We start from the raw sequence: 56,360 nt of genomic DNA, 5'->3' as shown, positions 1-56,360 counted from the left end.
CCGATTCGTGTGCCGGCCCTGTCGGAACGGCGCGAGGATATCGCCGAACTGGTCGAGTATTTTGTGGAGACCATCAGCGCGTCGCAGGGCCTGCCGCGTCGCATCGTGGGCGACGATGCGGTGGCGGTGCTGCAGGTTCATCCTTGGCCGGGCAATATCCGTCAACTGCGCAACAATATCGAGCGGCTGCTGATCCTGGCGACGGGCGATCCCAACGAGCCGATCACTGCCGACATGCTGCCGCAGGAGGTGGCGACCTCGAACAGTAGCGCTTCGACGATGGGCGCTGAACGCACCATCGCCCTGCCGCTGCGCGAGGCGCGTGAAGTGTTCGAGCGGGACTATCTGGCCGCCCAGATCATGCGGTTCGGCGGCAATATCTCGCGGACCGCCGCCTTCATCGGCATGGAGCGATCGGCCCTGCACCGTAAGCTGAAGTCGCTGGGCGTGTCGCCCGCCCGCGGCGGTGAAGAGGAAGAGCCGGCCTGATGTCTCGCGTCGCCTACGTCAACGGAACCTACAGCCCGCATGGCGAGGCCGTGGTCCATATTGAGGATCGGGGCTTTCAGTTCGCCGACGGGGTCTATGAAGTCTGGTCCGTGTTCGACGGTCGGCTGGCGGACTTCGACGGCCATATGACCCGTCTGCATCGCAGCCTGAACGAACTGCGCATCGATATTCCCATGTCTGTGGCGTCTCTGACGCGGGTGCTGCGCGAGACCGTCCGCCGCAATCGGGTGAAGAACGGCATTGTCTATCTGCAGGTCACGCGCGGCACGGCGCGCCGCGATCACCCGTTTCCCACACCCGGCACGCCGCCCAGCGTCATCGTCACCGCCAAGTCGATTTCACCCGCGCGCGGAGACGCACAGGCGCAGAAAGGCGTCGCCGTCCTAACCCAGCCCGACATCCGTTGGGGGCGATGCGACATCAAAACTGTCGGGCTGTTGCCGAACATTATGGCCAAACAGGCGGCCCGCGAGGCCGGGGCCTACGAGGCCTGGTTCGTGGACGACATGGGCCTTGTCACCGAGGGCTCGTCGACCAATGCCTGGATCGTCGATGAGCACGGCAAGCTGCGGACCCGCGACACCCAGGCCAATATCCTGAAGGGCTGCACCCGCACCACCCTGATGGAGTTGATCAAGGAACATGGGGTCGAACTGGACGAGCGTCCGTTCAGCGTCGAAGAGGCCAAGCGGGCGCGTGAAGCCTTTTTCACCGCCGCCGGCGCCTTCGTTACGCCGGCGATCTCTATTGACGGAACCAGGATCGGCGACGGCAAACCGGGGCCGATTACGCTGAAGCTGCGTGCGCTCTATCTTGATCAAGCGCGTCGAGACGCTGTCTGAGGGATGACCATGCTCAAGACCTTGTTCGGTCGGAGCGCCGCTGACGTCGCTCCGCGTGATACTGATGCCGATTGGGAAGAGATCGCTCGCACAAATCCCTATTACGGCGTCCTGACGGACCCGCGCTTCAAGTCAGACAATCTGAATGATGAGGTTCTGGCTGACTTCTTCCGGAGCGGCGTGCAGGGGATCGAGCACGAGGTCAGATGGTTGAGGGGGCGGTATCCCGACTTTGCGCCAAAATCCGCGCTTGATTTCGGCTGTGGCGTCGGCCGGCTGACACGCGCCTTGGCCTCGGTGACGGGCGACGTGTTTGGCGTCGATATCTCGGAGTCTATGCTGGTAGAGGCGCGTCACAATGTGCCTGCGGGCGCGACGTTCGGGCGAGAGTTGCCTGATCGCGCTTTTGACTGGATTGTTTCGCTGATCGTCTTTCAGCATATACCCCCTGAGCGCGGCTACCCTTTGCTGAAGGCCCTGATGGCGCGATTGGCGCCCGGCGGCTTCGTCACCCTTCAGTTCGCTCTATATCGAGACCCGCGACACGCCTCCGTTCCAGGCGGGCGCATCGTCTTGGGCGAGAACTTTACCACGGTCTCCAATGTCAAAGCTCTGCGCAAACTGGCCAAGGGCGAGATGGTCATGTTCGATTATGATCTGACCGTGATCTCTGCGATCTTGTTCGATGCAGGGGTCGCCGACGTCGAACTGTCCCATACGGACCACGGGGGGTTCCACGGCGCCTGTATTCGCGGTCGGCGCACGGCTTGACGCATCTTGAAGACCGACAGCACAGCGACGAACTAGAAAAAGCGGTCATCGACCGTTGCGGGTGTGGTTAGGCGGCGTCTAAGGTCGCTCTCGGTCGATATCTGCCCCGACGCCGCTCCCACGGCGACGAACAACCAAGAACAGGAAAAACCTGCCATGTCGCAAGACAAACGTCAGAACCTTCAGGACACCTTCCTCAATTCGGTCCGCAAGACCAAGACGCCGCTGACCATCTTCCTGGTCAACGGGGTCAAGCTGCAGGGAATCGTGACCTGGTTCGACAACTTCTGTGTGCTGCTGCGCCGCGATGGCCAGTCCCAGCTGGTGTACAAGCACGCCATCTCCACCATCATGCCGTCCGCGCCCGTGCAGCTGTACGAGCCCGACGCCGAAGAAGACTGATTGACCCAAAAACTGATCGACCACGCCGTCCCTCTGATCCGGGCGGTCGTCATCCATCCCGACCGACGCTCCGACAGCCCTCGGCTGGCCAGTGAGCGCCTTGAGGAAGCCGTGGGCCTTGCCCGCGCGCTGGACCTTGACGTGCGCGCCGAAGAGATCGTGCGACTGCGTGGGACCACGCCTGCCACCCTGTTCGGAAGCGGCAAGGTCGAGGAACTGGCCGCCCTGGTCCGCGCGGCCGACGCGGAGGCGGTCATCATTGATGACGCCCTGACCCCGGTGCAGCAACGCAATCTGGAGAAGGCATGGGAGGTGAAGGTCATCGACCGCACCGGCCTGATCCTGGAAATCTTCGGACGCCGCGCGCGCACCAAGGAAGGCCGGCTGCAGGTTGAGCTGGCGCGGCTGGACTATGAGCGGTCGCGCCTGGTGCGGACCTGGACCCACCTTGAGCGTCAGCGGGGCGGCACCGGCTCGACCGGCGGTCCCGGCGAAACCCAGATCGAGCTGGACCGGCGCCTGATCGCCGACCGGATCGTGCGGCTGAAGGCCGAGTTGGAAGAGGTGCGCCGCACGCGCGGGCTGCACCGCAAGCAGCGCCAGAAGGTCCCGTTCCCGACCATCGCCCTGGTCGGCTACACCAACGCCGGCAAGTCGACGCTGTTCAACCGGCTGACGGGATCCGAGGTCTTCGCCAAGGACCTGTTGTTCGCCACTCTGGACACGACCCAGCGGACCATCCGCCTGCCGCAAGGCCGGCCGGCAATCGTGGCGGACACCGTCGGCTTCATCTCCGACCTGCCGCACGAACTGGTCGAAAGCTTCCGCGCCACCTTGGAAGAGGTGGGCGAAGCCGATCTGATCCTGCACGTCCGCGACATCGCCTCGGCCGACAGCGACGCCCAGGCGAAGGATGTTGAAGCTGTGCTGAAACAGATCGAGACGCCCGAAGGCAAGACGCGTCGCGTGCTCGAGGTCTGGAACAAGATCGACCTGCTGGACGACGAGGCGCGCGAGGCCGTGCTGGGCCAGGCCCAACGGCTGGCCCAGCACGGCGAGGCGGTCGCGGTCTCCGCCTGGACGGGCGAGGGGATCGAGCCGCTGCGTCAAACCATCGCCGGCCTGATCGACGACGATCCGGAGACGCATCTGCAACTAAAGCCCGAGCAGGGCGAGGCCTTGGCCTGGCTTTATGAGCACGGGCGGGTGACGTCGCGGGACACCGACGCGGAAGGCCGCACCCACGTCACAGTGAGGCTTCATCCTGCGGCATTGGGACGATTCGAGCGTCTCTATCCTGACCTGGCCGACTGACCCATGCATTTGATCGAGACCGTGCTGCTGCTGCTTCTGGCCGTCGTGGTGTCGGGATCGGTCGCAAGGATCACGCGGATCGCCTTGCCACTGGTGCAGATCGGCCTGGGAGCCGCCATCGTGCTGGCGACGGGTACGACGGTGGATCTGGAGCCGGATATCTTCTTCCTGCTGTTCCTGCCGCCCCTGCTGTTTCTGGACGGCTGGCGGATCCCCAAGGAGGCCCTGTTCCGCGACCGGGCGGTGATCCTGGAACTGGCCCTGGGGCTGGTGCTGTTCACCGTCGTCGGTCTGGGCTTCCTGATCTGGTGGATGATCCCCGAGATGCCCTTGCCGGTGGCTTTCGCCCTGGCCGCCATCCTGTCGCCGACTGATCCCATCGCGGTCAAGGCCATCGCCGCGCGCGCGCCGATCCCGAAGCGGCTGATGCACATTCTCGAAGGCGAATCGCTGCTGAACGACGCCACCGGCCTGACCTGCATGCGGATCGCGGTGGCGGCGGCGACCACGGGCGCCTTCTCGGTCAGCGGCGCCTTGGTAACTTTCGCCTGGCTGGCGCTGGTCGGCGTGGCGGTCGGGGTTCTGGTGACCATGGCCATCAGTTCCGCCAAGGCCTTCGTCAGTCGCCGCTGGGGCGAAGACGTCGGGGCGCAGATCCTGATCAGCCTGCTGATCCCGTTCGCGGCCTATCTGGTCGCCGAAGAACTGCACGCTTCAGGCATTCTGGCGGCGGTCGCGGCGGGCGTGACCATGAGCTTCACCGAACGGGGCGGAGGAATCGGCGGTCAGTCCTTGGCCATGACCCGCATCCGACGCGGCGTGGTGTGGGACACGGTTCAGTTCGTCGCCAACGGCATCATCTTCGTCATCCTGGGCGAACAGATGCCGTCGATTATGGCGCGGGCGGCGGAGGTGGTGCGGGGGACCAGTCGGCCGGAAGTCTGGTGGCTGGCCGTCTATGTCTTCGCCATCGTCGCCGCCCTGGCCGCACTGCGGTTCGTGTGGGTTTGGACCTCGCTGAAATTGACCCTGTTCCGGCGCCGCCATCGCGGGCCTCCGGCCAAGGTGGGGCTGAGACTGACGATGGTGATGTCGCTGGCCGGCGTGCGAGGCGCCATCACTTTGGCGGGTATTCTGACCCTGCCGTTCGTTCTGGCGGACGGATCGCCGATGCCGTCGCGCAACCTGGCGATCTTCCTGGCGGCGGGGGTGATCATCGTCTCGCTGTTGGTCGCCACCTTCGCTTTGCCGCGTCTGATGAAGGGCGTCGAATTGCCGCCGGAACCGTCGCAGGAGCGCGAGGCGGATCGCGGGCGTGTCGCCGCCGCGTCAGCCGCTCTGCGCGCCGTCGAGGACGTGTCCCACGCCATGGCCGAAGGCAAGACCAACCCGGACCTCTATTCCGACATCGCCAGCCGGATAATGGAGGTCTATCGCCGACGCATCGAGACCCACACCCGCACGGACGAGGACGACGCCTTCCTGGCGCGCAAGATCGACGATGTGGAGCGTCGGCTGTGGCTGGCGGGCCTGGCCGCGGAAAGGGATGAACTGACGCGGATGGCGCGGTCGCGTCAGCTGGACGAGGTGACCGCGCGGCGGATGATCCGCGAGGTCGATCTGCAGGAGTTGCGCTACCTCTGAGGCTTCGGCGACGGCGCCCCAGGCCTGGGTTTTAGTGCAGCTTCAGACGGCCGGAGACGCGGCGATGAAGCAGGCGGGACAGGGCCAGCAGGGCCGTGCGGCGGACGCCCAGAATGGCCCGGTGGTGGTCGAGGTGCAGGGCCATATAGGCCCATTTGGCGATCAGGCCTTCGATCAGGAAGTTCGGACCGCCGAGGTTTCCCATTAAGGAGCCGACGCCGCGATCACCGCCCAGCGACACCAGCGAGCCCTTGTCCCGATAGACGTACGGGCCGGGATCGCGCGACGGGTCGGACAGGGCCTTGGACAGATAGGCGGCTTGCTGGGCTGCGGCCTGGGCGCGTGCGGGGACAGGGCGGCCATCGGGCCCCGGCGCCTCGGCGCAGTCGCCCATGGCGTAGACGCCCGGCGCAGAGGCGCGCAGATGGTCGTCCACGACGAACTGGTTGATGCGGCCGGTGGTCAGGCCCAGGTCGCGGTTCGTGTCGGCCGCCTTGACCCCAGCGGCCCAGACGATCAGGTCGGCCGGTACCGGGCCCCTGGAGGTCTCCAGCCGGTCGGCGTGGACCGCGTCGACCTTGGCGTCGGTCAGCAAGCGCACGCCCTTGGCTTCCAAGGCATGAGCCGCCTTGGTCGAAACGGTTTCAGGAAGGCCGCCCAGGATGCGCGGCGCCGCCTCGACGATGGTGATGTTGAGATCGAATTTCTGGTCCGGGGCCAGACCGGCCGACAGCTCGTCGTGACCCTCGATCAGCTCGGTGGACAGCTCGACTCCGGTCGCGCCCGCGCCGACGATGGCGATGTTCAGCGTTCGCTCGTCGGAATAGGCGGAGGCGAGAAAGGCGGCGGTCAGCCGCTTGTTGAAGGCTTCGGCGTCGGCGACGTCCTCCAGCAGATGCGCGTGTTCGGCCGCGCCGGGCGTGTTGAACAGGTTCGATCCGCTGCCGATCGCCAGCACCAGGGTGTTGAACGACAGGGTGCGGGGCTTGACCAAGACGGCGCCGTCCTGGTCCCGGATTTCACCCAGGGTCAGGGTTTTGCTGGTCGGGTCGAGCCCCGTCAGGTCGCCCAAGGCGAAGCTGAAATGGTTGCGGCGCGCCAAGACCGGATAGGACAGGCCTTCCTGATGGCTGTCCAGCGACCCGGCCGCGACCTCATGCAGGCTGGGCTTCCAAAGATGGAAGATGGAGCGGTCGATCAGCAGGACGCGCCGGCGGCCCTCGGGCGGTCCGAACTTCCGGCCTAGGCGCGCCGCGAGCTCCAGCCCGCCTGCGCCGCCACCGATGATGACGATGTCGTGGACCCGTCCGGGGGCTGCGGTTGCAAGGCGAGGTGTTGGTTGCGTCATGGTGCTGAAGCGGCAGTTGAGGGGCTGGGTTCCCCAGCGTCGGCATGACGCAGGTTAGCGGATGTAGCGCCGGTTGACGAAAAACCTAGCCTGTTTTAGCCATTTCGATGCGGCGATACGGGCCCCTCTGGCGATCCAACTGATCGCGATGTCGAGCGCCGATGTGACAGGATGGGGTTTGATATGGAATTTCTGCTGGCAGAATGGCTGGGGAAGCCTGCCTGGATGTGGCTGGGCTTCATGGGGGTCGTGGCGGCTCTTCTGGCGCTGGACCTGGGCGTGCTGCACCGAAAGGATCACGAGATTGGCGTGCGCGAAAGCCTGGCCCTGTCGGCCATGTATATCGCGATCGGCATCGGTTTCGGCGGCTTCGTCTGGTGGGAGCTGGGTCAGCAGAAGGCGCTGGAGTATGTGACCGGCTTCGCCATCGAGAAGAGTTTGGCGATGGACAATGTCTTTGTCATCGCCATGATTTTCGGAGCGTTTTCGATCCCGCGCCTCTATCAGCATCGGGTGCTGTTCTGGGGCATTCTGGGGGTTATCGTACTACGGGCGATCATGATCGCGGCGGGGGCGGCCTTGGTCAGCCGCTACGAGTGGGTGCTTTATGTCTTCGCCGCCTTCCTCATCTTCACCGGTGTGAAGATGTTTACGGCGCGGCACGAGAGCGAGCAGGACATCGCCGACAACCGGATTCTGGCCTGGCTGCGTCGGCATCTACCGGTGACCGAGAGACTGCACGGCCACGCCTTTTTCGTGCGCCAACCCAACGCGGCAGGGCGGATCTCACTTCACGCCACGCCATTGTTCCTGGCGCTGGTGATGATCGAGTTCGCCGATCTGGTGTTCGCCGTGGACTCGGTGCCGGCCATCTTCGCCATCACGACCGACCCGTACATCGTCTACACGTCTAATATCTTCGCCATTCTGGGCCTGAGGGCGCTGTATTTCGCCCTGGCGGCGGTCATCCACCGCTTCGCCTATCTGAAACAGGCCCTCGCCGTCTTGTTGATCTTCATCGGCGGCAAGGTGATCGTCGCGCCCCTGATGGGCCTGGAAAAGGTTCCGCCGGCGATGTCCCTGGGCGTAACGGCCGTGATCCTGGCCGCCGGGGTGGCCTATTCGCTATGGCGGACACGGACAGACGCACCGTCCGCCTCGTAAGGATGAGGCCGGCCTGAGGTTCAGGCCGGCTTTTCTTCCAGACGCTTGTCCAGATAGGCCCCGACACGGCGTTCGACGGCGCTCATATGGTCCTGCCAGAAGTGGCTCGCGCCCTCTTCCAGTTCGTAGTCGATGATGATGCCCTTCTGGGTGCGCAGCTTGTTGACCACGCGCTCGACCTCGACCGGCGGCACGATGGTGTCGGCCGTGCCGTGCAGGAACAGGCCGGACGCCGGGCAGGGGGCCAGGAAGCTGAAGTCGTACATGTTCGACGGCGGCGAGACCGAGATGAACCCGTCCGTCTCCGGGCGTCTCATCAGGAGTTGCATGCCGATATAGGCCCCGAACTGATAGCCGCCGACCCAGGTCTGGCTGGCGCCGGGGTTGTTCGACTGAAGCCAGTCGAGGGCGGTGGCGGCGTCGGCCAGTTCGCCGATGCCGGAATCGAACTCGCCCTGCGACTTGCCGACGCCGCGCGAATTATAGCGCAGGGTGGCGAAGCCCCGCTGCTGGAACAGCTGGTGCAGGGTGACTGCGACCGGGTTGTTCATGTGACCGCCCGCCTTGGGATGCGGGTGCAGAATCAACGCGATCGGAGCGTTCGGGCGCTTGCCCGGGGAATAGCGGCCTTCGATGCGACCGGAGGCGCCGGGCAGGATGACTTCAGGCATAGGGGCTCTGGAATCCGTTCAACTGTCATTTCGCGTGTGCGTAATACTTGACCGCTGAGGTGGGACTTTCTAAGTCCCTCCGCAAGCGAGGCGCCTTTGCGAAGGCGCGGGTTCTAGCACAAGAGCCCCGGAAAGCGCGCAATTTTTGAAGGTGCGATATGCGTCTGTCGACCAAGGGACGATACGCCGTAATGGCGATGGCCGATCTGGCGAAGAACGGACGCGGCGAGAGCGGCGAAATCCGGGCGGTTTCGCTGGCCGAGATCGCTGCGCGCCAGGAAATTTCGCTGAGCTATCTGGAGCAGTTGTTCGCCCGGCTGCGCAAGAGCGGCCTGGTCAAGAGCGTGCGCGGACCCGGCGGCGGTTATCGTCTGGCCAAGGGGGCGCAGGAGACGGTGGTGGCCGAAATCGTGCTTGCGGTGGACGAACCGATCCGGGCGACGCGCTGCGTGGCCCACGGATCGCCCAAGGGCTGTATGCTGGCCGGCGAGCGTTGCATCACCCATGAACTCTGGGAAGACCTAGGCGACGAGATCCATCGCTATCTGGCCGGGGTGTCCCTGGAGGACGTGGTGATGAACCGCACGGGTCAGCGTCGCCGCAACGTCGAACCGCCGCAGGCTGTGGGGGTGGCGGCATGACCAGCGTCTATCTGGACTACAACGCCTCGGGCCTGGTGCGGCCGGAAGTGTTGGAGATCATGGCCAAGGCCCTAGCTGATAACGGCAATCCGTCCGCGGTCCATGCGGCCGGGCGGCGGGCGCGGGCGCGGGTCGAGACGGCGAGGGCTCAGGTCGGTGAACTGGTCGGGGCCGATCCGACGGCCGTGGTGTTCAACAGCGGCGGGACCGAGGCGAATGCTCAGGGTATCGCGAGCGCCCTGGCCGCCGGATGCGAGCGGCTGATTGTTTCGGCGACCGAACATCCGTGCGTGGCCGAGGCCGCGGCGAATGCGGGCGCGCCCGTCGAGGTGCTGCCGGTGGATGCGAACGGCGTCGTCGATCTGGACTGGTTGTCGCAGGCGTTGGCGCGTCCCGGCCGGGCTGTGGTCGCCGTCCATCATGCGAACAACGAGAGCGGCGTGATCCAGCCCGTGGTCGAGGCCGCCGCACTGGTGTGCGCGGCCGGGGGCTGGCTGCATGTCGACGCCATCCAGTCGGCGGGCAAGATCCCGGTCGATATGCGGGTTCTGGATGCGGACAGCCTGACCCTGTCGGCGCACAAGCTGGGCGGACCGCAGGGCGTCGGGGCCTTGATCCTCAAGGAAGGCGTGTCGGGTGTTCGCATCCTGCACGGGGCGGGGCAGGAGCGGGGCCTGCGCGCCGGGACCGAGAATGTTCCGGGCATCGCCGGGTTCGGCGTGGCCGCCGACAGCGCCGCGCGTGACCTGGAGACGATGGCCTCGCATGTCGGGTGGCGCGACGCCGCCGAGGCGCGGGTCAGGGCCGCCGGGGCGACCGTGATCGGCGGTGATGTGGCGCGCCTGCCCAATACCCTGTTCATGGCGGTGGAGGGCTGGGACAGTCCTCAACAACTTATCATTCTTGATATGGCCGGGGTCATGGTGTCGGCGGGCTCGGCCTGTTCGTCGGGCAAGGTCAAGCCGTCCAAGACCATCAGCGCCATGGGATTGAACGCTCTGGCCACCGGGGGCGTGCGCGTTTCCGGTGGCTGGGGCACGACAGAGAGCGACTGGATGTGGTTCGCCGACGCCTGGATCGCCGCCTACGACAAGCACAAGACACGCGCCGCAGAGCGCGTGAGAGAGGTCGCCTGATGGCCGCCGTCAAGGAAACCATCGACGCCGTCGCCGCGCTGGAGAAATACGCGCACGGCTTTACGTCGGATATCGAGCAGGAGTTCGCCCCGCGCGGCCTGAACGCCGACATCGTGCGCTTCATCTCCGAGAAGAAGGGCGAGCCGGAATGGATGCTGGAATGGCGCTTGGCCGCCTATGAGCGCTGGCTGGCGATGGAGGAGCCGACCTGGGCGGCGGTGAAGTATGAGCCGGTCGATTATCAGGACCTGTTCTATTATGCGGCGCCCAAGCAGAAGGAGGGGCCCAAGTCTCTAGACGAGGTCGATCCCGAGATTCTGGAAATCTACAAGAAGCTGGGCATCCCGCTGAAGGAGCAGGAGGTGCTGGCGGGGGTGCAGGGCGCGCCGCGCGTGGCCGTGGACGCCGTGTTCGACAGCGTCTCGGTGGTGACCACCTTCAAGGAGGAACTAGCCAAGGTCGGCGTGATCTTCATGCCGATTTCCGAGGCCTTGCGCGAATATCCTGAGTTGGTGCGGCAGTATCTGGGGTCGGTGGTGCCGGTCTCGGACAACTATTTTGCGGCCCTGAACAGCGCGGTCTTTTCGGACGGGTCGTTCGTCTACATCCCGCCGGGCGTGCGCTGCCCGATGGAGCTGTCGACCTATTTCCGTATCAATGCGTCACAGACGGGCCAGTTCGAGCGGACCCTGATCATCGCCGACAAGGGCAGCTACGTCTCGTACCTTGAGGGCTGCACCGCGCCAATGCGCGACGAGAACCAGCTGCATGCGGCCGTGGTCGAGATCGTGGCCCTGGACGACGCTGAGGTGAAATATTCGACGGTCCAGAACTGGTACCCCGGCGACGCCGAGGGCAAGGGCGGCATCTACAACTTCGTCACCAAGCGTGCGGATTGCCGGGGGGATCGATCCAAGGTGTCGTGGACCCAGGTCGAGACCGGTTCGGCCGTCACCTGGAAATACCCATCCTGTGTCCTGAAGGGCGAAGAGAGCTCGGGCGAGTTCTATTCCATCGCCATCACCAACGGACATCAGCAGGCCGACACCGGCACGAAGATGATCCACCTGGGCAAGAACACCAAGTCGCGGATCATCGCCAAGGCCGTGTCGGCCGGCAAGTCGGACTCCACCTATCGCGGCCTGGTCTCGGTGCATCCGAAGGCGACGGGGGTGCGCAACTTCACCCAGTGCGACAGTTTGCTGATCGGCAAGGAGTGCGGCTCGCACACCATCCCCTATATCGAGGCCCGCAACGGCTCGGCCCAGCTGGAGCATGAGGCGACGACGACGCGGTTGTCGGACGATCAGCTGTTCTATGCGCAGCAGCGCGGGTTATCTCAGGAAGAGGCCGTGGCGCTGCTGGTCAATGGCTTCGTGCGCGACGTGATGCAGAAGCTGCCGATGGAGTTCGCCGTTGAGGCGCAGAAACTGGTGGCGATCTCGCTTGAGGGGAGCGTGGGGTGAGCGCCGAAATCCCAATCTCTTTTCAGGTCCGACATCCAACATTCAACGCCGACGATCTGGCTGATCGGTTGTCGCTGCCGGCTCAGATTCGTCAGACTGTTGGCCAGAAGCGATCAACTCCGACGGGGCGGGAGCTTTCTGGAGAATACGTGGAAAGTTTCTGCTCGTTCCGTTTGCCCACCAAATCAGAGCAGGCGGAGCTCGAACTGAGCCAATTCATTACCGACAAGCTAAGCGATAAAGCGGATGAACTGCGGATGATCGCCGACTCCGGCGGCACGGCTGAATTCTACATCACCTTCGCGAGGGACGGGGCGTTTCAGACGCTTTCGCCCGCGCTAATTCAACAACTCGCAGCCTTGCGCGTCGGCTTTGCGCTTGATTGGTACTGACTATGCTCTCAATCTCCAACCTCCACGTCTCCGTCGGTGAAAAACCGATCCTCAAGGGACTGACGCTCGACGTTCCCGCCGGCGAGGTGCACGCCATCATGGGGCCGAACGGGGCCGGGAAGTCGACGCTGGGTTACGCCCTGTCGGGACGGCCGGGCTATGAGGCGACTGAGGGCGCGGTCGAATGGGCGGGCGAGGACCTGCTGGCGCTGGACCCGGCCGAACGGGCGGCCAAGGGCGTCTTCCTGTCCTTCCAGTATCCGATCGAGATCCCTGGCGTGCCAGCCCTGACCTTCGTGCGGACGGCGCTGAACGCCCAGAAGCGCGCGCGGGGCGAGGAGGAGGTGGCGGCGCCCGCCTTCCTGAAACTGGTCCGCGAGGCGTCCAAGGCGTTGAAGATGGACTTCGACATGCTGAAGCGGCCGCTGAACGTCGGCTTCTCCGGCGGCGAGAAGAAGCGGATGGAGATCCTGCAGATGGCCCTGCTGGAGCCGTCGCTGCTGATCCTGGACGAGACCGATTCCGGCCTGGACATCGACGCCCTGCGTATCGTGTCGGAGGGCGTGAACGCCCTGCGTCGCCCGGACCGCGCCATGCTGGTCATCACCCACTATCAGCGCCTGCTCGACTATATCAAACCGGACCGGGTCCATGTGCTGGCCGGGGGCCGGATCGTGGCCTCGGGCGGGCCGGAGCTGGCGCTGGAACTGGAGGCGGAAGGGTACGACAAGTATCTGCCGCAGGCCGCATGAGCGCAGCCTTCAACATAGACCTGACCGACGCCGACAGCTTTCCATCGCGTCGGAATGAGGCGTGGAAATACAGCGACCTGAAGCGCTGGCTTCGCGAGGCGCCGACGCCGTCGCCGACGGCGGCGGTGGGCGCGCCGGGTCCCTTCTATGACCTGGGTGGCGAGGCCATCGTCTTTGCCAACGGGCGCGCCGTGGGTGTGACCGACTTCATCGCCTCGGGCGAGCAGACGTTGCGGCTGCGCTATATCTCCGACGCCGTCGGGACCGGCCATACGGCTAGGGCACGGGTCGCCGTGCGGGCGGGAGCCAAGCTGCTGTTGCTCGAGACGCACGAGGGTGCGGGCTCGGCCTATGTCGCCCACAATACGCTGGAGCTGGACGTCGCGGCCGGGGCCGAGGTGACGCGCGTCGTCCTGGTCGAGGAGCCGGAGGACGCGATTTCCGTGTCCGAGGCCCATGTGAAGGTCGAGGCCGGTGGCGTCTATCGTCAGACTATCATCGCCACCGGCGCCAGGCTGCAGCGGGTCGAGACGCGGATCACCCACTATGCGCAGGGCGCGCAGGTCCAGGCGGACGGTCTGTATCTGCTGAATGGATCGCGCCACACCGACCTGACCAGCGTGGTGCGCCACATGGAGCATGACGGCACGACCAGCCAACTGATCAAGGGCGTGGCCCGCGACACCGCGCGCGGCGTATTCCAGGGCAAGATCGTGGTCGAGCGCGGGGCCGACGGCACCGACGCCCGGATGGGCCACCATGCTCTGATCGCATCGGAACGGGCCGAGATCGACGCCAAGCCGGAACTGATCATCTATGCCGACGACGTGCAGTGCGCGCACGGCAATACGGTGGGGACGCTGGACGAGAGCGCCCTATTCTATATGGAGCAGCGCGGCATTCCGGCCGAGGAAGCCCGCGCCCTGTTGACCCAGGCCTTCCTGATCGAGGTCATCGACCGGATCGAACATGAAGGCGCGAGAGAGGTGGCGCGGGAATGGCTGACGGCTCGGTTGTGAACCTTTTCGATCCCTATGCCGTCCGGGCGCAGTTCCCGATCCTGTCGCGGCAGGTGAACGGCAAGCCGCTGGTCTATCTGGACAATGCGGCCTCGGCTCAGAAGCCGCGCGCGGTGATCGACGCCCTGGTCGCGACGATGGAGGGCGGCTACGCCAACGTCCACCGCGGCCTGCATACTCTGTCGAACGAGGCGACCGAGGCGTTCGAGAAGGCGCGGGAGATCGTCGCCCGCTTCGTGAACGCCGAAAGCCCCGAACAGGTGGTGTGGACCAAGGGCGGCACCGAGGCGATCAACCTGGTGGCCAACGGGCTGGGGCTGTCCATTCAGCCGGGCGACGAGATCCTCGTCTCGGAGATGGAGCACCATTCCAACATCGTGCCCTGGCATCTGCTGAGGGAACGGCGCGGGGCGGTGCTCAAATGGATTCCGGTGCTGGACGACGGCTCGCTGGATATGGCCGCCTATGCCGAGCTGCTGGGGCCCAAGACGCGGATGGTCGCGGTCACCCATATGTCGAACGTGCTGGGCACCATCAATCCGGTCGTCGAGATCACGCGACTGGCGCATGCGGCCGGCGCCCAGGTGCTGATCGACGGGTGCCAGGGCGCGGTCCATGCGACGCCGGACGTGCAGGCCATCGGTTGCGACTTCTATGTCCTGACCGGCCACAAGCTGTTCGCCCCGACCGGCATCGGCGCCCTGTACGGCAAGGCCGAGGCGCTGAACGCTCTGCCGCCGTATCAGGGCGGGGGCGAGATGATCGAGACGGTCGAACAGGACCGCGTGACCTATGCCAAACCGCCGCACCGGTTCGAGGCGGGGACGCCGCCGATCCTGGAGGCCATCGGCCTAGGCGTGGCGCTGGAATGGCTGGCGCAATACGACCGCGCGGCGGTTCAGGCGCATGAGCATGCCCTTTACCAGCACGCCGTTGATCGACTTCAGGGTCAGAACTGGCTGCGGATCCTGGGGCAGGCGGAAGGGAAGGGCGCGATCCTGACCTTTGCCGTCGAGGGCGCCCATGCCCATGACGTGGCCCAGATCATGGATCGTTACGGCGTGGCCGTGCGGGCCGGACTGCACTGCGCCGAGCCGTTGTCGAAAAGAATGGGGGTGACGTCGAGCACCCGCGCCTCCTTCGCCCTATATAACACCGTGGAGGATGCCGACGCCTTCGTGGACGCGCTGATTAAGGCGCGGAACTTCTTCGTGTAAGCTGATGACAGACGACACCATTCAAGACAGCGACGCCTTCAAGGACGCCTGGGACGAACCCCAGAAGAGCGCCCTGTCGCAGGTTGAGCTGGACACGCTGACCGAACAACTGATCGAGGCGCTGAAGTCGGTCTATGATCCGGAAATCCCGGTCGATATCTATGAGTTGGGCCTGATCTACCGGGTCGATGTTTCCGACGACCGCGACGTGGTGGTGGACATGACCCTCACGGCCCCAGGTTGCCCTGTCGCCGGCGAGATGCCGGGCTGGGTCGAGACGGCAGTCGAGAAGGTCGAGGGGGTGCGCAGCGCCAAGGCCAATCTGGTGTTCGATCCGCCGTGGGATTCCTCCAAGATGAGCGACGAAGCCAAGCTCGCGCTCAACATGTTCTGACGCGGATAATCCAATGACCGAACTCCAGGCCACATCCCGTCCCCGCCGTCCGCGTCCCAAGGCCGTGACCTTGACGCACGCCGCCGCCGAACGCGTGCGCGAGATCCTGGACAATGCCGAGAACGACCACATCGGTCTGAGGATCGGTGTGAAGAACGGCGGCTGTGCGGGGCAGGAATACACCTTCGCCTATGCCGACGCGATCGGTCCGCTGGACGAGGTGGTCGAGGACAAGGGCGTCACCATCCTGATCGAGCCCAAGGCCGTGCTGTTCCTGATCGGCACCGAAATCGACTACGAGACGACCCGGTTGGCGTCCAAGTTCGTGTTCAAGAATCCGAACCAGACCGACGCCTGCGGCTGTGGCGAGAGCGTCACCATCGTGCCGGCGGCCGCTAGCTGAGATGGCGTACGACGCCGATTTCGGCGAATGGGTTCGCGAGCATTTCGCGGGCCTGGGTCGGTTGGAGATCAAGCGGATGTTCGGCGGAGCCGGAGTCTACGCCTCCGGCGTGATGTTCGCCCTGCTGGATGACGGGGTGGTTTGGCTGAAGGGCGACGAGGCTCTGGGCGAGGCCTTCGTCGCGGCCGGCTGCCGACAGTTCACCTATCCGACCAAGGACGGGCGGACGATGTCCATGGGATACTGGACCCTGCCGGAGACGGCGTTGGACGACCCCGAGGAGGCGGTCGCCTGGGCGCGGCGGTCGCTGGAGGTGGCGGTGCGAAAGGCGTCGGGGAAGAAGCCGAAGAAGGCTATTTAGGCGCATCCACCAGAACGGCCGGCGTGATCGGCTGTCCGGTCGCCTCGGCGATCAGCTCGGCCGTGCGCGTCTCGATCACGGCTTCGAGACGCGCGAGGAATTCGTCCTTGGGCAGGCCCACGGGGATGGGCTCCAGGAACTCCAGCGTCGCGGTGCCCGGATGTTTCTCGTACTTCTCCTCGGGCCAGAACAGGCCGAGGTTGGTGGCCAGGGGCACCACCGGCATGTCGAAGTCGCGGTACATGTGCCAGACGCCGGAGCGATAGCGGTATTTCTGGCCGACCGCGGCCAGATGGCCTTCGGGATAGATCAGGATCTTGCGGTTTTCGGCCTTGGCTTCGGCGGCGCGGGTAGCCAGGGCCTGGCGGGCTTCGTGGCCCCCGCAGCTGTTTACGACGATGGCGCCCAGCTTTTTCAACACGCCGCCCAGCAGCGGAAACTTCTCCAGGTGGTCGCCGGTGACGAAGGCCAGGTCGTCGAACTGATCGTAGGTGGCGAAGCCGTCGCCCCAGCTCTGATGTTTCGAGGCGATGATGAAGGCGCCGTCGGGCAGACGTTCCTTGCCGCGCACCTCCAGCCGGATGCCGGCGAAGACCGCCATGGCCTGAACCATGCGTCGGACATAGGCGCGGATGATCCGGCTGGTCGGGCCGCGACCCGGCGCAAGGGCGGCGAAGGCTGCGGTCAGGCCGTAGCCGATCGACAGGATCCAGTAGGCGATATTGAAGGCGAAACTGCGCATGGCCCGACTATGGCAGAAAGCTTGACCTTGTCAGGTGTTTAGGCGGCGGTCTCGAGCGCAATAGCGCTGGTGACGCGATTGCGGCCGGCATGCTTGGACGCATAGAGAGCCGCGTCGGCGCGTTCCAGCAGGCTGGAGGCGGCCTCGCCGGACATATGCTCAGCGAAGCCGGCGGACAGGGTCACGGCGCCGAGGTCGTCGTTGGTTGAGCGGCGACGCAGCGATCGCGAAGAGACCTCTTCGAGAATGGTTTCCAGCGCCATGGTGACGGCGCCCGCGCTCTCGCCGGGGAAGATGATCGCAAATTCTTCGCCACCGAAACGGGCGACGAACCGATTGCCGCTGCAGACGCGCGACAGGATGGTGGAGACATAGCGCAGCACCTGGTCGCCGGTCTGGTGTCCCCAGGTGTCGTTGAAACGTTTGAAGTGGTCGATGTCGAGGATGGCCAGGGTCAGGGGGGCGTGGTCGTCGCCGGCGCAGACCCGTTCCAGCCGTTCGTCGAAGGCCTTGCGGTTGGCCAGGTTGGTCAGGGCGTCCGTCATGGCGTCACGGCGGACCTGCTCCAGGTGTTCGCGCAGCCGGGCGACCTCCTTATTGGAGCTCTCCAGACGTTTCTCGAGAATGGCGGTTTCGCGCCGGACGCGTTTCGTGGCGATGGTCAGACCGCCGACCAGGGTCTTCAGAGGCGCGCCGTCTTCGGCCGCCTCCATGGTCTGGGACGCCGCCACCAGGGTTTCGCCGTAGTCGGCCTGGGTCTTGTGGGCCTTGGCGATGGCGCCGGCCACATTGGCCAGTTCACGGTCCAGCACGGCGCCGGCGTCGCGGATGTCTTCCGACAGGCGGCTGCGCGGCAGGAACTCCGCCGCCAGAAGTTCGGCAGTCTCGTCGTTGATGACGATCTTTTCGGAAAGAAGGCGCTTGATCTCGCGGCCCAGGGGGGCCTCAGGATCGCCCATATAGTGGAGCCAGAGCTCGAAATTCAGAGGCGTCGGCCAGACCCCGACCTTCTCCATGTCGGAGATGACGTCCCGCGCAAGAGAATAGGCTTCCGGTCCCCGAACCGCCATTTCGATCTGCGCCGTCATTCATCTCTCCCAAAGCTCCGTTCTGGAGCTCGGGAAAGAGAGTACAAGCCTATCCGTAATAGCGAGTAAACGCGCCTGGGCTTAGGCGCGGATGACGACCGGGCGGCGCAGGAAGGCCGGGATGTCGTCGCCGAAGCCCTTGACGCCCGAGCGTTCACGCTCTTCCGGACGACGTTCGCCACGACGGTCCGACTGACGCAGATGCGGCTCGCGGTCCGTGCGGGCGGCGGCGCGGGCCTCTTCGATCGGAGCGGGGACGGCCTCGATCTTCGCCTCGATCTTCGGTTCCTGCCGCGTCTCTGAACGGGCCTCGGACTTGGCTCGGCTGCGGCCGCGACCAGCGGGCTTGTCGATGGCGGGGGCGATCTCGGTTTCGATCACGCTTTCGGCGGAGGCCTCGGGCTTTGCCTTGCGGCGGCTGCGTGATCGTGTCGTCGCCTCGACGGCGTCCGTTTCGGCCATATCGACAGCCCGTGCGGCGGTGGGGGCGGCCGCATGGGTTTGGGTCGGCTCGGCGGCGCGTGAACGGCCGCGACCGCCCGAGCGCGACTCGCTCGAACGGGGCGAGCGCTTGTCGTCACGTCCGCCGTCCTTGATCGCGTCGAAGTCGATGTCGAGAACCAGCTCCTGCGGGTCCATCTTGATCAGCTTCAGCACCTTATCCAGCGACTTGTCGTCGGCCGGGGTGACGATCATGAAGGCCTGGCCCAGCTTTCCCGCGCGACCGGTGCGGCCGATGCGGTGGACGTAGTCGTCGGCGTGGTGGGAGACGTCGTAGTTGAAGACGTGGCTGACGTCCGGGATGTCCAGGCCGCGCGCCGCGACGTCGGAGGCCACCAGGATCTTCAGCGCGCCCGATCGGAAGTCCGCCAGGGTCTTCATCCGGTGCGACTGGTCCAGGTCGCCATGGATCGGCGCGGCGTCGAAGCCGTGGGTCTTCAGCGACTTGGCGACGATGTCGACTTCGGACTTGCGATTGCAGAAGACGATGCCGTTGCGCACGTCCTCACGACCGACGAGGGCGCGCAGGGCGACGCGCTTGGCCTTGGGATCCGAGGTGGGGATGCGGACGATATACTGGGTGATGGTGTCGGCGGTCATCGCCGGACGCGAGGCCTCGATCCGGGTCGGATCCTTGAGGAAGGCGGTCGTCAGGCGTGTGATCTCCGGCGGCATGGTGGCCGAGAAGAACAGGGTCTGGCGACGCGGCGGCGTCAGTTTGAAGATGCGCTCGATGTCGGGAATGAAGCCCATGTCGAGCATGCGGTCGGCTTCGTCGACGACCATGATCTCGACGCCCGTCAGCAGCATCTTGCCGCGTTCGAACAGGTCGAGAAGGCGGCCCGGGGTGGCGATCAGGACATCGACGCCCTTGTTCAGCGCCGCCACCTGGTCGCCCATGGAGACGCCGCCGATCAGCAGCACCCAGCTCAGTTTGGTGCCCTTGGCGTATTTGGCGAAGCTCTCGGCGACCTGGTCGGCCAGTTCGCGGGTCGGGGCCAGGACGATGGCGCGCGGCATGCGGGCGCGGGCGCGGCCCGAGGCCAGGCGTTCGACCAGGGGCAGGGTGAAGGCGGCCGTCTTGCCGGTGCCGGTCTGGGCGATGCCCAGGACGTCGCGACCGGCGAGGGCGACCGGGATCGCCTGTTCCTGAATGGGGGTGGCGGTCGTGTAGCCGGTGTCGGCGACGGCCTGAAGAGTCGTGGGCGAAAGGCCCAGTTGGGAAAATTCGGTCATGAATCCTTGGGGTGGAAAGCGTCTGCGTGCATAGCAGCAACGGAACCGCCCCTCTTTGGGCGAGCGGGCGGCGCGGATCGCAGACCTGTCCCGAGGCTGGGGGCGATATAGAAGTCCCTGCGTGAAAGTCAAGTATTCTCGATATTTCGTTGGACCGGCTGTCGCGGAATAAATTCCCATGGCCAGGCTGGGAGTCCGCTTGACTCGCTGAGGTGATGAGGAGGCATATGTGAGAACAAAAGGAGAACTATTTTGGGTTCGAGCCCTAAGATCGAAGCCCTGCGCGAACATCTGAAAGCTCTGGAGGCCGACGGCCATCCGGTCGATGACGCGCGCTTCGACCTGGGGCATTCGGCGGCGGACCGGCATCTGGGCGGGCTGGCGACCCATGGCCTGCACGAGGTCTATGCCGCGACCACCCCCGATGCGACGGCGGCCCTAGGGTTCGCCCTGGGTCTGGTGCGCCGGGCGGGCGGCGACCGGCCCGTGGTCTGGGGCGTCCAGGCCATGGCGGGGCTGGAGACGGGGCAGATTCATGGGCCTGGCCTGCGCGAACTGGGGTTGGATCCCGGTCGACTGGTGCTGGTGCGGGTCAAGGAGATGAAGGACCTGCTGGCGGCGGGCGAGGAGGCCCTGTCCTGCGGGGCCGTTGGGGCGGTGCTGCTGACGGCCTGGGGCGAGAGCAAGGCGCTGAGCCTGACCGCGACGCGCCGCCTGTCGATGGCGGCGGGGCAAGGGCGGGCGACGGCCGTGCTGACCCGACTGGCGGCCCAGCCCCAGCCCAGCGCGGCCGAGACCCGGTGGCGGGTCAGGGGGGGCTTGTCACGGGCGCTGGAGGCGGAGGCTCCCGGCCATCCGACCTATGCGGTCGAACTGTTGCGGCATCGGCTGGGCGCTCAGCCGAGGACCTGGATCATGGAGTGGGATCGTGAGCGCGGAGTCTTCGAACAAGGCGGGCAGAATGCCGGACATGAACAGTCGAAACGACCGACGCTACCTGGCGGTCTGGTTTCCCCTGCTGCCGACGGATCGGCTGCGGCGGGAGGAGGGGCGGTCCGCCGCTACGGCTGAGCCCGCCACCGTTCTGGTCGAGAAGCTCAAGGGGGCGTTGCGGCTGGCGGCCGGGGATGCTTCGGCCTTGGCCCTGGGTCTGTCGCCGGGCATGACCCTGGCCGACGCACGGGCGCGGGCGCCGGACATCCGGGTGGTTGCGCATCGACCCGAGGCGGACGCCGCCTTGTTGCAGCGGGTGCTGCTGGATTTCGGCCGCTTCACCCCGATGGCGGCGACCGACGGGCTGGACGGGCTGGCGCTGGACGTGACCGGATGCGCCCATCTGTTCGGCGGCGAAGAAGGGCTGGTCCGGGCGGTCGCGGCGCGGGCGAGCGGCGTCGGTCTGGCGGTTCGTCTGGCCTTGGCGGGCACGCCCGAGGCGGCGCGCGCCCTGGCCCGGTTCGGGCGCGGCGGAATCCATGAGGGCGAGGGCCAGAGCCAGGCCCTGCGCCGCCTTCCGGTCGCGGCGCTGGAGCTGTCGGAAAAGGAGACACAGGCCCTGTCCCGAGCGGGATTGAAGACTCTGGCGCATCTGGCCGACCGTCCCACCGCGCCGATCGCCGCCCGGTTCGGCGCGGCGGCGGCGACGCGGCTGAACCGGGTGCTGGGGCGCGAGGACGCCCGCATCCGTCCCGAACGGCCGGTTCCGCTGGTTTCGGTCGACCGCATCCTGGTCGAACCGATCACTGAGACGACCGAGGTCGAGGCGGTGCTCGGCGACCTGCTGAGCGAGGCCATGGACCGACTGGACCTGCGCGGCCAGGGCGGGCGGGCCTTTCAGGTCGGGTTCTTCCGCCTGGACGGGGAGGTGCGCCATATCTCCGTGCGTACGGGCCGTCCGACACGCGACGCCCCGGCCGTGCTGCGGTTGTTCCGTGAACGGCTGGCCAGTCTGGCGCGGCCGCTGGACCCGGGTTTTGGATTCGATCAGTTGCGCCTGTCCGTGCCGGTCGCCGACCGTCTGGCCTCGCGCCAGCGCGGCTTCGACCGCACCCCGCCGGGCGCCGAAGACCTGGGCCGGTTGGTCGACCGGCTGACCGCGCGGCTGGGCCCCGAGGCCGTGAGCCGGTTCGAGCCTGTGGCCTCGCACTGGCCGGAACGCACGGTTCGCCTGACCCCCGCCGCCCTGCCGCCCGGCGAGGACGGCGAATGGCCCGAACCAGACCCCGTCGATCCGCCGCTGCGTCCCTTGCAGATGTTCGACCCGCCCCAGCCGATCCTGGCCACGGCGGAGGTGCCCGACCATCCTCCGAACCGCTTCATCTGGCGGCGGGTCGATCACCGCCTGGTCCGGGTCGAAGGCCCCGAACGCATCGCCCCTGAATGGTGGCGCAGGCTGCGGGGACCGCTGGAGCCTACGCGCGACTATTACCGCGTCGAGGACCAGGAGGGGCGGCGCTTCTGGCTGTTCCGCTCCGGCTTCTACGGCGAGGAGCCGGCCCCGCGCTGGTTTGTGCACGGGGTCTTCGCGTGACCGCCTATGCCGAGTTGGCGACGCGCAGCAATTTCTCCTTTCTGGAGGGGGCGTCGCATCCGAAGGAACTGGTTCTCGCTGCGATCCTGCTGGGTCACACGGGAATGGGACTGGCGGACCGCAACAGTCTGGCGGGGGTGGTTCGGGCCTGGAGCGCGCTTAAGGCGTTGAGGGAGGAAGGGCTGTCGCCGCCCGATAAGGTGCGAGAAGGCGGCAGTCCCGGCGAGATCGGCTGGGTCGAGGATCCGATGAATGATCCGGCTCTTTGCGACCTGGTCAGGCAGCGCGCCCAGGCGTTCAAGCTGGTCCTCGGCGCCCGGCTGCGGTTCAATGACGGCACGCCGGACATCCTGGCCTATCCTGAGGATCGCCAGGGCTGGGCGCGCCTGTGTCGTCTGCTGACGCTGGGCAACAGTCGGGCGAGGAAGGGCCAGTGTGAGATCGGCCTGCGCGACCTGTGCGCCTCACCCGAGGGATTGCTGCTGATCGTCATGCCGCCGCGTCGGCTGGAGGGCGTGGAGGCCGTGCTGGCGCGTGTGACCGAGGCGGCGCCGGGCGCGGTTTGGCTGGCCGCGGCCATGACCCGGTCGGGCGACGACCGGCGACGACTGACGCGCTTGAAAGCGATGGCGGAGCGGACAGGGGCGAGCCTGCTGGCGGTCAATGACGTGCTGTATCATGACGCCGGACAGCGCGACCTCCAGGATGTTCTGACCTGTATTCGCGAAGGCGTGACGCTGGAGACCGCAGGGCGACGGTTGGAGGAGAACGCCGAACGCCGCCTGAAGCCGTCACACGAAATGGCGCGTCTGTTCGCCGATGCGCCTGCGGCGGTGGCGGAAACACAGGATGTCCTGGAGCGGGTGGGGTTCGACCTAGAGCATATTCGCTACAATTATCCTGAAGAGCCGATCCCGCCGGGTTGGTCGCCCCAAGACTGGCTGAGGCATCTGGTCGAGAGAAACCTGGACCAGAAATATCCGCAGGGCGTGCCGCAGAAGGTGCGCACTGACCTCGACAAGGAACTCGCCTACATCAGGGAGCGCGACTTGGCGCCCTATTTCCTGACCATTCACGACATCGTCCAGGTTGCGAACGACAAGGGCATTCTGTGCCAGGGGCGGGGATCGGCGGCGAACTCGGCCGTCTGTTATGTGCTTGGGATCACCTCGGTGGATCCCAGCCAGCACGATCTGCTGTTCGAACGGTTCCTGTCGGCCGACCGCAACGAACCGCCGGATATCGACGTGGACTTCGAGCATGATCGACGTGAGGAGATCATCCAGCACATCTATGGCCGTTACGGCCGCCATCGGGCGGGCATAGCGGCGACTGTCATTCGTTACCGGCCGCGCAGCGCCATCCGCGAAGTCGGCAAGGTCCTGGGTCTGACCGAGGACGTGACGGCGCGGCTGGCCAGCAGTCAGTGGGGTAGTTTCGGCAGCGACATGACCGAGCGCCATGTCGCCCAGGCCGGACTTGAAGCCGCCAATCCCCAGATCGAGCGGGCCGTCGCGATGACACGACGGTTGCTGGGTTTTCCGCGCCACCTGTCACAGCATGTCGGGGGCTTTGTCCTGACCCAGGACCGGCTGGATGAGGTCGTCCCCATCGGCAATGCGGCCATGCCCGACCGCACCTTCATCGAATGGGACAAGGACGATATCGACGCCCTGGGGCTGATGAAGGTTGATATCCTGGCGCTGGGGATGCTGACCTGCATCGCCAAGGCGTTCGACCTGATGCGGTTGCACGGGGGGGCGGACCTCCAACTGGACACGGTTCCGGACAAGGACGCGGCGGTTTACGAGATGCTGCAGCAAGGCCGGTCCATCGGCGTCTTCCAGGTGGAAAGCCGGGCGCAGATCAACATGCTGCCCAGGCTGAAGCCCGCGACCTTCTACGATCTGGCCATTCAGGTGGCGATCGTCCGACCGGGACCGATCCAGGGCGACATGGTGCATCCCTATCTGCGACGGCGACAGGGGCTGGAGGAGCCCGATTACGCCAAACCCGGACCAGAACACGATCCGGACGAACTGAAGAAGGTCCTCGAAAAGACCCTCGGCGTGCCCCTGTTTCAGGAGCAGGCGATGAAGGTTGCAATGGTGGCGGCCGAGTTCACCTCGGCCGAAGCCAACGGCCTGCGTAAGGCCATGGGGACGTTTCGAGGCGATGGGACCTTATGGAAATACGAAGAGCGCATGGTCGGTCGCATGATCGAGCGCGGCTATGATGCTGGGTTCGCCCAGCGTTGTTTCGAACAGATCAAGGGCTTCGGCTCCTACGGCTTTCCAGAGAGCCACGCCGTTTCTTTCGCCAAGCTGGTCTACATCTCGTCCTGGATCAAATGCCATCATCCGGCGGTGTTCGCCTGTGCGCTGCTGAACAGCCAGCCGATGGGATTCTATGCGCCGGCGCAGCTGGTGCGGGATGCGCAGGAGAGCCCGCAGAAGGTCGAGGTGCGGGCGATCGACGTGAACCACAGCCTTTGGGACAATAGTCTGGAGCCGACGGCTCGGGGCCGGGAGTATCCGGCTTTGCGGCTGGGACTGCGTCAGATCGACGGGTTCAAACAGGCCTGGGCGGACAGGATCGTCGCGACACGCGACGGCCCCTTCACCGACGTGGAGGAGATGGCGCGGCGGACGGGGCTGGAGGCGGCGGCGATGCGAAAGCTGGCGGATGCAGACGCCTTTCGCTCTCTCGGTCTGGATCGGCGCGAAGGGCTGTGGGCGGTGCGGCGGTTGCCGGACGATGAACCCCTGCCGCTGTTCCAGGCGGCGCGCGCTAGAGAGTTGGGCGTCGAGGCGGCGGCGAACCTGCCGCTGATGCCGCTGAAGGAGCATATCGCCACCGATTATCAGACGACGCGCCTGTCGCTGAAAGGGCATCCGATGCAGATCCTGCGGCCGATGTTCGACGCCGAGCGGGTGCTGAGCGCGGAGGCTGTCGAGGCCAAGCGGCACGGGGCGTTGGTGAAGACGGCGGGGGTGGTGCTGGTGCGCCAGAGGCCCGGCACGGGCAACGCCATCTTCGTGACCCTGGAGGACGAGACCGGGGTGGTGAACATCCTATTATGGGCGCGGCTGTTCGAGACCTTCAGGCGAGAGGTCATGGCCGCCCGGCTGATGGAGGTGGAGGGCACGGTCGAGAAGAGCGTCGAAGGCGTGCTGCACGTCATGGCGCGGCGGGTCATCGACCGTTCTGCCGAACTGGGGCGACTGTCCGAGGACTATGACCTTGAGGTCGAGCTGTCGCGAGCGGATGCGGTGAAATATCCGCAAGGCCCACGCAGCCCGACCGGCCGGCATCCGCGCGACGTCCGCATTCTCCCGGGGTCGCGCGACTTTCACTGACGGACGTCAGCAGGCGACAGGCGATGTCGCTGGCGTCCGCTTACGCGTCATGAACAGGACCAGCAGCAAGCCCAGTCCCGAAGCGACGGCCCCGGCCAGGGACACGGCGGGATAGCCCAGGCCGCCGGCGATGACCGCCCCGCCCACGGCTGCGCCGATGGCGTTGCCGAGATTGAAGGCGCCGATGTTCATGGCTGAGGCCAGGTTGGGCGCATCGCCGGCGGCTGCCATGACCCGCACCTGGAGCGGCGGCACCAGAGCGAAGCTGGCGATCCCCCACAGGAAGACCAGGATGGAGGTCGGGACCGCGAACGGCATGGCGACAGCGAAGGCGACCAAGATGGCGGACAGCGAGGCCAGGGTCACGATCAAGGTCCGGTCCACCGACCTGTCCGCGAACTTGCCGCCCAACCAGTTGCCCAGTGTCAGGCCCAGGCCATAGGTAACGAGCATCGCGGTAATGAAGCCGAGCGAAGCCTGGGTCTGCTCGCGCAGGATCGGGGCGATATAGGTGAAGACGGTGAACATGGCGCTCGAGCCGATCACCGTCAGGGCCAGGGCCGCCAGGACAGGACCGCGACCCAGGACACGCAGCTCGGCGGCGATGTTCCCGCCGGCCGGGGCGGGCAGGTTGGGCAGGGTCAGGCGCAGGGCGGCCATGACCCCTACGCCGATGGCGGCGATGCCCCAGAAGCTGGCGCGCCATCCCAGGGCGTCTCCGGCCCAGGTCGCCAGGGGCACGCCGACGACATTGGCGATGGTCAGGCCCATGAACATGGCGGCGACGGCGCCCGCCTGACGGTTCGGCGCCACCAGGCTTGCGGCGACGATCGAGCCGACGCCGAAGAAGGCCCCGTGGTTCAACGAGGTGATGACCCGCGCGATCAGAAGCATCGTGTAGTCGGTCGAAATCGCAGACAGCAGGTTGCCGAGGGTGAAGATGGCGGCGAGACCGATCAGCAGTGTCCGGCGCGGCACGCGGCCGGTGGTCAGGGTCATCAGCGGCGCGCCCAGCATGACGCCCAGGGCATAGGCGCTGATCAGCAGGCCGGCCGTAGGAATGGAGACGCCAAGATCGGTGGCGATGACGGGGAGCAGGCCCATCGGGGCGAACTCGGTGACTCCGATACCGAAGGCGCCGGCTGCAAGGGCGAGCAGGGGAGGATTGAGTTTCATGGTTGTCCTTCGGCGATGTCCTTGTCCAGGCGCACAGATGGACGGCGGTCCGCACGAGCGTTAGGCAGGCTTCAGGCCAAAGATTTTTGATCTGGACGCATAGATGCAGACGACCGGCGTGGACCGCGCGAGAGAGATGGAAGTGTTCGCCGCCGTGGCGCAGAGCGGCAGTTTCTCGGCGGCGGGGCGGACGCTGGATCTGACGCCGTCAGCGGTTAGCCGGACCATCGACCGGATCGAGGCGCGGCTGGGCGTGCGGCTGATGCTGCGGACCACGCGGGTGCTGACGCTGACGGCGGAGGGACAGACCTATCTGGCGGCGGCGCGTCGGATCCTGGCCGATCTGGACGACGCCGAGCGGGTGATCGCCGACCAGGGGGCGCCGCGCGGACGGGTCAGGGTCAGCGCGTCTCTGGCCCACGGCCGCCAGCGCGTCGTGCCGCTGCTGGGCGAGTTCGCCCGCCTGTATCCGCATATATTGATCGACTTCAATCTGACCGATGTCGTGGTCGATGTGGCGGCGGGGCAGGCCGATGTCGCCATCCGGTTCGGACCGCTGGCCGACAGTCCGCTGACGGCGCGGCGACTCGGCGAGACGGGGCGGACCATTGTCGCCTCGCCGGAGTATTTGGCGCGACGGGGCGCGCCGCAGGTTCCGGAGGATCTGCACGCGCACGATTGTCTGAACTTCAATTTCCGCCGAGCCGAGCCGGTCTGGCCGTTCCGGCGCGACGGGCGGGATTACGCGCTGACGGTGAAGGGACCGATCGAAGCCAACAATGGCGAGACGCTGACGCAGTTGGCGCTGGCCGGGGTGGGGGTGACGCGAGTGGGCAATTTCAGCGTGGCGGACGCCATCGAAATGGGGCGGCTTGTCCCGCTGCTGGAAGCCTTCAATCCTGGTGATCGCGAGCCGATCCACGCCGTCTTTGTGGGCGGCGCCAATATGCCGGCTCGGGTGAGGGTCTTCGTCGATTTCCTGGTGGAACGGCTGAGATAGAAAGAAATCGCCGGACGGGCGGACCCGTCCGGCGAGCTTCAGTCTCGAGAGCGATCCGAAATCAGCGCTTGCCGAAGATCATGTCGCCCAGCTTGGCGAAGAAGCTCTTTTCTTCCGCCTTGGGAGCGGGAGCGGGAGCCGGCGTGGGCGCGGGCTTGGCGGCCGGTTTGGGGGCTTCGGCGGGCTTGGGCGCCGGAGCCGCAGCGACAGGCGCAGCGACCGGAGCGGGCGTCGGCGCTGCGACGACGGCGGGAGCCGCCTTGGGCGCAGCCACAGCTTTGGCGGCGGGCTTGGCGGCCGCAGGCTTGGCTGCGGTTTTGGGCGCGGGCTTTGCAGCGGCGGGCTTGGACGCCTTGGCCGGCGCGGTCTTCGGAGCGGCGGCTTTCACCGGCGCGGCCTTGGCGGCAGGCGCGGCCTTGGGCTTGGCGGCCGCCTTGGGCGCGGCGGTCTTCGGAGCGGCGGCCTTGGCGACTGCAGCCTTGGGAGCAGCCTTGGGCGCAGCGACCTTCGCGGCTGCGGCTTTCGCGGCGGGCTTGGCGGCCGTGGTCTTGGCGACGGCCTTGGGCGCAGGCTTTGCAGCGGCGGGCTTGGTCGCCTTAGGTGCGACGGTTTTCTCGGCGACAGGCTTCACAGCGCTCGACTTCGGCGCGGCTTTAGGCTTGGAAGCGGCGGTCGCCGGCTTCGGCGACGCAGTTTTAGACGTAGACGGTGACTTGGCCATGTATTCCCCGACCCCTCGGTTAGTTAAAAAGCCCGGCGGCGTCGGGAAGACGAAGCGCCGGATCGCAATGATTCGCCATCTTAGCGGTGTTTGAAAAATGTCCGAGTCCGCAGTTCAGATAATCGCACGGGGTCCGCGCGAAAACGCAGAGGCCGCCGCCGCCGCCATCGACGCCGATCCCACGCTGGAGGGCGCGACCTATTCCATTCTGGAGGAGGACGAGGATCGCAACATCTGGCGTATCGACGCCTTTCCGACCACGGCCGAAGAGGTCGAGGGGCTGAAAGCGACCCTGGCCGACTATCCGGTCACCGTCACGGTCGAAAAGCTGGCCGACGCCGACTGGCTGGCCATGTCGTTGTCGGGCCTGCCGCCGGTGCGGGCCGGGCGTTTCTTCGTCTATGGGGCGCATGATGAGGGACGGGTTCCGCCCAACGCCGTCAATCTGAAGATCGACGCCGGCGCCGCCTTCGGCACCGGCCACCACGGCACGACGGTCGGCTGTCTGGAGGCCTTCGACGATCTGCTGAAGCGCGAGCGGTTCGAGCGGGTGCTGGACGTCGGCTGCGGCACGGGCGTCCTGGCCATCGCGGCGGCGCGGACCGGCAGCCGGATCGCGGTCGGCACCGACATCGACGCCCCTTCGGTGCGGATCGCCAACGAGAACGCCGCCCTGAACCAGGCCCACGCCAGCTTCGTCCACGCCTCGGGCCTGAACGATCAGCGGGTGAGGAAGCACGGCCCCTATGACCTGGTCTTCGCCAATATCCTGGCCCCGCCGCTGGTGGCCCTGTCGCAGGACATCAAGATGGCGCTGAGCCTGGGCGGGGTCGCCATCCTGTCGGGCCTGCTGCGGACCCAGGAGCGCCGGGTGACGGCGGCCTATACGTCGCGTGGATTCCGGCTGGAGAAGCGGATCCATCACGACGCCTGGAGCGCCCTGGTCCTGCGGCGGATGGGCTGAGGAACGAGAGACGAGATCATGCGCCAGACCTTTGATGAGACCACCGATCCGTCCTTCGGGGCCAAGCACCTGCCGCTGCTGCGCGCCGAGATGGCCAAGCAGGGGCTGGACGGCTTCCTGATCCCGCACGAGGACGAGCACCAGAACGAATATCTGCCCGACGCCAATGAGCGGCTGGCCTGGGCCACCGGCTTCACCGGTTCGGCCGGGGCGGCGGTGGTGTTCCAGGACCGCGCCAGCATGTTCACCGACGGTCGCTATACGGTCCAGGTCAAGGCCCAGACCGACCCGGCCCTGTTCGAGCGGCGAGACCTGAATGACGTCGCCGCCTATCTGGAGACGGCGAGCGCGGGTCAGGTGATCGGCTATGATCCGAAGCTGCACAGCCCGGACGCCCTGGTCGCCCTGAAGGCGGCGGCGCAGAAGGCGGGGGCCGAGCTGAAGCCGGTCGCGGTCAATCCGCTGGACCAGGCCTGGGGCGAGGATCGTCCAGCCCAGCCGACCGCGCCGGTCACGCCGCACGAGGATGTCTATTCCGGCGAAAGCCATGCGGCGAAGCGGGCGCGGATCGGTCAGGCCGTGGCGGACGCCGGCGCCGACGCCGTGGTTCTGACCGCGCCCATGTCCATCGCCTGGCTGTTCAATGTGCGCGGCGGCGACGTGATCCGTTCGCCCCTGCCGATCGGTCAGGCCGTGCTGGAGGCCGACGGCAAGGCGCGGCTGTTCCTGGACGGGGCCAAGGTGACGAATGCGCTGCCGGCCTGGCTGGGCGACGACGTCCAGCTTGAGGCGCCGGAACGGCTGGCCGAGGCGCTGGACGGTCTGGCGGGCAAGAAGGTGATGATCGATCCGGCCCTGTCGTCCGCCTGGTATTTCGACCGGCTGGAGCAGGCCGGGGCGACGGTGGTGCGGGCGGCGGACCCCTGCGCCCTGCCTCGCGCGACCAAGAATGCGGTCGAGATCGAGGGCAGCCGCCGGGCCCATATCCGTGACGGCGCGGCCCTGGCCAACTTCCTGCACTGGGTCGATACGACGGCGCAGCAGACCCTGCCGGACGAGCGCGAGGTGGTGGAGACGCTGGAGCGGTTCCGCGAGGCGACCGGGGCGCTGAAGGATTTGAGCTTCGACACCATCGCCGGGGCCGGGCCGAACGGCGCCCTGCCGCATTACAAGCCGGTCGGCGCCACGATCCGCCGGATCGAAAACGGCTCGCTGCTGCTGGTGGACGGCGGCGGCCAGTATCTGGACGGGACGACCGATGTGACCCGCACCATGGCGGTGGGGGAGCCGACGGCGGACCAGCGTCACAAGTTCACCCTGGTGCTGAAAGCCCATATCGCCATGGCGACCATCCGCTTCCCGGCGGGGACCAGCGGCATGGCGCTGGACGCCATCGCCCGGGCGCCGATGTGGGCGGCGGGGCTGGATTATGACCATGGGACGGGCCACGGCGTGGGCTCCTATCTGGGGGTTCACGAGGGGCCGCAACGGATCGCCAAATGGGGTACGGCCCAGCCGCTGCTGGAGGGGATGATCCTGTCCAACGAGCCCGGCTATTACCGCGAGGGCCATTGGGGCATCCGCATCGAGACCCTGCAGGTGGTGACGCCGGCCGTGGTTCCCGAGGGCGGCGAGCGGCCGATGCACGGGTTCGAACAGCTGACCTTTGCGCCGATCGACCGCAAGCTGATCGACGTCGACCTTCTGACCCCGGCCGAGCGGGCCTATGTCGACGCCTATCACGCCGCGACCCTGGCCAAGGTCGGGTCCCTGGTCGAGGGCGAGGTTCGGGCCTGGCTGGAGCGGGTCTGCGCCCCGCTCTGACCTCATGGCTCGATGGCGCGGGTCGGACGGCGCCGCAGGTGGGTGACGGGGACGGTCAGGTCCGCCAGGGCGGCCCGGGTCGCCTCGTAGCCGGCGGCGACCGGCTCGTCATAGGCCTTCCAGTCGCGGATGTCGGTCCCGCCGATCCGGGGCAGGACCAGGATGTCGGCGGCGGCGCGAGACTGTTCCATCTCAGCGTCGGTGGTGATGGTGGCTGAGCGCATGAGGATGGAGACGATGGGCGGTCCGGCCTTCCAGGCGCCCGACAGCACCCATTTCCACCAGGAGGGCGGGTTTTCCAGCGCCGCCGGATCGACGCCGCGGGTCTGGGACATGTCCACGCCGATGATGGGGCCGCTGTTCAGCTGTCGCATCACGCTGGTCGGGAAATTCTTCAGCACGGCGCCGTCCACCAGCACCTGACCGTCGATGACCACGGGCGGAAGGACGCCGGGAATGGCGATGGAGGCGCGCATGGCCCGGCGCATCAGGCCGGTGCGATGGACCTCGATCCGGCCCGAGGTCAGGTTGGAGGAGACGGCGAAGAAGGGCAGGCAGAGATCGGCCAGATCCATGTCGCCATAGGCCTGCTCCAGCAGGCGGGCCACCTTGCGGGCGCGCGACATGGCGATGATGGGGAAGGCCAGGTCCGATAGGGGATCGGATTCGACGAAGGCGCGGCGGATCTCGTAATCCAGTCGCTCGAACGACCAGCCCAGGGCCGGGCCGGCGGCCACGACCGCCCCCATGGAGGCGCCGCCGACGAAGTCGATGGGGACCTTGGCCTCTTCCAGCGCCTTGATCGCCCCCATGTGGCAATAGGCGCGGGCGCCGCCGCCCGACAGGACCAGGCCGACCGCCGTGCCGGTGATGACCCGGGCCATGCGGGCGGTGTCGGCCTCGACTCCCGCGACGCAGTGGAACCATCGGTCGGGTTGCAGCGCGTCCAGCCAGACGCGGGTGTTGGCCGGCTGGTTCATGCGCGGATCGCGCAGCAGGATCAGGTCGGTCAGGCGCCGGTCGTCGCCGAATCCCATCCGGCGCGGCAGGTTGGACGGCGGGGCCAGAAGCCCGCTGCCGACGATGAACAGCCGGTCCACCTGGCGGGCGCACAGCTCGGCCCAGGCCGGCTGGTCCAGTTCGGCGACATAGAGGACATAGTCGTGATCGTCCTCGACCCGGCTGAACCATTCGGCGGCCGAGGTCAGGGCCGACTGGTCGATGACCCGGCAGGTGAAGCCCATGGCCTGAATCGCCGCGGCGATGCGGTCGACGAAGGCGCGGATCGGGCGCGGCCGGGCCGAGACGAAGCCGAAGACGCTGGGTTCGGCGGCGCCGCCTGCGCGCTCGCGGGCGCGGTGGATCATCAGCCGCGACAGTTCGACCATCAGGTCCGGTGCGGACCGGGCGGCCTCGAAAAAGGCGTCGCGCGGCAGGGCCAGGATTTCGGTGTCGCGCAGGGCGACGACGTCGGCCGTGTGGGCGGTGCCGGCCAGCATGGCCATTTCGCCGACCGGCTCGCCGGGTCGGACCACTCCCAGAAGCCGGGGCGGCTGATTCGGTTCGGCATGGAAGACGCCCAATCGGCCCGACCGGACCAGATAGAGGGTGTCGGACGGATCCCCCGCCGCGAACAGCCGCTCGCCGCCCGTCAGGGCAAACCAGCTGGCGCGATCGATCATCGGCCCTTCGAAGATCCGCGACAGTGCGGAGGCCAGGGTGTCGGGACGAAGCGGAGCCATGGGATGGTTGTAGGTGAGATTCCGTTGCGGGTGAATTGGCTGCGGCTTCGCGGCGGACTTGCCGAGTCCGGGGCGAAGTTGGGGAGGGCGTGGGACGCCGGGTCTGCACCCGGGGTTTGAAGTTTTAAGTACCGTTTCGGCGCAGTCGTCGTCCCACGCGGTCGTTTTCCACACGCGCTCCGGCTGGCGGCCCTCGTCTTCGAGCCTTGCCGGATCGGCGGGCCGCCTTGCGACGGCTTCGCCGGGGCGGACCTGCCGATTGAAAATCGACAGCGGTCCGCTTTCCGAAGCGTGCGGCGAGCAGGAGGCGGCATCCATCGCCGCCCCTAAGGACCCCGGCGGTCTCCTTCCCGCCGGCTTCATCGCTCGACCACAGCCCCGCCGCCGTCAGGGCGCTGGATCCGACGCCCTCCCCATCGGCGGGGATGAGAGGATTATGCGGGAGGTTTGCGGGGTGGTTAGAAGAGGAGGGTGAAATTCTGTTAGGGCGTTGAAATCGTTGAGGGGGAGGCAGCGTCATTGTGCGCGCTGGCCTCTTTTTCCTTTCGTCATTCCGGGCGAAGGGCCGCTTGGCCCGCAGACCCGGAACCCAGCGGCGCCGAAGGCGAAATGGGTCCGCCGCAAGATTTCGAGCAGCGAGTTCGCGACAGGTTCGCGCTCACGCGCGCCGCTGGATTCCGGGTCTCCGCTGCGCTGCGCCCGGAATGACGAAAGAAGGGGGGCTGGCGTCACCTCTCCGCACGCGAGTGGGGAGGTGAATATGGAGGCGACGTCATTGTGCGCGGTGCGGCGTCAAAGAGCCCCTCCGTCTCGCCGCTGCGCGTCGATCCTCCTCCCCACTGCGTGGGGAGGAGACGAGGTGGTCGGTCTGTTTCCTCCCCGCTTTGCACGGCAGGTTCCTGAGAGTCGTTATCAATGAAGGGCTTGGGGCGTTTTGACGACATGGGGCGCATGGACAAGCGGCGGCGTCCGGCGCAAAGAACGGACAGACATCGCCATAAGCGAAAGAACGAATATCGTGTTCGACTATAAGGCCGCCTTTGAACGCTCGGTGGAGCAGGTGCGCAGCGAAGGCCGGTATCGTGTCTTCGCCGATCTGAAGCGGGTGCGCGGTCAGTTTCCGCAGGCGGTGCGTCGCCGCGAGGACGGGACCGAACAGGATGTCGTGATCTGGTGCTCCAACGACTACCTCGGCATGGGCCAGCACGCGGACGTGCTGAAGGCCATGCAGGACGAGATCGAGGCGGTGGGCGCCGGCGCCGGCGGCACGCGCAATATCTCGGGCACGACGCGGTCGGCGGTCGATCTGGAAACCGAACTGGCCGATTGGCACCAGAAGGAGGCGGCGCTGCTGTTCACCTCGGGCTATGTCGGCAACGAGGCGACCCTGTCGACGCTGCAGAAGATCCTGCCGGGCCTGATCACCTTCTCCGACGCGCTGAACCACGCCTCGATGATCGCCGGCATTCGGCACGGGGGCGGCGAGCGTCATATCTTCAAGCACAATGACCTGGCCCATCTGGAGGCCCTGCTGGCCGCCGCCCCGGCCGGAGCGCCCAAGCTGGTCGCCTTCGAGAGCGTCTATTCGATGGACGGCGACATCGCCGACCTGGCCGGGACCGTGGCCCTGGCCAAGAAGTACGGCGCCCTGACCTATCTGGACGAGGTCCATGCGGTCGGCCTGTATGGCGAGACCGGCGCCGGCGTGGCCGAGCGCGACGGCCTGCTGGACCAGATCGACATCATCGAATGCACCCTGGGCAAGGCCATCGGGGTCATGGGCGGCTATATCGCGGCCGACGCCGTGATCATCGACGCGGTGCGCAGCTGGGCCGCGGGCTTCATCTTCACGACGTCGCTGCCGCCGGCGCTGACGGCGGGGGCCCTGGCCTCGGTACGGCATCTGAAGGCCCATCCGGAGCTGCGTGTGCAGCATCAGGAACGCGCGGCGACCCTGAAGGCGCGGTTCGCCGCCGCCGGGATCCCGGTCATGGACAGCGAGAGCCATATCGTGCCGGTGCATGTCGGCAATCCGGTCCACTGCAAGATGATCTCGGACATGCTGCTGGACGAGTACGGCGTCTATGTTCAGCCGATCAACTATCCGACCGTGCCCAAGGGGACCGAGCGGTTGCGCTTCACGCCGTCGCCGAACCATACAGATGAGATGATGGATCATCTGGTCCTGGCGATGGACCGGCTGTTCGCCCACTGCAATGTGGCGCGCCGGTCGGTGGCGGCCTGAGGCAGGCGTGGCGGCCGACGACGACCTCGGCGAGGTGATCGTCGAGACCGTGCGCAACGGGCCTTATATCAAATGCTCGGCCATCCATGTGGCCACCGGGCGCGAGGTCAGCGCCATGGGGCCGGTCAACGAGCCCAAGGCGGTGGAGCGGGTGGCGATCGCGAAGCTGAGGCGGGCTTTGGGGCTTTAGATCTTTCGTCATTCCGGGCGAAGGGCCGCTTGGCCCGAAGACCCGGAACCCAGCGGCGCCGAAGGCGAAATCTGTACGCCGCACAATTTTCAGACAGCGAGTCCGCGACAGGTTCGCGCTCTCGCGCGCCGCTGGGTTCCGGGTCTCCGCTGCGCTTCGCCCGGAATGACGAAAGAAGGTGGCAGACACAAGATATTGTGGTTCGGTCCGGTGCGGACTAGATAGGCGGCCTTCTCAGACGCGGGGATTCCGACGTGACCGCCTTCACCCATGACGCCTATTTCACCAAGACCCTGGCCGACGCCGATCCGGACGTCTTCAAGGCCATTCAGGGCGAGATGGGGCGGCAGAAGGAGCAGATCGAGCTGATCGCGTCCGAGAACATCGTCTCCCAGGCGGTGCTGGATGCGCAGGGCTCGGTCCTGACGAACAAATACGCCGAGGGCTATCCCGGTCGTCGCTATTACGGCGGCTGCGAATTCGTCGATGTGACCGAGGATCTGGCGCGCGAACGGGCGAAGAAACTATTCGGCGCGGCCTTCGCCAACGTCCAGCCCCACTCGGGCGCTCAGGCCAACCAGGCGGTCTTCTTCACCCTGCTTCAACCCGGCGACACCTTCCTGGGCATGGATCTGGCCTGCGGCGGGCACCTGACGCACGGGTCGCCGGCGAACCAGTCGGGCAAGTGGTTCCGGCCCGTGACCTATAAGGTCCGCGAAGACACCCATCTGATCGACTATGACCACGTCGCGGAGATGGCCGAGCGCGAGAAGCCCAAGCTGATCCTGGCCGGCGCCTCGGCCTATAGCCGCCACATCGACTTCAAGCGGTTCCGCGAGATCGCCGATAGCGTCGGGGCCTATCTGATGGTGGACATGGCCCACTATGCCGGCCTGGTCGCCGGGGGCGCCTATCCCGATCCGATCCCGCACGCCCATGTCGTGACCACGACGACGCACAAGACCCTGCGCGGACCGCGCGGCGGCATGATCCTGTCCAACGATGCGGATCTGGGCAAGAAGATCAATTCGGCCGTCTTCCCTGGCCTGCAGGGCGGGCCGCTGGAACATGTGATCGCGGCCAAGGCCGTGGCCTTCGGCGAGGCGTTGCAGCCGGAGTTCAAGCTGTATGCGCAGCAAGTGGTCAAGAACGCCCAGGCCCTGGCCGGCGTCCTGGTCGAGCGCGGCCTGGCCATCGTCTCGGGCGGCACCGACAGCCACCTGGCCCTGGTCGATCTGCGGCCCAAGGGCGTGACCGGCAAGGCGACCGAGCACGAGCTCGAGAAGGCGCTGATGACCTGCAACAAGAACGGCGTGCCGTTCGACACCGCGCCCTTCACCGTCACCTCGGGCGTTCGCCTGGGTACGCCGGCGGGGACCACGCGCGGCTTCGGCGAGGACGAGTTCAAGCAGATCGGTCACTGGATCGCTGACGTCGTCTCGTCGATGAACGGCGGCGACGAAGCCGATCCGGCCGTGACCGCCGGCGTGGCGGCCCAGGTGCGGGAGCTGACGAACCGCTTCCCCATCTACGGATGAGCTGACCGATGAAGTGCCCCTTCTGCGGTCATCAGGACACCCAGGTTAAGGACAGCCGGCCGTCGGACGACGGCTCGGCCATCCGACGCCGTCGGTCCTGTCCGAACTGCAACGGGCGTTTCACCACCTTCGAGCGGGTGCAACTGCGCGAGCTGGTCATCCTGAAGCGCAACGGGCGGCGCACGCCGTTCGAGCGCGACAAGTTGGAGCGGTCGCTGGGCGTGGCCCTGCGCAAACGGCCGGTCCAGCCCGAACAGATCGAGCAGATGGTCAACCGGATCGTGCGCCAGCTGGAGAGCCTGGGCGAGACCGAGGTGCCGTCGAGCACGGTCGGGGACTTCATCATGAAGGCGCTGAAGGGCGTGGATGAGGTGGCCTATGTTCGCTACGCCTCGGTCTACAAGGACTTCCGCGCGACCGGCGATTTCGCCAAATTCCTGGGCGACGAAGGCTTTGACGAGCCCTCCGGCAAGGACTTTGGCAAGGACTGATGCGCGTCACCCTGAAGCTGGCCACGTCGCTGGACGGGCGGATCGCGACGGCTGACGGCGAGAGCCGGTGGATCACCGGCGAGGCGGCGCGGCTGGAAGGCCATCGGCTGCGCGCCGGCCATGACGCCATACTGGTGGGCGTCGAGACGGTGCTGAAGGACGATCCTGAACTGACGGCGCGCCTGCCGGGGCGGAGCGTGGATCAGCCGCTGCGGGTGGTGCTGGACAGCCGGCTGAGGACGCCGGGGACGGCGAAACTGGCGGGCGAAAACACCCTGATCCTGACGGCGGTCGAAGCGCGTGCGGTCGGCTCGGCTCAGGTGCGACAGGTCGAGGCCGAGGACGGGCGTCCGGCGATCCCGGCGGTGCTGAAGGCGCTGAAGACGGCGGGGGTCGAGTCGGTGCTGATCGAGGGCGGGGGGCAGGTCGCGGCCGCCTTCCTGAGAGCGGGGGCGGTGGACCGGCTGGAGTGGTTCCGGGCGCCGATCCTGCTGGGCGGCGAGGGGCGGCCCTGTGTGGCGGCCCTGGCTCTTGCAAAGCTGGCTGACGCCCCCAAGTTCCGTCGCCTGGGCGTCGAGCCCGTCGGAGACGACCTGTGGGAACGTTACGCGCGTTTCTGACGCCGCCGTTTCTGTTGATTTCAGACTGTGTTTTCGGGTCCGGAAGGGGCCAGCGCCGAAATGTTCACCGGAATCGTCACCGACATCGGGCGCGTTCGCGACGTCCGCGAGACCGAGCGGGATCGCCGCTATGAGATCCAGACCGCCTGGGACGTGTCCGGGATAGACCTGGGCGCCTCGATCAGCCACGCGGGTTGCTGCCTGACGGTGACGGAGAAGGGCGCCGACTGGTTCGCGGTCGAGGTGTCGAACGAGACCCTGTCCAAGACCACCCTTGGCGGGTGGAAGGCCGGCGACGGGATCAATCTGGAGCGGGCCGCCAAGCTGGGTGACGAGATGGGCGGCCATGTGGTCTCGGGCCATGTCGACGGCCTGGGCCGGGTCGTGTCGATCACCCCGGAGGGCGGCTCGCACCGGGTCGAGGTCGAGGCGCCGGCGCCCCTGCACCGCTATATCGCCGCCAAGGGCTCGATCACGGTCGATGGGGTGTCCCTGACGGTGAACAGCGTCGAGGGGCGGGTGTTTTCGTTAAATATCATCCCGCATACGTGGGATGTGACGACCCTGGGCCGCCTGAAGGTCGGCGATCCGGTCAATCTCGAGATCGACATGCTGGCGCGATACCTCGCGCGGTGGCAGGAGACGGCGTGATGCAACTGGCCGCAAACATGAATGACAGCCCGATCAGTCCCATCGAGGACATCCTGGAGGACGCCCGAAACGGTCGTCCCTACATCCTGGTGGACGCCGAGGATCGCGAGAACGAGGGGGACATCATCATCCCCGCCCAGTTCGCCACCCCCGAGCAGATAAACTTCATGATCCGCCAGGCGCGGGGCCTGGTGTGCCTGGCGATTACGGCCGACCGGGCGAACCAGCTGCGCCTGCCGCCGATGGCGGCGGAAAACCGCGAGAGCATGAAGACCGCCTTCACCGTCTCGATCGAGGCGAAGGAGGGCGTGACCACAGGCATTTCGGCGGCGGATCGCTCGCGCACCATCCATGTGGCGACCGATGCGTCAAAGGGCATGGACGACATCGTCTCGCCCGGCCACATCTTCCCCCTGGTGGCGCGCGACGGCGGGGTTCTGGTGCGCGCCGGCCATACCGAGGCGGCGGTGGACATCAGCCGGATGGCGGGCCTGACGCCGGCCGGGGTAATCTGCGAGATCATCAAGGACGACGGCGAGATGGCGCGGATGCCGGATCTGGTCGCCTTCGCCCAGCTGCACGGGCTGAAGATCGGCACCATCGCCGACCTGATCGCCTATCGCCGCCGCACCGAGCGGTTCGTCGAGCGGGTCATGGATACGCCGTTCGAGAGCGTCCACGGCGGGCCATTCCGCCTGATGCTGTACCGGAACACCATCGAGGGCGCGGAACACGTCGCCCTGGTCCACGGCAAGATCGACCCGTCCAAGCCGACCCTGGTGCGGATGCACCAGGTGGACTTCGCCTGCGACCTGCTGGGCCATGTCGAGACGCGCCAGGACTATGTGCCCAAGGCGCTGAAACAGATCACCGACCATGACGGCCCGGGCGTGGTCGTCTTCCTGCGCGACCCGTCGCTGAACTCGCTGGCGGAGCGGCTGGCGGGCGTGGACAAGCCGGCGGCGGTGGACCGGTCGCTTCGGGCCTATGGCGTCGGGGCGCAGATCCTGCTGGACCTGGGCGTCAAGGACATGATCGTGATGAGTTCGACGCGACCCGAACCGACGGCGCTTGAGGGCTATGGCCTGCGCATCGTCGGCTGGCGCGACATGGATGGAGAAGACAAGGCGTGACTGAGGCCCCCCGTATTCTGATCGTCGAGGCGCGCTTCTACGATGAACTGGCCGACGCCCTGCTGGAGGGCGCCAAGGAGACGTTGAAGGCGCGCGGCGCCGAGTTCGACGTCGTGACCGTGCCGGGCGCACTGGAGATCCCGGCCGTCATCGCCCTGGCCGAGGAGGCCGGGCGTTTCCCGACCGCGCCCCGTTACGACGGCTATGTCGCCCTGGGCTGTGTCATTCGCGGCGAGACCTATCATTTCGAGATCGTTTCGGACCAGTCGGCGGCCGGCCTGATGGCCCTGGGCGTCAAGGGTTTCATCATCGGCAACGGCATCCTGACCACCGAGGACGAGGACCAGGCCTGGGCGCGCGCGCGGCTTTCCGAAGGGGATAAGGGCGGCGGAGCGGCGAAAGCCTGCCTCGAGCTCATTGCATTGAAGAAGCGGTTGCGGCTAGGCCTCGGCGCATGACTGAACCGAACAGCGTCAAAGCCGTCCTCGAACAACTGGCCGAGGCCGAGAAGCAGCGGGCCGAGCCCCATCTGAGCTCCAAACAGCGGCGTGCGCGCACCGTGTCGCGGCTGGCGGCCGTGCAAGCCCTCTATCAGATGGAGCTGGCGGGCGAGGGCGTGGAGACGGTGATCACCGAATTCGCCAACTTCCGCTTCGACACGGATATCGAGGGCGAGGCCCTGGCCGAAGCCGACGAGGCCTATTTCGCCGACATCGTGCGCGGCGTGATCGAGAGCCAGCGGGACATCGACGCCGCCGTCAAGGCGCGCCTGGCGTCCAACTGGAAGCTGGAGCGGATCGACGCCACCCTGCGCGCCCTGCTGCGCTGCGGGGCCTGGGAACTGATCAAACATCCGGAGACGCCGCGCGAAGTGGTGATCGACGAATATGTCGAACTGGCCAAGGCCTTCTTCGACGATTCCGAGGCGCGCTTCGTCAATGCGGCGCTGGACGGGGTGTCCAGAGACACGCGCAAATAATGCCGGCGCTCGACGTCGCGGGCGAGTTCGAGACGATCGAGAGGCTGCTGCGGCCCCTGGCCCATCCCGAATGGGGCAGGGGGCTGGCCGATGATGTGGCGGTGCTGCCGTCGCGGCCCGGCTATGACCTGGTCCTGACCAAGGACGCCATCGTCGAGGGGGTGCATTTCCTGCCCGACGATCCGCTGGACACGGTGGCCAAGAAGCTGCTGCGGGTGAACCTGTCGGATCTGGCGGCCAAGGGGGCCGAGCCGTTCGGCTATCTGATGGCCTGCTGCTGGTCCGAGCGGTGCGGCTGGCCCGAACGCGAGGCCTTTGCGGCGGGTCTGGCCGAGGATCAGGCGCGGTTCGGCGTCTTCCTGATCGGCGGGGATACGGTGAAGACGCCGGGGCCGGCGGTGTTTTCCCTGACCGCCCTGGGCTGGGTTCCCGAGGGGGAGACGGTGTCGCGGGGCGGGGCCCAGGTCGGGGATCTGGTGTTCGTGACCGGGACCATCGGCGACGGATTGCTGGGTCTGAGGGCGGCGCGGGGCGAGCTGTCGCTGGCGCCGGAGCGTCTGGAGGCCCTGATCACCCATTATCGCACGCCGGCGCCCCAGCTGGATTTCGCCAAGGTGGTGCGTGAACTGGCGACAGCGGCGGCGGACGTATCGGACGGATTGGCGGCCGATGTCGCCCATATCGCCAAGGCCAGCGGGGCAGGGGTCGAGCTGAACCTGGCGGTGCTGCCCCTGTCCGCCGCGGCCCAGGCCTGGCTCGACAACCGGGTCGACGCCCAGGCGGCCCTGTCGATCCTGGCGGCCGGCGGGGATGATTATCAGATCGTCTTTACAGCCCATCCTCGTCATGAGGAGACGCTTCGCCGCGAGGCCGAACGCCGTTTCACACGCTTGACGAAGATTGGAGCCGTGACCGACGGCGCCGGAGTAACCGTTCGCTACGGGGGGCGGGTCGTGCCGATGAAACAGGGCGGCTGGACCCACGACTGAGGCGGAAACACAATCCTAACCGCGCGCGGCTAAGCTGGCGGCCATGGATCGTAGAACCCTGATCACCACCGCGACGCTCGCCCTGGCCGGCGCCGCTGCAGCCGCAAGCCCGACCGAAGCGTCATCGGGCGGCAAGACGCCCGAGGCGGCGCCGGCCCTGGGCCTGCCCGGTCTGGGCCTGCCGGTGATCGCGGACGGGCGGGTTCGCAACTATGTCTTCGTGTCGCTGAAGCTCCATATCGGCGGCGGCAAGACGCTGGAGCAGATGCGGCTGAAGGAGGCCTTCTTCCGAGACGCCCTGGTCAAGGCGGCGCACCGCACCCCCTTCACCGTGCCCGGCGACTGGACCCGGCTGGACGAAGGCCGATTGTCGGCGGCGATGATCGCAGCCGCCAACACGATTTCCGGTCGGGGATCGGTGACCCGGGTCGAGATTCTGAACCAGGCCCCCCGGCGTCGGGCGGGCATGACGGCGGCGCGCTGAGCCGCCTGATCGATCACGGTTGCGTCAACGCGGCGCCCATGACACGCTCCCCTTGCAAATCCCAAGGGACGCACTGACGCGTCCGCCGCGCTCGGGGGGACCGGTCGTCGGACAGAGGCGATAACGCCCGCCCGTCGCAAGGGCCCGTGCGCTTGTTGCAAGGGCATGGAAACGCCAATGACGATCTATCTTACGCTGGTCTTCGCGGCCGGTGTTCTGGCGGTGCTGTACGGCGCCGTTCAGACCGCCGCGCTGATGAAGGCGAGCACCGGTAACGACAAGATGCGAGAGATCGCGGCCGCCATCCAGGAAGGCGCCTCGGCCTATCTGAAGCGGCAATATCTGACCATCGGCCTGGTCGGGATCGTGATCCTGATCGCCGCCTATTTCCTGATCGGCGTCTATGCGGCGGTCGGTTTCGTGATCGGAGCCGTCCTGTCGGGCGCGGCAGGTTACGCCGGCATGCTGATTTCGGTGCGGGCCAATGTGCGCACGGCGCAGGCGGCCTCTGAAAGCCTGTCCAAGGGGCTGAACCTGGCCTTCCGGTCGGGGGCCATCACCGGCATGTTCGTGGCGGGCGGGGCCCTGATCGGGGTGTCGGGCTATTATATCGTGCTGACGCACCACCTGGGGCTGGACCCGGTCGGGCGTGAAGTCATCGACGGCCTGGTGGCCCTGGGCTTCGGCGCCTCGCTGATCTCGATCTTCGCGCGTCTGGGCGGCGGCATCTTCACCAAGGGCGCCGACGTCGGCGGCGACATGGTGGGCAAGGTCGAGGCCGGAATCCCTGAGGACGATCCGCGGAACGCCGCGACCATCGCCGATAATGTGGGCGACAATGTCGGCGACTGCGCCGGGATGGCGGCCGACCTGTTCGAAACCTATGCGGTGACGACGGTGGCGACCATGGTGCTGGCGGCCATCTTCTTCCGCGACCAGCCCTATGTCGGCACCCTGATGGTGCTGCCGCTGGCGATCTGTGCGGTCTGTATCGTGACCTCGATCATCGGCAGCTTCTTCGTGCGGCTGGGCAAGAGCCAGAACATCATGGGCGCCCTGTATCAGGGGCTGATCGTCACCGGCGTCCTGTCCATCGGCGCGGTCTGGTGGGTGATCGACCAGATGGTGACGGGGCCGATCGTGACCGGAAGCGGCCTGACGATCCAGCCGATGGCCCTGTTCTGGTCCGGCATGGTCGGGCTGGCGGTGACGGCGGCGATCGTGGTGGTGACGGAATACTACACGGGGTCGAACTTCCGGCCGGTGCAGTCGGTGGCCAACGCCTCGGTCTCGGGCCATGGCACCAATGTGATCCAGGGGCTGGCGGTGTCGCTGGAGGCCACGGCGCTTCCCGCCCTGACCATCATCGTCGGCATCGTGGCCAGCTTCCAGCTGGCGGGCCTGTTCGGCATCGCCATCGCCACCACCACCATGCTGGGCGTGGCGGGGATGATCGTGGCGCTGGACGCCTTCGGCCCGGTGACGGACAACGCCGGGGGGATCGCCGAAATGGCGGGCCTGCCCAGCGAGGTGCGGCATTCGACCGATGCGCTGGACGCGGTGGGTAATACGACCAAGGCCGTGACCAAGGGCTACGCCATCGGTTCGGCAGGCCTGGGGGCGCTTGTGCTGTTCGCGGCCTATACGTCGGACCTGCAATATTTCTCGGCCAATCCGACCGACTATCCCTTCTTTGCCGACATGGGGCCGATCGCCTTCGACCTGACCAATCCCTATGTGGTCGTGGGCCTGCTGTTCGGGGGGCTGTTGCCCTTCCTGTTCGGCGGCATGTCGATGATGGCGGTCGGGCGCGCGGCCGAGGCCGTGGTGGCCGAGGTGCGGCGTCAGTTCCGCGAGAACCCCGGCATCATGACCTATCAGGTCAAGCCGGAGTACGGCCGGGCGGTCGATATCCTGACCAAGGCGGCGATTCGCGAGATGATCGTGCCGTCGCTGCTGCCGGTGCTGTCGCCCATCGTCCTGTTCGTTGCGGTGCTGGCCATCTCGGACAAGGCCAACGCCTTCGCCTCGCTGGGCGCCATGCTGATGGGGGTGATCGTCACCGGCCTGTTCGTCGCCATCTCGATGACCTCGGGCGGCGGCGCCTGGGACAACGCCAAGAAGGTGATCGAGGAAGGCTTCACCGACAAGAACGGCGTGGTCCACGGCAAGGGCTCCGAAGCCCACAAGGCGGCCGTGACCGGGGATACGGTGGGCGATCCCTACAAGGACACCAGCGGTCCGGCGGTGAACCCGATGATCAAGATCACCAATATCGTCGCCCTGCTGCTGCTGGCGGTGCTGGCGAGCGGAAATATCGGCTAGCCGATACGAAGACGCCCCGGAGAGCGATCTCCGGGGCGTTTTTCTTTGTGCCGGCAGTCGGCCCTTAGTCGGGGCGGCGCTGGCCGGGGGTGTCGTCCTCGGTGCGCGGCAGCTGGCCGCGGCCGACGTTGCCGAGCAGCTGTTCCAGCACGGTCAGGGCGCGGCCGCGGGTCGGGGTTTCGGTCCGGTTCATGGCGATCTGCTCGCCGTCGGTCAGGCCCAGGGTGCGGACGGCGGCGACCTTGTCGCCCTGCGGTTCGAAGGTGACTTCGGTGATGGTGCGGCTGGAGATGACCGGGCGGTTGTAGGTGTATTTCTCGGTCGTCTGGCTGATGTAGTACCAGACCTGGTCCGGCTCGAAGGTCGAGGTGGTCGAGGGCGAACCGAGGCGGGCCAGGACGGTTTCCTTGGTGTCGGTCCCCGCCACGATGTCCTGGGGCTTGGCGTCGATGGCCTGGAAGCCGTTGGAACCGATCGTCGGGGCGCAGGCGGCGGACAGGCCGGCCAGCGAAACGGCGACGAAAAGCGGGACGAAACGAGACATGATCGGGCGCCTGCGAGAGAACAAGGTCTTTGACCTAGACGGACCTGCGTCCTAGTTCAACGGCGCGGCGGAAAAGGGGCCGTATAAAACCATGCTGAAAAACCTGTTCAAACCCCGGCCCGGCGCCCGTACCGGCGACGTCCTGTACGCCCCGGCGGTGGAACAGGCGCGAAATGTCGGCTTTTACACGCGCTTGGGCGTGGCGGATCGGATCGATGCGCGGTTCGAGCTTTATACGCTGCACGTCCTGCTGCTGGTGCTGCGGCTGCGCGATGAGAACACCGAGGCGGGGCGGGATGCGGCCCAGGCCTTGTTCGATGTCTATGTCTCGGCCCTGGATCATGTGTTGCGGGAAGAGGGCGTGGGCGACGTGGCCGTGGGCAAGAAGATGCGCAAGCTGGGCGAGGCCCTGTACGGGCGGATGAACGCCTATGAGACGCCGCTGCGCGACGCCGATGCGACGGCCCTGGCCGAGGCCCTGGCGCGCAATGTCTATGCCGAGACGGGCGCGGAGCGGGCGGCCGATCTGGCGCGCTACGCCCTGGCCGCGCGGGCCGGCCTGGCGGCGCAGAAATTCAACGAAGTGCTGGCGAAGCCGGCCTGGACGGATGTTTGAGACGATGAGCGTAAGTCTTCCCTACAGCGAGACGGTGCGGGTCAACCAGATCGGCGCCGGGCTGAGCCGGCGGCTGGAGCCCGACGCGGACGCGCGCAAACGAATCGCCCGCGCCCTGGACCTTCAGGGGCTGGAGGACTTCGTCGTCGAGATCGAGGTCAAGCCGACCCCGTCGACCAGCGAATGGACGATGAAGGGCCGGGTCTCGGCCCATGCGGTTCAAACCTGCGGCCTGACGCTGGAGCCGCTGCCGGTCGATGTGGACCGCCGATTCTCGATCCAGCTGGTCGAGGCCGCGCCGCAGGAGACCGACGAGATCGAGGTCACCCTGGACGAAGAGGACGCCGATCTGATCGAGGACGGCAAGATCGACCTGGGCCAGTACGCCGTCGAGCAACTGGTCCTGTCGCTGGACCCGTTCCCGCGCAAGCCGGGCGCGGAGTTCGTGCAACCGGAAGAACCCGCCGAAATCTCGCCCTTCGCCGCCCTGAAGGCGTTGAAGCCCCAGGACGATCAAGGCTGAGGTTGACGTAAGGGCCGGGTGGTTGCATCCCCCGGCTTCGGCGCTATCGTCCAGCGCCCTATATACAGCGTCGCGCGACAAGACGACGCGGTTCTTCGAGGTCCATTTGCCAGCCCCAGTTACGATCTCGCTTGACGCCATGGGCGGCGATCACGGGCCATCCGTCGTCGTCCCCGGCATCCGCAGTTACGTCCGCACCCATGGCGGGGAGGGAGTCCGCTTCCTGCTGCACGGCGACGAGACCCAGATTCGCGCCGAGCTGGCGCGTTGCGACCTGCCGACTGAAATGGTCGACATTCGGCACACCGACAAGGTCGTGGCCATGGACGAGAAACCCGCCCAGGCCATGCGCCGGGGGAAGGGCTCCAGCCTGTGGAACGCCGTCGAGGCGGTGAAGACGGGCGAGGCCGGCGGCGTCGTCTCGGCCGGCAACACCGGCGCCCTGATGGCGATCTCCAAACTGATTCTGCGCATGTCGGCGCCGGGGCTGGAGCGGCCGGCCATCGTCGCCAGCTGGCCGACCTTCAGGGGTCATACGGCGGTGCTGGACGTGGGCGCCAATATCGGCAGCGACGCCGAGCAGCTGGTCGAGTTCGCCATCATGGGCGAGGCCTTCCAGTCGGCGGTGCGCGGCATCGCCCGGCCGACGATTGGTCTGCTGAACGTCGGCTCGGAAGACATGAAGGGCAACGAACAGGTCAAGGAGGCGCACGCCATCCTGCGCGACGGCCCGTTCGACCTGAACTATCACGGTTTCGTCGAGGGCGACGACATCGCCAAGGGCACGGTGGACGTGGTCGTGACCGACGGCTTCACCGGCAATATCGCCCTGAAGACCGCCGAGGGCACGGCGCGCTATATCTCGGCCCTGCTGCGCGAGGCCCTGACCTCGAACCTGCAGTCCAAGCTGGGCGCCGCCATCGCCATGCCGGCCCTGAAGAAGATGCGCGAGAAGATCGACCCCAGCACGATCAACGGCGGCCCGCTGCTGGGTCTGAACGGGATCGTGGTGAAGAGCCATGGCGGGGCGGACGCCAAGGGTTTCGGCAATGCGATCCGCATCGCGGTCGATCTGGCCCGCAGCGACTATATGACCAAGGTGGGCGCCAATCTGGGCAAGCTGGACGCCGTGTTCGACCATTCCAGCCCGCCCGCCGCCCCCGCCGGAGAACCCCTTCAGTGAGCGTCACCCGCAGCGCCGTGACCGGCGTCGGCTCCTATTTGCCGGAGCAGATCGTCACCAACGCCGACCTGGCCAAGTTCGTCGACACCTCCGACGAATGGATCCAGGAACGCACCGGCATCAAGCAGCGCCACAAGGCGCGCGACGACCAACCGACCAGCGATCTGGCGGTGGAGGCCGCCAGGAAGGCCCTGGCCGACGCCGGCAAGACGGCGGCGGACGTGGATCTGATCATCGTGGCGACGACCACGCCCGACATGACCTTCCCCGCCGTCGCCTCGATCGTTCAGCACAAGCTGGGCGCCGGGGTGGGCGTGGCCTTCGACGTCCAGGCGGTCTGTTCGGGCTTCGTCTACGCCTTGAGCGTCGCCGACGGCTTCGTGGCGCGGGGCCTGTCGAAATGCGCCCTGGTGATCGGGGCGGAAGAAATGACGCGCCTGATGGACTGGACCGACCGCACCACCTGCGTCCTGTTCGGCGACGGCGCCGGGGCCGTGGTGCTGGAGCCGCGTGAAGGGCAGGGGACCGCGGCCGACCAGGGCATGTTGGGCTTCGCCCTGCGCGCCGACGGGTCCAAGACCGATCTTCTCTATGTGGACGGCGGCCCGGCCACGACCGGCACCGTGGGCCATCTGCGCATGGCCGGGAACCAGGTCTTCCGCCATGCCGTGGTCAATATAGCCGAAGGCATCACCGCCGCTTGCGAAGCCGCCGGAATTGGTATTCCCGACGTCGACTGGTTCGTGCCGCATCAGGCCAATCAGCGGATCATCAAGGGGGTCGGCGACCGGCTGGGTCTGGACGAGGACAAGGTGATCTCGACCGTGGCGATGCACGCCAACACCTCGGCCGCCTCCATCCCCCTGGCGCTCGATGCGGCGATCCAGGACGGACGGATCAAGAAGGGCGACATGGTGCTTCTGGAGGCCATGGGCGGCGGCCTGACCTGGGGCGCCTGCGCGTTGCGACTCTAGGTCGAGCCCATAGGCATTGATTTTCCGCAGACTTTGCGCGCCTATAGGCGCAACGGACCGAACCAAGCCGGGGATATGATGTCAGGCCAACAGACCGTAACGCGCGCCGATCTCTGCGAAGCCGTGCACGAGGAGGTCGGCCTGTCCCGGCAGGAGTGTTCGGCCCTGGTGGAACGGACCCTGGAACTGATCGTGGAAGCCCTGGAGCAGGGCGATACGGTCAAGCTGTCAGGGTTCGGCGTCTTCCAGGTCCGCGAGAAGCGCGCCCGCATGGGCCGCAACCCCAAGACCGGCGAACCGGCGGCGATCAATCCCCGCCGGGTCATCAGTTTCCGCGCCTCTCAGATCATGAAGAGCCGGGTTCACGACGCCGTCGTCGAGGCCTGATTCGCTTGGCCAAGAGCGCCGACGCCTTCCGCACCATTTCCGAGGCGGCCGAGGAGGTCGGGGCGCCGCAGCATGTGCTGCGGTTCTGGGAGACGAAGTTCACCTTCGTGAGCCCGGTCAAGCGGGCCGGCGGACGGCGCTTCTATCGATCCCAGGACATTGCGGTGCTGAAAGCCGTGCGGCGGCTGTTGCATGACGACGGCCTGACGATTCGCGGGGTCCAGCGCCTGCACAAGGAGCAGGGACTGAAAAAGCTGGTCGGCGCCGAGGCGGCGGCCCTGATCGAGGATGGCGAGACCTTCGCCGTCGCCAAGCCGATGTCCGCGCCCGGAGCCGGCCGCGCCGAACAGGCGGATCTGCAGGCGGTTCTGGCCGATCTGGAGCAGGCGAAGGCGCGTCTGGACGCTGTCCTGTCGCGCTCGGTGGAAAAGTCGTTTTAGCGTTTGCGGTCAACGGTTCCCCCGTCTATAGGGAGCGCCTTCGGAGCGTGGCGCAGCCTGGTAGCGCACTTGACTGGGGGTCAAGGGGTCGCAGGTTCGAATCCTGTCGCTCCGACCATCTTCCCCAAAGAAGACGGTTGGTTGAAGGGGTCGCTTTCGGGCGGCCCCTTTGCAATTCGGGCGCTGTTCGACGCGTCCTCCTCGGCGATCAGTCTCAGTCTTCGCCCCGCCTACCCCGCAGACGTGGCTGGCTCAGCCCACGTCATTCCGAGGTCGTTCACGCCGCCGCAGAAGTGATAGGGTGCAAACGCCGTCGAATGCTGGGCTTCCGCGACATGTATCAGGGCGAACGGCATGATGCTGTCCCCGCAGCCAACAGGATCCCCTTGGTTTGATCGAACACTATGGATGGTCGGCGTCTCTGTCGGAGGCCTTTGAGCCCCATCAGCGTGCAGGCCACACGCCGGGACGTGTCATTCTCCACCAGCGGGACGGCTACGTCGTCGCAACGGACGGTGCGGACCTGCGCGCCAAGGTTTCGGGTCGGCTGCGTCATGAAGCTGGGGAAGTCGGGCATCCTGCGGTCGGAGACTGGGTCGCACTTTCGCAGACCGCGCAAGAGCGCACAGCCACGATCCACGCCGTCTTGCCGCGCCGCACGGCATTCGTCCGTCGGGCCGCCGACAGCATGCGGAAACTGCAGATCCTGGCCGCAAACGTCGATGTGGCCTTTATCGTCACATCCTTGAACGGTGATCTGAACCTGCGCCGGATCCAGCGCTATCTGGCGGCGGCGTGGGAGAGCGGGGCCCGACCTGTCCTGGTGCTGACGAAATCGGACCTGTGCGCCGATCCGGAGGGCCAGGCTGCGCCCATCGCCGCATTGGAGCCGGGGTGTCCGGTCCTGATGGTGTCGGCCCGCCAAGGCGTAGGTCTCGACGCCTTGCTCGCCCAGGTGGGGAGGGGAGAGACCTGCGTGCTCATCGGCTCGTCCGGCGTGGGCAAATCCACCCTGGTCAACGCCTTCCTGAACGAAGACCGGATGGCCACCCAGGCGATCCGCGAGACCGATGATCAGGGGCGGCACACCACCAGCCACCGCGAGCTCATCCTGCTTCCCGGCGGTCGGTTAATGCTGGATACGCCGGGTATCCGCGAGGTTGGGCTGATCGACGCCGAAGACGGCGTGAGCGCCGTGTTCGATGACGTCGAACATCTTGTCCAGGCCTGCCGGTTCAACAACTGCAGTCATGCCAACGAGCCGGGCTGTGCGGTGCAAGCCGCCGTGCAGAGCGGCGCCCTCGATCCCGCCCGGTGGGCCCACTATCGGAAATTGACGCTCGAGGCGGCCGCGGCCCAGCACGAACAGGAGCGGGCGGCGAAGGCTGTCGAGCGCCGCCGGCTCGGCGCGCTCCAGAAGGCGTACCGCGCCACGAAGAGGAATGATCGGGGCGCGGCCGACTGACCGGACGAATTATCGCCTTTCCCGCAGGCAATCAGTCTAGTCGGGAGATTCAAACCTGAGAGAGTTCAAAAATGCCCGCGTATACAATCGTGACCACCAGTGCGACCCAGGGCGGCGACACCGCCGAGGTCAATACGCTGACGGACGACTTCGCCAATGACAGCGAGGCGCTGGGCTATGCGCGTCGGATGGCCGACGAGGTGATCGACATGGCTCACCAGCTTCTGCTGGACTTCGATTACAGCAATGTCGGCGTCTATGACGGCGATCTGATCGACGAGGAGGTCACGCCCGATCACACCGCGCTGATCGGCGTCTGGGTGCTCGACGAAGACGGTTCCGCCTTCGTGTCCGCAGAAGAGTTCCGCGAAGGGGCGATCGAGATCGAGCCCGCTGTGAGCGTTCCTGCATCCTAAGACTCCTCGGGCCGTGGCGGGGGGGGGGGGCGGGCTAGCCACCTGCCCGTCGGGCCTGGGCAAGCTCACGGGCGGCGACCGCGAAATCGGCCTGAAACGCCGGATCGGCCTTCAGGCGCGCAACCAGGACCGCGCCGACAAGACGCCCCGCCTCGACGTCGCTGGGATAGTGGACGCCGCAGATGGCGCGGCTTTCACCATAGGCGAGGCCGCGCGCCAGGATGGCGTCGGCGCGATCGGGGGCCATTTCCGTCAGCACCAGGGCCCAGGCCCAGCCCAGGGCGGCGTGGCCTGACGGATAGGATCCGCTGGCGGCCAGCCAGGGTTCGGGCGCGATACAGGTCGCCGCCGGCTCGGCCACGAAGGGGCGGGGGCGGGTGAAGCCGCGCTTGGCCGGGGTCTGGATCGTCTCCAGGTCGCCCAGCATACGCCCCAGCAGGCGGGTCAGGGTCGGCATGCGTTCGGGGTCGAAGTGAATCCTGAGGGCTTCGTCGAAGACGCGCGGGGCGTCTGGCGTCTCGATTTCGTTGTCGGCGCGGGCCTGGGCCCAGCGCGGGCTGTCTTCAAGCGCGCGGGTGGCGCGATAGGCGGCGACGTCTGCCTGGGCGCGCAGCGAACCTTCGGCCGGCGGCGGTGGGAGAAAGGCGGCGGCGTTCGGTGCGGCGTCCTTGGCCAGATAGCCATGGGGATGATCGCGGAAGCCGGTCCAGAATTCGGGAGTGGGGGGCGCGGCAGCGCAGCCGACCAAAGAAAGCGCGAGGGAAACGGCGAAGGCGACGGCCGCAGGACGGCGGTCGGTAGACGTGTTGATCATGAAACTCTGGAAGTCTGGATGTTGTGATTCTGGATCAGGCCGGCAGGGCGCCCGGCCGGCCGTTTTCGACCACCCAACTGTTCAGGGTGGACACCGCAGCCCTTGGATCGCGCACGTCGGAAATGGCGCGGTAGCGGGTGGTCATCCGGTCGCGGTCCATGTCGATGGACATGTAGCCCCGGACCCGGCTGTCGAAGAATTTGATCTGCGGATTGTTCGGCATATTGGCCATCAGGGCGTCATAGGGTGGCCCTGAGGACGATATGGAAGTGCCGACGAACTCGGTCGCTACGGTGGCCGACGAAGGGTCAGCGCTGACGCGTTTGACGTCATTGGTCCAGAAGGAGTGGTAGTCCCCGCTGAGCACAATGGGGTTGGAGGGCTTCAGCGTCGCCAAGGCCTCGGTCATGCGGTCCCGCGCGACGGGGTAGCCGTCCCAGGTGTCGGTCCAGTAGCGGGTCTCGGCGTCGCCGTTCCCGAATCTGAGCCCCGCCATCACCAGATCCTGCCCCAGGATGTTCCAGCGGGCCTGCGAACGGGCCAGGCCCTCGTACAGCCAACGCTCCTGCTCGAAGCCCAGGAAGGTGCGGGCGGGGTCCAGCCGGTCGGGGCAGGCGGCGTCGGTGACCACCTGGCCCTTGCCGCCGTTGACGCCGTCGGCGCAGGCCTGTTTCGACCGGTATTGGCGGCCGTCCAGCATGAAGAATTGGGCCAGCCGGCCATAGCGGACGCTGCGATGGATCGGCATCTGGAGACGTGCGTCCAGCCGCGTGCGGCGAATGGGCATGGCCTCGTAGAAGGCCTTGTAGCCGGCGGCGCGGCGCAGCAGGAAATCACGGGGGGCGACGCCGGGCGTCTTGGACCAGACGCCGGAATAGTCGTCTTGAATCTCGTGATCGTCCCAGACCGCCAGGCAGGGGGCGACGGCGTGCAGGCGCTGGAGATCGGGATCCGTCCGATGCAGGGCGTAACGGTTGCGATAGCCCGCCAGGGTCGTCGCCTCTTCCAGCCCGTAGGGCCGCACCACATTCGCCGCCTGGGCGCCGGTGCGGGTGTATTCGTAGATGTAGTCGCCCAGGAACAGGGTCAGGTCCGGCGCCTCGTCGGCCATATGGCCGTAGGCGCTGAAATAGCCCGACTCCCAGTTGGAGCAGGAGGCGACGGCCAGCCTCAGGCGATCGATGTCGGCGTTCGGGGCCGGGGCGGTGCGGGCGTGACCGACGGGGCTGTGCTGACCCAGGGCCGTGAACCGGTACCAATAGGGGCGGTCAGGCCTCAGGTGTTCGACCTCGACATGCAGGCTGTGGGCGTCGCCACGGTCCGCCACCGCCTCGCCTGAGGCGACGATATGGTGAAAGGCCTCATCCGCCGAAATCTCCCAACCCACGTTGACCGCACCTCCCATGCCGCCGAGGCCGTCAGGCGCAAGCGGATCAATCGCCAGGCGTGTCCAGATGACGAAGCCGTCGGGCGCCGGATCGCCGCTGGCCACGCCCAAGGGAAAGACATAGGCGCCGCCGCCCTGAGCCTGCGCCTGACCAAATCGCAGCACCAGGGGCGCCGCAACCAAGCCGCCAAGCAACAGGCGACGGTTCATCGGGAAGGAGGGTTTCAGCATGCGGGAGGCTTTCGAACCAATCGAGGGCATGGGGCGGACCGGCGCGAACCGGTCCGCCCTTCTTCTCAGGCCTTAGAAGTCCATCGACAGACGGACCGCCACAGTGCGGCCCGGCTGGGGCGAGGTGGTCGGACGGGCCGAGCCGTTGAAGCCGTTGCGCGTCTCTTCGTAATAGGTGTTGAAGAGGTTGCGCACCGACAGGCCGACGCGCCAGTTGGCGTTCGTGGGGCCGGTGGTGAAGTTGGCGTTCCACAGCCAATAGGCCGGGATGATCGAGGAGGCGCTGGTCGAATACAGGTCGTCGCGGTAGTTGTAGTTGGTCTCCGCCCGCAGATCCAAGCCCGCCATCTGCCAGTCATAGGCGACGGAGCCGCCGTAGTTCATCTTTGGGAAGGGCAGTTTTTCGCCCGCGCGATCGGTATAGATGATCACGTCCCACGGCCCGTTGGTCGGGTTGGCCGCAGCCGTGGCGGTAGTGTCGACAGAGTTATATTCGTCGTACTCGCCGTGCTTGTAGCTGAGGTTCTGGCTGATGCTCAGACCGGCGATGGGGGTCCATTCGAACTCCAGCTCGGCGCCATAGATGTGCGATTTGGGCACATTGTCGATCTTGCCCACCCGGCCGGACGTGCGGTCGTACAGAACCGTTTGAACTTGCTGGTTTTTATAGTCGTAATAGAAGACCGAGCCGTTCAACCGCATCGAGTGGTCGAGGAAGTCGGATTTGACGCCGGTCTCGTAGGCGATCAGTTCCTCGGGCGCGAAGGGGGTGGCGGAGGTGGCGTTGTAGGTGGTGAAACCGCCGGATTTCACGCCCCGCGCGACATTGGCGTAGAACAGGGCGTTGTCGCTGAGGTCATATTCTAGGCCCAGCTTCCCGGTCACTTCGGACATGTCGGTGGAATAGGTGGCCTCTGCGCCCGGCGTCGCGTTCAGGCGGTAGGTGCCGGGGCTGGTCAGGCTGCGTTCCTCGTATTCGTAACGCAGGCCCAGGACCAGGTTCAGACGGTCGGTCGCCTGGAAGCTGTTGTTGGTGAAGACGCCGATCGATTCCACGTCCTGCTTGTAGGGGGTGTGAATGAGGGCGGTGATGGCGCGGTATTCCGTATAGAAGCCGCCGTCGTTGCTCTCGTTCGAATAGTGAAGCCCGGTCATCCAGTTCCACCGGCCGTCCTTGTTCGACGCCAGGCGGAGCTCCTGCGACAAGACGTCGATGTCATTATAGAAGAAGACGTCGGATTCACGCGCGCTGGTTCCGTCCCAGTCATTGTATTCGGACCGGGTGAAGGACTGGTAGGCGGAGATCGAGGTCAGGTCCGCCCAGCCGAGGTTGGCCGTCACCCGTGCGCTGAGGTCCAGGCCGTCATTGTCGCGGCCCGGCTTGTCGCCGACTGAGCGCCCGGACACCTTGGCCAGCTGTTCCGACAGCGACCAACCAGTGATACGCCAGGCGGTGTCTTTGGGAATGGTGACGCCGCCGGCCGTCGTATAGTCGCCCAGAAGACGGAAGCCGAGGCCGTCGGACTTGTCGACCATATAGGTCGCCGCCAGATCGACGGTGACGTCGTCCGTCGCATCCCAGGTCAGTCGGCCGCGCACGGCGGTCTTGTCCAGATCGCCCAGCTTCTGACCGGTGTCGCGATTGTACTGCCAGGCGCCGCCCTGTTCGGTGACGAGCGCGAGGCGGCCGAGCAGGCCTTCGGCGATCTGGCCGGAGACATAGGCGTCCAGCTTGTAGCGATCATACGAACCGTATTCGCCGGTTACGCCGGCGCGGAAGTCCGCCGTGGGCGCATTGGTGATGATGTTGACGGCGCCGCCGGTCGTGTTGCTGCCGTACAGGGTGCCTTGCGGTCCTCGCAGCACTTCGATGCGCGCGATGTCGAACAGGGCGCCCTGGGTGGTCACCGTATAGGGGTGGGCCACTTCGTCGACATAGATGCCAACGGTCGAGGCGTTGTTGCTGGAGTATTCGCGGGCGCCGACGCCGCGGATGCGGAACTGGGGCTGGCCGCCGCCGAACTGGCTGTCGACCTCAAGGTTGGGCACGACGTTTTCGAGGTCGTTGACGACGGAGATGTTCTTTTCATCCAACTCCTGGCCGCCGACCACGCTGAGCGAGGCGCCGACGTCCTGACTGGCCTGTTCGCGGCGTTGTGCGGTGACGACGATGTCCTGCACCGTCGTCGCGTTCGTCTGGGAATTGGTCTGAGCTGCGGCGGGCAAGGCCGCCAGGGCGAGGACGGCGCCGGAGGCGCCGAGGAGAAGACGTTTCATTTGATCATCCTTCGGGCGACGCGCGGGGACACCCCCTCCCTCGCGCGCCGAAGCGTTTGGGGATGTTGTCGAACAGTCGCCCTATCCGGCCGTCAGGCGAGGCGGTTGCAGGCTTGGGGAGGGAGGCCAAG

The 56,360-nt window shown here is 66.7% G+C and carries 55 protein-coding genes and 1 tRNA gene (1 of these 56 cut by a window edge); 44 read left to right on the top strand and 12 right to left on the bottom strand.

The window, feature by feature from the left end; all coding sequences use genetic code 11:
- From ntrX to PKE72_RS15420, 6 genes are all read left to right on the top strand, one after another.
- Positions 1-489, top strand: the 3' end of a protein-coding gene (gene ntrX / locus PKE72_RS15445) for a nitrogen assimilation response regulator NtrX (protein ID WP_271166260.1). Its footprint begins 918 nt before the window's first position; the window shows 489 of its 1,407 coding nt (coding positions 919-1,407); the start codon falls outside the window, past its left edge; the stop codon is at positions 487-489.
- Positions 489-1,352: a D-amino-acid transaminase gene (locus tag PKE72_RS15440; protein ID WP_271166259.1), complete on the top strand. Its 864-nt coding sequence runs from the start codon at positions 489-491 to the stop codon at positions 1,350-1,352. Before ntrX ends, PKE72_RS15440 begins: the two co-directional genes overlap by 1 nt.
- 9 nt (positions 1,353-1,361) lie before the next feature.
- Positions 1,362-2,123, top strand: a complete 762-nt coding sequence (locus tag PKE72_RS15435; RefSeq protein ID WP_271166258.1) for a class I SAM-dependent methyltransferase — start codon at positions 1,362-1,364, stop codon at positions 2,121-2,123.
- A gap of 156 nt (positions 2,124-2,279) precedes the next feature.
- A complete protein-coding gene (gene hfq, locus PKE72_RS15430) occupies positions 2,280-2,525 on the top strand; it encodes an RNA chaperone Hfq (protein WP_003164861.1) in 246 nt (81 codons plus the stop codon).
- A complete protein-coding gene (hflX, locus tag PKE72_RS15425; RefSeq protein ID WP_271166257.1) occupies positions 2,526-3,839 on the top strand; it encodes a GTPase HflX in 1,314 nt (437 codons plus the stop codon).
- A gap of 3 nt (positions 3,840-3,842) precedes the next feature.
- Positions 3,843-5,483: a Na+/H+ antiporter gene (locus tag PKE72_RS15420; RefSeq protein WP_271166256.1), complete on the top strand. Its 1,641-nt coding sequence runs from the start codon at positions 3,843-3,845 to the stop codon at positions 5,481-5,483.
- A 31-nt stretch (positions 5,484-5,514) separates the two neighbouring features.
- Here the strand turns inward: PKE72_RS15420 and PKE72_RS15415 are convergent, their stop codons facing one another.
- On the bottom strand, positions 5,515-6,831 hold the full coding sequence (locus tag PKE72_RS15415; protein WP_271166255.1) for an NAD(P)/FAD-dependent oxidoreductase: 1,317 nt from the start codon (positions 6,829-6,831) through the stop codon (positions 5,515-5,517).
- A gap of 183 nt (positions 6,832-7,014) precedes the next feature.
- Between PKE72_RS15415 and PKE72_RS15410 the strand changes: the two genes are divergently transcribed.
- On the top strand, positions 7,015-7,995 hold the full coding sequence (locus PKE72_RS15410) for a TerC family protein (protein ID WP_271166254.1): 981 nt from the start codon (positions 7,015-7,017) through the stop codon (positions 7,993-7,995).
- 20 nt (positions 7,996-8,015) lie between these two features.
- Here PKE72_RS15410 and PKE72_RS15405 read toward each other — a convergent pair whose 3' ends face one another.
- Entirely contained in the window at positions 8,016-8,666 is a 651-nt protein-coding gene (locus tag PKE72_RS15405) for an alpha/beta hydrolase (RefSeq protein ID WP_267513407.1), read from the bottom strand.
- 158 nt (positions 8,667-8,824) lie between these two features.
- On the opposite strand from PKE72_RS15405, the gene PKE72_RS15400 reads away from it, so the two are divergent.
- Genes PKE72_RS15400 through PKE72_RS15355 form a run of 10 tightly spaced genes read left to right on the top strand, consistent with a single transcriptional unit; the run spans position 8,825 to position 16,447 of the window.
- Entirely contained in the window at positions 8,825-9,307 is a 483-nt protein-coding gene (locus tag PKE72_RS15400; protein ID WP_271166253.1) for an Rrf2 family transcriptional regulator, read from the top strand.
- A complete protein-coding gene (locus PKE72_RS15395; protein ID WP_271166252.1) occupies positions 9,304-10,443 on the top strand; it encodes a cysteine desulfurase family protein in 1,140 nt (379 codons plus the stop codon). The genes PKE72_RS15400 and PKE72_RS15395 overlap by 4 nt, the downstream gene beginning before the upstream one ends.
- Positions 10,443-11,909 (top strand): Fe-S cluster assembly protein SufB, encoded by a 1,467-nt coding sequence (gene sufB / locus PKE72_RS15390; RefSeq protein ID WP_271166251.1) that lies wholly within the window; start codon positions 10,443-10,445, stop codon positions 11,907-11,909. Before PKE72_RS15395 ends, sufB begins: the two co-directional genes overlap by 1 nt.
- Entirely contained in the window at positions 11,906-12,301 is a 396-nt protein-coding gene (locus tag PKE72_RS15385; RefSeq protein WP_271166250.1) for a hypothetical protein, read from the top strand. The genes sufB and PKE72_RS15385 overlap by 4 nt, the downstream gene beginning before the upstream one ends.
- 2 nt (positions 12,302-12,303) lie before the next feature.
- A complete protein-coding gene (sufC, locus tag PKE72_RS15380) occupies positions 12,304-13,053 on the top strand; it encodes a Fe-S cluster assembly ATPase SufC (RefSeq protein ID WP_271166249.1) in 750 nt (249 codons plus the stop codon).
- The gene (gene sufD / locus PKE72_RS15375; protein ID WP_271166248.1) at positions 13,050-14,072 is read left to right on the top strand and encodes a Fe-S cluster assembly protein SufD; all 1,023 of its coding nucleotides are present in this window, start codon (positions 13,050-13,052) and stop codon (positions 14,070-14,072) included. Before sufC ends, sufD begins: the two co-directional genes overlap by 4 nt.
- On the top strand, positions 14,051-15,289 hold the full coding sequence (locus PKE72_RS15370) for an aminotransferase class V-fold PLP-dependent enzyme (RefSeq protein ID WP_271166247.1): 1,239 nt from the start codon (positions 14,051-14,053) through the stop codon (positions 15,287-15,289). Before sufD ends, PKE72_RS15370 begins: the two co-directional genes overlap by 22 nt.
- A gap of 4 nt (positions 15,290-15,293) precedes the next feature.
- A complete protein-coding gene (locus PKE72_RS15365) occupies positions 15,294-15,683 on the top strand; it encodes an SUF system Fe-S cluster assembly protein (protein WP_271166246.1) in 390 nt (129 codons plus the stop codon).
- Between the two features lie 13 nt (positions 15,684-15,696).
- Positions 15,697-16,086 carry a HesB/IscA family protein gene (locus PKE72_RS15360; RefSeq protein ID WP_271166245.1) on the top strand — a complete coding sequence of 130 codons (390 nt, stop codon included), beginning with the start codon at positions 15,697-15,699 and terminating at the stop codon, positions 16,084-16,086.
- 1 nt (position 16,087) lies between these two features.
- Positions 16,088-16,447 carry a TfoX/Sxy family protein gene (locus PKE72_RS15355; protein ID WP_271166244.1) on the top strand — a complete coding sequence of 120 codons (360 nt, stop codon included), beginning with the start codon at positions 16,088-16,090 and terminating at the stop codon, positions 16,445-16,447.
- On the opposite strand, the gene PKE72_RS15350 is transcribed toward PKE72_RS15355, so the two are convergent.
- The 3 genes from PKE72_RS15350 to PKE72_RS15340 form a co-directional block, all read right to left on the bottom strand.
- Positions 16,440-17,189: a lysophospholipid acyltransferase family protein gene (locus PKE72_RS15350; protein ID WP_271166243.1), complete on the bottom strand. Its 750-nt coding sequence runs from the start codon at positions 17,187-17,189 to the stop codon at positions 16,440-16,442. The two genes, PKE72_RS15355 and PKE72_RS15350, sit on opposite strands and share 8 nt — an antisense overlap.
- 38 nt (positions 17,190-17,227) lie before the next feature.
- Entirely contained in the window at positions 17,228-18,277 is a 1,050-nt protein-coding gene (locus tag PKE72_RS15345; RefSeq protein WP_271166242.1) for a GGDEF domain-containing protein, read from the bottom strand.
- 81 nt (positions 18,278-18,358) lie between these two features.
- The gene (locus PKE72_RS15340) at positions 18,359-20,014 is read right to left on the bottom strand and encodes a DEAD/DEAH box helicase (RefSeq protein WP_271166241.1); all 1,656 of its coding nucleotides are present in this window, start codon (positions 20,012-20,014) and stop codon (positions 18,359-18,361) included.
- 252 nt (positions 20,015-20,266) lie between these two features.
- Here PKE72_RS15340 and PKE72_RS15335 point away from each other — a divergent pair, with 252 nt between their 5' ends.
- From PKE72_RS15335 to PKE72_RS15325, 3 genes are read left to right on the top strand one after another with little or no spacing between them, the layout of a single operon-like run.
- Entirely contained in the window at positions 20,267-21,085 is an 819-nt protein-coding gene (locus tag PKE72_RS15335) for an ImuA family protein (RefSeq protein WP_271166240.1), read from the top strand.
- Complete coding sequence (locus tag PKE72_RS15330; protein ID WP_271166239.1) at positions 20,985-22,541, top strand: Y-family DNA polymerase; 1,557 nt, start codon at positions 20,985-20,987, stop codon at positions 22,539-22,541. The genes PKE72_RS15335 and PKE72_RS15330 overlap by 101 nt, the downstream gene beginning before the upstream one ends.
- Positions 22,514-25,900, top strand: a complete 3,387-nt coding sequence (locus tag PKE72_RS15325; protein ID WP_373878112.1) for an error-prone DNA polymerase — start codon at positions 22,514-22,516, stop codon at positions 25,898-25,900. The genes PKE72_RS15330 and PKE72_RS15325 overlap by 28 nt, the downstream gene beginning before the upstream one ends.
- 6 nt (positions 25,901-25,906) lie before the next feature.
- Here PKE72_RS15325 and PKE72_RS15320 read toward each other — a convergent pair whose 3' ends face one another.
- Complete coding sequence (locus tag PKE72_RS15320) at positions 25,907-27,076, bottom strand: MFS transporter (RefSeq protein WP_271166237.1); 1,170 nt, start codon at positions 27,074-27,076, stop codon at positions 25,907-25,909.
- Between the two features lie 103 nt (positions 27,077-27,179).
- Here PKE72_RS15320 and PKE72_RS15315 point away from each other — a divergent pair, with 103 nt between their 5' ends.
- Positions 27,180-28,076, top strand: coding sequence for a LysR family transcriptional regulator (locus PKE72_RS15315; protein WP_271166236.1), 897 nt, complete (start codon positions 27,180-27,182; stop codon positions 28,074-28,076).
- A gap of 61 nt (positions 28,077-28,137) precedes the next feature.
- On the opposite strand, the gene PKE72_RS15310 is transcribed toward PKE72_RS15315, so the two are convergent.
- Positions 28,138-28,707: a hypothetical protein gene (locus PKE72_RS15310; protein ID WP_271166235.1), complete on the bottom strand. Its 570-nt coding sequence runs from the start codon at positions 28,705-28,707 to the stop codon at positions 28,138-28,140.
- Between the two features lie 187 nt (positions 28,708-28,894).
- On the opposite strand from PKE72_RS15310, the gene PKE72_RS15305 reads away from it, so the two are divergent.
- Both PKE72_RS15305 and PKE72_RS15300 read left to right on the top strand, forming a co-directional pair.
- A complete protein-coding gene (locus PKE72_RS15305; RefSeq protein WP_271166234.1) occupies positions 28,895-29,761 on the top strand; it encodes a 50S ribosomal protein L11 methyltransferase in 867 nt (288 codons plus the stop codon).
- An 18-nt stretch (positions 29,762-29,779) separates the two neighbouring features.
- Positions 29,780-31,585 (top strand): aminopeptidase P family protein, encoded by a 1,806-nt coding sequence (locus tag PKE72_RS15300; RefSeq protein WP_271166233.1) that lies wholly within the window; start codon positions 29,780-29,782, stop codon positions 31,583-31,585.
- Positions 31,586-31,587: 2 nt separating this feature from the next.
- Here the strand turns inward: PKE72_RS15300 and PKE72_RS15295 are convergent, their stop codons facing one another.
- The gene (locus PKE72_RS15295; RefSeq protein WP_271166232.1) at positions 31,588-33,327 is read right to left on the bottom strand and encodes a patatin-like phospholipase family protein; all 1,740 of its coding nucleotides are present in this window, start codon (positions 33,325-33,327) and stop codon (positions 31,588-31,590) included.
- Positions 33,328-34,345: 1,018 nt separating this feature from the next.
- Between PKE72_RS15295 and hemA the strand changes: the two genes are divergently transcribed.
- From hemA to PKE72_RS15235, 12 genes are all read left to right on the top strand, one after another.
- The gene (gene hemA / locus PKE72_RS15290) at positions 34,346-35,572 is read left to right on the top strand and encodes a 5-aminolevulinate synthase (protein ID WP_271166231.1); all 1,227 of its coding nucleotides are present in this window, start codon (positions 34,346-34,348) and stop codon (positions 35,570-35,572) included.
- 7 nt (positions 35,573-35,579) lie between these two features.
- A complete protein-coding gene (locus tag PKE72_RS15285; RefSeq protein ID WP_271166230.1) occupies positions 35,580-35,762 on the top strand; it encodes a DUF6898 family protein in 183 nt (60 codons plus the stop codon).
- A gap of 254 nt (positions 35,763-36,016) precedes the next feature.
- On the top strand, positions 36,017-37,300 hold the full coding sequence (gene glyA / locus PKE72_RS15280; protein ID WP_271166229.1) for a serine hydroxymethyltransferase: 1,284 nt from the start codon (positions 36,017-36,019) through the stop codon (positions 37,298-37,300).
- An 8-nt stretch (positions 37,301-37,308) separates the two neighbouring features.
- Entirely contained in the window at positions 37,309-37,791 is a 483-nt protein-coding gene (nrdR, locus tag PKE72_RS15275; protein WP_271166228.1) for a transcriptional regulator NrdR, read from the top strand.
- Complete coding sequence (locus tag PKE72_RS15270; RefSeq protein WP_271166227.1) at positions 37,791-38,411, top strand: RibD family protein; 621 nt, start codon at positions 37,791-37,793, stop codon at positions 38,409-38,411. The genes nrdR and PKE72_RS15270 overlap by 1 nt, the downstream gene beginning before the upstream one ends.
- A gap of 60 nt (positions 38,412-38,471) precedes the next feature.
- Positions 38,472-39,062, top strand: coding sequence for a riboflavin synthase (locus PKE72_RS15265; protein ID WP_271166226.1), 591 nt, complete (start codon positions 38,472-38,474; stop codon positions 39,060-39,062).
- Positions 39,062-40,195 carry a 3,4-dihydroxy-2-butanone-4-phosphate synthase gene (gene ribB / locus PKE72_RS15260; RefSeq protein WP_271166225.1) on the top strand — a complete coding sequence of 378 codons (1,134 nt, stop codon included), beginning with the start codon at positions 39,062-39,064 and terminating at the stop codon, positions 40,193-40,195. Before PKE72_RS15265 ends, ribB begins: the two co-directional genes overlap by 1 nt.
- Positions 40,192-40,653, top strand: a complete 462-nt coding sequence (ribH, locus tag PKE72_RS15255) for a 6,7-dimethyl-8-ribityllumazine synthase (RefSeq protein WP_271166224.1) — start codon at positions 40,192-40,194, stop codon at positions 40,651-40,653. The genes ribB and ribH overlap by 4 nt, the downstream gene beginning before the upstream one ends.
- Positions 40,650-41,174: a transcription antitermination factor NusB gene (nusB, locus tag PKE72_RS15250; protein WP_271166223.1), complete on the top strand. Its 525-nt coding sequence runs from the start codon at positions 40,650-40,652 to the stop codon at positions 41,172-41,174. The genes ribH and nusB overlap by 4 nt, the downstream gene beginning before the upstream one ends.
- A complete protein-coding gene (gene thiL / locus PKE72_RS15245) occupies positions 41,174-42,163 on the top strand; it encodes a thiamine-phosphate kinase (RefSeq protein ID WP_271166222.1) in 990 nt (329 codons plus the stop codon). The genes nusB and thiL overlap by 1 nt, the downstream gene beginning before the upstream one ends.
- A gap of 43 nt (positions 42,164-42,206) precedes the next feature.
- Positions 42,207-42,647: a hypothetical protein gene (locus PKE72_RS15240; protein WP_271166221.1), complete on the top strand. Its 441-nt coding sequence runs from the start codon at positions 42,207-42,209 to the stop codon at positions 42,645-42,647.
- Between the two features lie 177 nt (positions 42,648-42,824).
- On the top strand, positions 42,825-44,972 hold the full coding sequence (locus PKE72_RS15235; protein WP_271166220.1) for a sodium-translocating pyrophosphatase: 2,148 nt from the start codon (positions 42,825-42,827) through the stop codon (positions 44,970-44,972).
- A 64-nt stretch (positions 44,973-45,036) separates the two neighbouring features.
- Here the strand turns inward: PKE72_RS15235 and PKE72_RS15230 are convergent, their stop codons facing one another.
- Positions 45,037-45,516 carry an outer membrane protein assembly factor BamE gene (locus PKE72_RS15230; RefSeq protein WP_271166219.1) on the bottom strand — a complete coding sequence of 160 codons (480 nt, stop codon included), beginning with the start codon at positions 45,514-45,516 and terminating at the stop codon, positions 45,037-45,039.
- 91 nt (positions 45,517-45,607) lie between these two features.
- Here PKE72_RS15230 and PKE72_RS15225 point away from each other — a divergent pair, with 91 nt between their 5' ends.
- The 9 genes from PKE72_RS15225 to PKE72_RS15185 all read left to right on the top strand — a co-directional run bounded on the left by PKE72_RS15225 (position 45,608) and on the right by PKE72_RS15185 (position 51,520).
- Positions 45,608-46,132, top strand: coding sequence for a ubiquinol-cytochrome C chaperone family protein (locus tag PKE72_RS15225; protein WP_271166218.1), 525 nt, complete (start codon positions 45,608-45,610; stop codon positions 46,130-46,132).
- A gap of 4 nt (positions 46,133-46,136) precedes the next feature.
- Complete coding sequence (locus PKE72_RS15220) at positions 46,137-46,655, top strand: YceD family protein (RefSeq protein ID WP_271166217.1); 519 nt, start codon at positions 46,137-46,139, stop codon at positions 46,653-46,655.
- A gap of 106 nt (positions 46,656-46,761) precedes the next feature.
- Complete coding sequence (gene plsX / locus PKE72_RS15215) at positions 46,762-47,838, top strand: phosphate acyltransferase PlsX (protein ID WP_271166216.1); 1,077 nt, start codon at positions 46,762-46,764, stop codon at positions 47,836-47,838.
- A complete protein-coding gene (locus PKE72_RS15210) occupies positions 47,835-48,812 on the top strand; it encodes a beta-ketoacyl-ACP synthase III (protein WP_271166215.1) in 978 nt (325 codons plus the stop codon). Before plsX ends, PKE72_RS15210 begins: the two co-directional genes overlap by 4 nt.
- A 78-nt stretch (positions 48,813-48,890) precedes the next feature.
- A complete protein-coding gene (locus tag PKE72_RS15205; RefSeq protein ID WP_267516756.1) occupies positions 48,891-49,199 on the top strand; it encodes an integration host factor subunit alpha in 309 nt (102 codons plus the stop codon).
- 5 nt (positions 49,200-49,204) lie between these two features.
- The gene (locus PKE72_RS15200; RefSeq protein WP_271166214.1) at positions 49,205-49,639 is read left to right on the top strand and encodes a MerR family transcriptional regulator; all 435 of its coding nucleotides are present in this window, start codon (positions 49,205-49,207) and stop codon (positions 49,637-49,639) included.
- Between the two features lie 41 nt (positions 49,640-49,680).
- Positions 49,681-49,757 (top strand) — tRNA-Pro (locus PKE72_RS15195).
- 273 nt (positions 49,758-50,030) lie between these two features.
- Positions 50,031-51,104 carry a ribosome small subunit-dependent GTPase A gene (gene rsgA, locus PKE72_RS15190; protein ID WP_271166213.1) on the top strand — a complete coding sequence of 358 codons (1,074 nt, stop codon included), beginning with the start codon at positions 50,031-50,033 and terminating at the stop codon, positions 51,102-51,104.
- Positions 51,105-51,175: 71 nt separating this feature from the next.
- Positions 51,176-51,520, top strand: coding sequence for a hypothetical protein (locus PKE72_RS15185; RefSeq protein ID WP_271166212.1), 345 nt, complete (start codon positions 51,176-51,178; stop codon positions 51,518-51,520).
- Positions 51,521-51,554: 34 nt separating this feature from the next.
- Here PKE72_RS15185 and PKE72_RS15180 read toward each other — a convergent pair whose 3' ends face one another.
- The 3 genes from PKE72_RS15180 to PKE72_RS15170 form a co-directional block, all read right to left on the bottom strand.
- Positions 51,555-52,334, bottom strand: a complete 780-nt coding sequence (locus PKE72_RS15180) for an acid phosphatase (RefSeq protein ID WP_271166211.1) — start codon at positions 52,332-52,334, stop codon at positions 51,555-51,557.
- A 34-nt stretch (positions 52,335-52,368) separates the two neighbouring features.
- Positions 52,369-53,952, bottom strand: coding sequence for an alkaline phosphatase D family protein (locus tag PKE72_RS15175; protein WP_271166210.1), 1,584 nt, complete (start codon positions 53,950-53,952; stop codon positions 52,369-52,371).
- Between the two features lie 72 nt (positions 53,953-54,024).
- Entirely contained in the window at positions 54,025-56,229 is a 2,205-nt protein-coding gene (locus PKE72_RS15170; protein WP_271166209.1) for a TonB-dependent receptor, read from the bottom strand.
- Positions 56,230-56,360 lie beyond the last annotated feature (131 nt).

It is taken from the genome of Brevundimonas intermedia, from assembly GCF_027922165.1.
In the GTDB taxonomy this organism is placed as follows: domain Bacteria; phylum Pseudomonadota; class Alphaproteobacteria; order Caulobacterales; family Caulobacteraceae; genus Brevundimonas; species Brevundimonas intermedia.
This window is presented reverse-complemented; position numbering and strand designations above follow the sequence as displayed.

Coding starts and splice junctions, on each gene's coding strand:
- PKE72_RS15180 (WP_271166211.1), bottom strand. CDS start 52,334: ATGATCAACACGTCTACCGACCGCCGTCCTGCGGCCGTCGCCTTCGCC.
- PKE72_RS15435 (WP_271166258.1), top strand. CDS start 1,362: ATGCTCAAGACCTTGTTCGGTCGGAGCGCCGCTGACGTCGCTCCGCGT.
- PKE72_RS15270 (WP_271166227.1), top strand. CDS start 37,791: ATGCGCGTCACCCTGAAGCTGGCCACGTCGCTGGACGGGCGGATCGCG.
- PKE72_RS15185 (WP_271166212.1), top strand. CDS start 51,176: ATGCCCGCGTATACAATCGTGACCACCAGTGCGACCCAGGGCGGCGAC.
- nusB (WP_271166223.1), top strand. CDS start 40,650: ATGACTGAACCGAACAGCGTCAAAGCCGTCCTCGAACAACTGGCCGAG.
- PKE72_RS15415 (WP_271166255.1), bottom strand. CDS start 6,831: ATGACGCAACCAACACCTCGCCTTGCAACCGCAGCCCCCGGACGGGTC.
- nrdR (WP_271166228.1), top strand. CDS start 37,309: ATGAAGTGCCCCTTCTGCGGTCATCAGGACACCCAGGTTAAGGACAGC.
- PKE72_RS15340 (WP_271166241.1), bottom strand. CDS start 20,014: ATGACCGAATTTTCCCAACTGGGCCTTTCGCCCACGACTCTTCAGGCC.
- PKE72_RS15440 (WP_271166259.1), top strand. CDS start 489: ATGTCTCGCGTCGCCTACGTCAACGGAACCTACAGCCCGCATGGCGAG.
- PKE72_RS15305 (WP_271166234.1), top strand. CDS start 28,895: ATGTCCGAGTCCGCAGTTCAGATAATCGCACGGGGTCCGCGCGAAAAC.
- PKE72_RS15225 (WP_271166218.1), top strand. CDS start 45,608: ATGCTGAAAAACCTGTTCAAACCCCGGCCCGGCGCCCGTACCGGCGAC.
- PKE72_RS15220 (WP_271166217.1), top strand. CDS start 46,137: ATGAGCGTAAGTCTTCCCTACAGCGAGACGGTGCGGGTCAACCAGATC.
- PKE72_RS15370 (WP_271166247.1), top strand. CDS start 14,051: ATGGCTGACGGCTCGGTTGTGAACCTTTTCGATCCCTATGCCGTCCGG.
- PKE72_RS15175 (WP_271166210.1), bottom strand. CDS start 53,952: ATGCTGAAACCCTCCTTCCCGATGAACCGTCGCCTGTTGCTTGGCGGC.
- PKE72_RS15205 (WP_267516756.1), top strand. CDS start 48,891: ATGTCAGGCCAACAGACCGTAACGCGCGCCGATCTCTGCGAAGCCGTG.
- sufB (WP_271166251.1), top strand. CDS start 10,443: ATGGCCGCCGTCAAGGAAACCATCGACGCCGTCGCCGCGCTGGAGAAA.
- PKE72_RS15265 (WP_271166226.1), top strand. CDS start 38,472: ATGTTCACCGGAATCGTCACCGACATCGGGCGCGTTCGCGACGTCCGC.
- PKE72_RS15330 (WP_271166239.1), top strand. CDS start 20,985: ATGAACAGTCGAAACGACCGACGCTACCTGGCGGTCTGGTTTCCCCTG.
- PKE72_RS15350 (WP_271166243.1), bottom strand. CDS start 17,189: ATGCGCAGTTTCGCCTTCAATATCGCCTACTGGATCCTGTCGATCGGC.
- PKE72_RS15240 (WP_271166221.1), top strand. CDS start 42,207: ATGGATCGTAGAACCCTGATCACCACCGCGACGCTCGCCCTGGCCGGC.
- PKE72_RS15235 (WP_271166220.1), top strand. CDS start 42,825: ATGACGATCTATCTTACGCTGGTCTTCGCGGCCGGTGTTCTGGCGGTG.
- PKE72_RS15320 (WP_271166237.1), bottom strand. CDS start 27,076: ATGAAACTCAATCCTCCCCTGCTCGCCCTTGCAGCCGGCGCCTTCGGT.
- ribB (WP_271166225.1), top strand. CDS start 39,062: ATGCAACTGGCCGCAAACATGAATGACAGCCCGATCAGTCCCATCGAG.
- PKE72_RS15365 (WP_271166246.1), top strand. CDS start 15,294: ATGACAGACGACACCATTCAAGACAGCGACGCCTTCAAGGACGCCTGG.
- PKE72_RS15410 (WP_271166254.1), top strand. CDS start 7,015: ATGGAATTTCTGCTGGCAGAATGGCTGGGGAAGCCTGCCTGGATGTGG.
- PKE72_RS15400 (WP_271166253.1), top strand. CDS start 8,825: ATGCGTCTGTCGACCAAGGGACGATACGCCGTAATGGCGATGGCCGAT.
- PKE72_RS15360 (WP_271166245.1), top strand. CDS start 15,697: ATGACCGAACTCCAGGCCACATCCCGTCCCCGCCGTCCGCGTCCCAAG.
- PKE72_RS15170 (WP_271166209.1), bottom strand. CDS start 56,229: ATGAAACGTCTTCTCCTCGGCGCCTCCGGCGCCGTCCTCGCCCTGGCG.
- thiL (WP_271166222.1), top strand. CDS start 41,174: ATGCCGGCGCTCGACGTCGCGGGCGAGTTCGAGACGATCGAGAGGCTG.
- PKE72_RS15420 (WP_271166256.1), top strand. CDS start 3,843: ATGCATTTGATCGAGACCGTGCTGCTGCTGCTTCTGGCCGTCGTGGTG.
- PKE72_RS15315 (WP_271166236.1), top strand. CDS start 27,180: ATGCAGACGACCGGCGTGGACCGCGCGAGAGAGATGGAAGTGTTCGCC.
- PKE72_RS15395 (WP_271166252.1), top strand. CDS start 9,304: ATGACCAGCGTCTATCTGGACTACAACGCCTCGGGCCTGGTGCGGCCG.
- PKE72_RS15295 (WP_271166232.1), bottom strand. CDS start 33,327: ATGGCTCCGCTTCGTCCCGACACCCTGGCCTCCGCACTGTCGCGGATC.
- sufC (WP_271166249.1), top strand. CDS start 12,304: ATGCTCTCAATCTCCAACCTCCACGTCTCCGTCGGTGAAAAACCGATC.
- PKE72_RS15300 (WP_271166233.1), top strand. CDS start 29,780: ATGCGCCAGACCTTTGATGAGACCACCGATCCGTCCTTCGGGGCCAAG.
- hfq (WP_003164861.1), top strand. CDS start 2,280: ATGTCGCAAGACAAACGTCAGAACCTTCAGGACACCTTCCTCAATTCG.
- PKE72_RS15230 (WP_271166219.1), bottom strand. CDS start 45,516: ATGTCTCGTTTCGTCCCGCTTTTCGTCGCCGTTTCGCTGGCCGGCCTG.
- sufD (WP_271166248.1), top strand. CDS start 13,050: ATGAGCGCAGCCTTCAACATAGACCTGACCGACGCCGACAGCTTTCCA.
- PKE72_RS15345 (WP_271166242.1), bottom strand. CDS start 18,277: ATGACGGCGCAGATCGAAATGGCGGTTCGGGGACCGGAAGCCTATTCT.
- PKE72_RS15405 (WP_267513407.1), bottom strand. CDS start 8,666: ATGCCTGAAGTCATCCTGCCCGGCGCCTCCGGTCGCATCGAAGGCCGC.
- PKE72_RS15355 (WP_271166244.1), top strand. CDS start 16,088: ATGGCGTACGACGCCGATTTCGGCGAATGGGTTCGCGAGCATTTCGCG.